Annotated in this window: 48 protein-coding genes; 20 read left to right on the top strand and 28 right to left on the bottom strand. The window is 32.3% G+C overall.

From position 1 onward, the window contains the following. Positions 1-279: 279 nt before the first annotated feature. The 10 genes from OO775_RS06340 to trkA form a co-directional block, all read right to left on the bottom strand. On the bottom strand, positions 280-2,136 hold the full coding sequence (locus tag OO775_RS06340) for a right-handed parallel beta-helix repeat-containing protein (RefSeq protein ID WP_422851665.1): 1,857 nt from the start codon (positions 2,134-2,136) through the stop codon (positions 280-282). 354 nt (positions 2,137-2,490) lie between these two features. Then, a complete protein-coding gene (locus OO775_RS06345) occupies positions 2,491-2,865 on the bottom strand; it encodes a hypothetical protein (protein ID WP_264846216.1) in 375 nt (124 codons plus the stop codon). Between the two features lie 30 nt (positions 2,866-2,895). After that, positions 2,896-3,555: a DUF4294 domain-containing protein gene (locus tag OO775_RS06350; protein ID WP_264846218.1), complete on the bottom strand. Its 660-nt coding sequence runs from the start codon at positions 3,553-3,555 to the stop codon at positions 2,896-2,898. Between the two features lie 185 nt (positions 3,556-3,740). Then, a complete protein-coding gene (locus OO775_RS06355) occupies positions 3,741-4,781 on the bottom strand; it encodes an inorganic phosphate transporter (protein ID WP_264846219.1) in 1,041 nt (346 codons plus the stop codon). Between the two features lie 155 nt (positions 4,782-4,936). Further along, positions 4,937-6,037, bottom strand: a complete 1,101-nt coding sequence (locus OO775_RS06360; RefSeq protein WP_264846220.1) for a porin — start codon at positions 6,035-6,037, stop codon at positions 4,937-4,939. Positions 6,038-6,196: 159 nt separating this feature from the next. After that, the gene (locus OO775_RS06365) at positions 6,197-7,675 is read right to left on the bottom strand and encodes a hypothetical protein (protein ID WP_264846221.1); all 1,479 of its coding nucleotides are present in this window, start codon (positions 7,673-7,675) and stop codon (positions 6,197-6,199) included. A 395-nt stretch (positions 7,676-8,070) separates the two neighbouring features. Continuing rightward, positions 8,071-8,565 (bottom strand): Crp/Fnr family transcriptional regulator, encoded by a 495-nt coding sequence (locus OO775_RS06370; RefSeq protein ID WP_264846223.1) that lies wholly within the window; start codon positions 8,563-8,565, stop codon positions 8,071-8,073. 103 nt (positions 8,566-8,668) lie between these two features. Continuing rightward, entirely contained in the window at positions 8,669-9,721 is a 1,053-nt protein-coding gene (gene ansB, locus OO775_RS06375; protein ID WP_373874554.1) for an L-asparaginase 2, read from the bottom strand. A 94-nt stretch (positions 9,722-9,815) separates the two neighbouring features. Next, on the bottom strand, positions 9,816-11,300 hold the full coding sequence (locus OO775_RS06380; RefSeq protein WP_264846224.1) for a TrkH family potassium uptake protein: 1,485 nt from the start codon (positions 11,298-11,300) through the stop codon (positions 9,816-9,818). Between the two features lie 21 nt (positions 11,301-11,321). Next, a complete protein-coding gene (gene trkA, locus OO775_RS06385; protein WP_264846225.1) occupies positions 11,322-12,671 on the bottom strand; it encodes a Trk system potassium transporter TrkA in 1,350 nt (449 codons plus the stop codon). Positions 12,672-12,875: 204 nt separating this feature from the next. On the opposite strand from trkA, the gene dnaB reads away from it, so the two are divergent. Continuing rightward, the gene (dnaB, locus tag OO775_RS06390) at positions 12,876-14,441 is read left to right on the top strand and encodes a replicative DNA helicase (protein WP_264846226.1); all 1,566 of its coding nucleotides are present in this window, start codon (positions 12,876-12,878) and stop codon (positions 14,439-14,441) included. 113 nt (positions 14,442-14,554) lie between these two features. Here dnaB and OO775_RS06395 read toward each other — a convergent pair whose 3' ends face one another. The 7 genes from OO775_RS06395 to OO775_RS06425 all read right to left on the bottom strand — a co-directional run bounded on the left by OO775_RS06395 (position 14,555) and on the right by OO775_RS06425 (position 22,066). After that, the gene (locus OO775_RS06395) at positions 14,555-15,463 is read right to left on the bottom strand and encodes a hypothetical protein (protein ID WP_264846228.1); all 909 of its coding nucleotides are present in this window, start codon (positions 15,461-15,463) and stop codon (positions 14,555-14,557) included. 64 nt (positions 15,464-15,527) lie between these two features. After that, positions 15,528-17,915, bottom strand: coding sequence for a TonB-dependent receptor (locus OO775_RS06400; RefSeq protein WP_264846230.1), 2,388 nt, complete (start codon positions 17,913-17,915; stop codon positions 15,528-15,530). A 109-nt stretch (positions 17,916-18,024) separates the two neighbouring features. Further along, positions 18,025-18,621, bottom strand: coding sequence for a transposase (locus tag OO775_RS06405; RefSeq protein WP_264846231.1), 597 nt, complete (start codon positions 18,619-18,621; stop codon positions 18,025-18,027). Between the two features lie 175 nt (positions 18,622-18,796). Beyond that, a complete protein-coding gene (locus OO775_RS06410) occupies positions 18,797-19,510 on the bottom strand; it encodes a head GIN domain-containing protein (RefSeq protein ID WP_264846232.1) in 714 nt (237 codons plus the stop codon). Between the two features lie 68 nt (positions 19,511-19,578). Beyond that, positions 19,579-20,694 (bottom strand): DUF4097 family beta strand repeat-containing protein, encoded by a 1,116-nt coding sequence (locus OO775_RS06415; protein ID WP_264846233.1) that lies wholly within the window; start codon positions 20,692-20,694, stop codon positions 19,579-19,581. Between the two features lie 378 nt (positions 20,695-21,072). After that, entirely contained in the window at positions 21,073-21,531 is a 459-nt protein-coding gene (locus tag OO775_RS06420) for a hypothetical protein (RefSeq protein WP_264846234.1), read from the bottom strand. Then, complete coding sequence (locus OO775_RS06425; RefSeq protein WP_264846235.1) at positions 21,518-22,066, bottom strand: RNA polymerase sigma factor; 549 nt, start codon at positions 22,064-22,066, stop codon at positions 21,518-21,520. Before OO775_RS06425 ends, OO775_RS06420 begins: the two co-directional genes overlap by 14 nt. 244 nt (positions 22,067-22,310) lie before the next feature. On the opposite strand from OO775_RS06425, the gene OO775_RS06430 reads away from it, so the two are divergent. The 15 genes from OO775_RS06430 (at position 22,311) to OO775_RS06500 (ending at position 35,476) form a co-directional block, all read left to right on the top strand. Continuing rightward, positions 22,311-22,457 (top strand): hypothetical protein, encoded by a 147-nt coding sequence (locus tag OO775_RS06430; RefSeq protein ID WP_264846236.1) that lies wholly within the window; start codon positions 22,311-22,313, stop codon positions 22,455-22,457. A gap of 241 nt (positions 22,458-22,698) precedes the next feature. Then, a complete protein-coding gene (rpsF, locus tag OO775_RS06435; RefSeq protein WP_264846237.1) occupies positions 22,699-23,040 on the top strand; it encodes a 30S ribosomal protein S6 in 342 nt (113 codons plus the stop codon). Beyond that, entirely contained in the window at positions 23,040-23,339 is a 300-nt protein-coding gene (gene rpsR / locus OO775_RS06440) for a 30S ribosomal protein S18 (protein WP_264846280.1), read from the top strand. Before rpsF ends, rpsR begins: the two co-directional genes overlap by 1 nt. A gap of 20 nt (positions 23,340-23,359) precedes the next feature. Next, on the top strand, positions 23,360-23,812 hold the full coding sequence (rplI, locus tag OO775_RS06445; RefSeq protein ID WP_264846238.1) for a 50S ribosomal protein L9: 453 nt from the start codon (positions 23,360-23,362) through the stop codon (positions 23,810-23,812). Between the two features lie 148 nt (positions 23,813-23,960). Continuing rightward, positions 23,961-24,686, top strand: coding sequence for a hypothetical protein (locus OO775_RS06450; RefSeq protein ID WP_264846239.1), 726 nt, complete (start codon positions 23,961-23,963; stop codon positions 24,684-24,686). A 141-nt stretch (positions 24,687-24,827) separates the two neighbouring features. Then, positions 24,828-25,202: a thiol-disulfide oxidoreductase DCC family protein gene (locus tag OO775_RS06455; protein WP_264846240.1), complete on the top strand. Its 375-nt coding sequence runs from the start codon at positions 24,828-24,830 to the stop codon at positions 25,200-25,202. Between the two features lie 443 nt (positions 25,203-25,645). Continuing rightward, positions 25,646-26,356: a DUF6261 family protein gene (locus tag OO775_RS06460; protein ID WP_264846241.1), complete on the top strand. Its 711-nt coding sequence runs from the start codon at positions 25,646-25,648 to the stop codon at positions 26,354-26,356. A 78-nt stretch (positions 26,357-26,434) separates the two neighbouring features. After that, a complete protein-coding gene (locus tag OO775_RS06465; protein WP_264846242.1) occupies positions 26,435-27,619 on the top strand; it encodes a hypothetical protein in 1,185 nt (394 codons plus the stop codon). 17 nt (positions 27,620-27,636) lie between these two features. After that, positions 27,637-28,707: a trypsin-like peptidase domain-containing protein gene (locus OO775_RS06470; protein WP_264846243.1), complete on the top strand. Its 1,071-nt coding sequence runs from the start codon at positions 27,637-27,639 to the stop codon at positions 28,705-28,707. 163 nt (positions 28,708-28,870) lie between these two features. Further along, positions 28,871-29,734, top strand: a complete 864-nt coding sequence (locus tag OO775_RS06475) for a hypothetical protein (RefSeq protein WP_264846244.1) — start codon at positions 28,871-28,873, stop codon at positions 29,732-29,734. Beyond that, positions 29,727-31,091: a peptidylprolyl isomerase gene (locus OO775_RS06480; RefSeq protein ID WP_264846245.1), complete on the top strand. Its 1,365-nt coding sequence runs from the start codon at positions 29,727-29,729 to the stop codon at positions 31,089-31,091. Before OO775_RS06475 ends, OO775_RS06480 begins: the two co-directional genes overlap by 8 nt. 3 nt (positions 31,092-31,094) lie before the next feature. Further along, complete coding sequence (locus OO775_RS06485; RefSeq protein WP_264846246.1) at positions 31,095-31,820, top strand: 16S rRNA (uracil(1498)-N(3))-methyltransferase; 726 nt, start codon at positions 31,095-31,097, stop codon at positions 31,818-31,820. Positions 31,821-31,824: 4 nt separating this feature from the next. Next, positions 31,825-32,616: a hypothetical protein gene (locus OO775_RS06490; protein WP_264846247.1), complete on the top strand. Its 792-nt coding sequence runs from the start codon at positions 31,825-31,827 to the stop codon at positions 32,614-32,616. 298 nt (positions 32,617-32,914) lie between these two features. Then, positions 32,915-34,819: a DUF349 domain-containing protein gene (locus OO775_RS06495; RefSeq protein WP_264846248.1), complete on the top strand. Its 1,905-nt coding sequence runs from the start codon at positions 32,915-32,917 to the stop codon at positions 34,817-34,819. A 78-nt stretch (positions 34,820-34,897) separates the two neighbouring features. Further along, positions 34,898-35,476, top strand: a complete 579-nt coding sequence (locus tag OO775_RS06500; RefSeq protein WP_264846281.1) for a non-canonical purine NTP diphosphatase — start codon at positions 34,898-34,900, stop codon at positions 35,474-35,476. 140 nt (positions 35,477-35,616) lie between these two features. Here OO775_RS06500 and lgt read toward each other — a convergent pair whose 3' ends face one another. The 10 genes from lgt to OO775_RS06550 form a co-directional block, all read right to left on the bottom strand. After that, positions 35,617-36,555, bottom strand: a complete 939-nt coding sequence (lgt, locus tag OO775_RS06505; RefSeq protein WP_264846283.1) for a prolipoprotein diacylglyceryl transferase — start codon at positions 36,553-36,555, stop codon at positions 35,617-35,619. Between the two features lie 1,050 nt (positions 36,556-37,605). Further along, complete coding sequence (locus OO775_RS06510; protein WP_264846249.1) at positions 37,606-38,517, bottom strand: hypothetical protein; 912 nt, start codon at positions 38,515-38,517, stop codon at positions 37,606-37,608. Positions 38,518-38,598: 81 nt separating this feature from the next. Next, complete coding sequence (gene lpdA, locus OO775_RS06515; RefSeq protein ID WP_264846250.1) at positions 38,599-40,002, bottom strand: dihydrolipoyl dehydrogenase; 1,404 nt, start codon at positions 40,000-40,002, stop codon at positions 38,599-38,601. Positions 40,003-40,082: 80 nt separating this feature from the next. Further along, positions 40,083-41,087, bottom strand: a complete 1,005-nt coding sequence (locus OO775_RS06520) for an XAC2610-related protein (RefSeq protein ID WP_264846251.1) — start codon at positions 41,085-41,087, stop codon at positions 40,083-40,085. Next, positions 41,084-41,938, bottom strand: coding sequence for a hypothetical protein (locus OO775_RS06525; protein WP_264846252.1), 855 nt, complete (start codon positions 41,936-41,938; stop codon positions 41,084-41,086). The genes OO775_RS06520 and OO775_RS06525 overlap by 4 nt, the downstream gene beginning before the upstream one ends. 3 nt (positions 41,939-41,941) lie before the next feature. Next, positions 41,942-42,961, bottom strand: coding sequence for a hypothetical protein (locus OO775_RS06530; protein ID WP_264846254.1), 1,020 nt, complete (start codon positions 42,959-42,961; stop codon positions 41,942-41,944). Continuing rightward, complete coding sequence (locus OO775_RS06535) at positions 42,928-43,311, bottom strand: hypothetical protein (RefSeq protein WP_264846255.1); 384 nt, start codon at positions 43,309-43,311, stop codon at positions 42,928-42,930. Before OO775_RS06535 ends, OO775_RS06530 begins: the two co-directional genes overlap by 34 nt. Beyond that, positions 43,301-43,768: a hypothetical protein gene (locus OO775_RS06540; RefSeq protein ID WP_264846257.1), complete on the bottom strand. Its 468-nt coding sequence runs from the start codon at positions 43,766-43,768 to the stop codon at positions 43,301-43,303. The genes OO775_RS06535 and OO775_RS06540 overlap by 11 nt, the downstream gene beginning before the upstream one ends. Positions 43,769-43,773: 5 nt before the next feature. Beyond that, entirely contained in the window at positions 43,774-44,481 is a 708-nt protein-coding gene (tssD, locus tag OO775_RS06545; RefSeq protein ID WP_264846259.1) for a type VI secretion system tube protein TssD, read from the bottom strand. A gap of 79 nt (positions 44,482-44,560) precedes the next feature. Next, positions 44,561-45,775 carry an exo-beta-N-acetylmuramidase NamZ family protein gene (locus OO775_RS06550; protein WP_264846261.1) on the bottom strand — a complete coding sequence of 405 codons (1,215 nt, stop codon included), beginning with the start codon at positions 45,773-45,775 and terminating at the stop codon, positions 44,561-44,563. 6 nt (positions 45,776-45,781) lie between these two features. Here OO775_RS06550 and OO775_RS06555 point away from each other — a divergent pair, with 6 nt between their 5' ends. The 4 genes from OO775_RS06555 (at position 45,782) to ruvC (ending at position 49,376) form a co-directional block, all read left to right on the top strand. Further along, positions 45,782-47,080: an ABC transporter permease gene (locus OO775_RS06555; protein WP_264846263.1), complete on the top strand. Its 1,299-nt coding sequence runs from the start codon at positions 45,782-45,784 to the stop codon at positions 47,078-47,080. 72 nt (positions 47,081-47,152) lie between these two features. Next, on the top strand, positions 47,153-48,226 hold the full coding sequence (gene prfA / locus OO775_RS06560) for a peptide chain release factor 1 (protein ID WP_264846265.1): 1,074 nt from the start codon (positions 47,153-47,155) through the stop codon (positions 48,224-48,226). 94 nt (positions 48,227-48,320) lie between these two features. Beyond that, positions 48,321-48,812 carry a hypothetical protein gene (locus OO775_RS06565; protein WP_264846267.1) on the top strand — a complete coding sequence of 164 codons (492 nt, stop codon included), beginning with the start codon at positions 48,321-48,323 and terminating at the stop codon, positions 48,810-48,812. 15 nt (positions 48,813-48,827) lie between these two features. Further along, positions 48,828-49,376, top strand: coding sequence for a crossover junction endodeoxyribonuclease RuvC (ruvC, locus tag OO775_RS06570; protein ID WP_264846269.1), 549 nt, complete (start codon positions 48,828-48,830; stop codon positions 49,374-49,376). A 17-nt stretch (positions 49,377-49,393) separates the two neighbouring features. Here ruvC and OO775_RS06575 read toward each other — a convergent pair whose 3' ends face one another. Next, positions 49,394-49,624 (bottom strand): RNA-dependent RNA polymerase family protein, encoded by a 231-nt coding sequence (locus OO775_RS06575; RefSeq protein ID WP_264846270.1) that lies wholly within the window; start codon positions 49,622-49,624, stop codon positions 49,394-49,396. Between the last annotated feature and the right edge of the window lie 177 nt (positions 49,625-49,801).

Genomic DNA, 49,801 nt, shown 5'->3' on the forward strand with positions numbered 1-49,801 from the left:
TTAGACACTATAAGTTAGCCTTGTCAATTGTAATTTTATATGTTAGACACTATAAGTTAGCTTTGTCAATTGTAATTTTATATGTTAGACACTATAAGTTAGCCTTGTCAATTGTAATTTTTGATATTAGACACTTTTTTTTACAATTTGCAAATGTAAATTACTACTTTATATAGTATTAGATTATAATTTACAAATAAAAATTATAAAGTTATACCCTATAATATAGCTATTTATTTTTGTAAATTACTATATTATAGGGTATAAGATGTGTTTTTATTATTTTACAAAGATACTTTTAGGGTCAGAATATTCTATTTTTATATCTTCTTTTGTAAGTTTTTTATCAAATTGGTTATCCAATATAGATACATTTTTAACGCGTTCAAAGAAAAAAGTCGATGTATTCCAATGAAAAGGAGGATATTGGTTATTTTTAATTACTTTATTATTTTTAAAAATAAGACCATCAACCGATTTAGCATACAAAATAGGTGCATCAAATGTATGAAATGTATTCCCCTCTATTGTAATTCCAGAATGAAAATAATTACTTTGCGATGACAAATCTGGTATTTCAGGGTATATAGAGATAACTGCATTGGTAAATTGATAGTTAGCTGTAAGTGCATTTATAAATGTATTGTTTCGAATAAGTACCTTTTTGCAAGCTCCGGTCTCATACCAACCATTACAATCTCCACAAAGTAAAATAGCCGTTCCGTGTGTGTGGTCAAATAAGTTATCTTCACAGACTACTTTTTTCGGCGTACTGAACAAAGCCCCTCTTGCTCTATTATTACGAATGATATTATTTTTGAACAAAACCTCGGGTGTCCAAGTCAAATTCTCAATTCCATATGATTCTGTTTCGTTTATTTCTTCAGGAATAGGTATTTCAAATGCTATTTGATATATTTTTGCACCAAAATCTGTTGGTTTATCTACTGCCGAAATAGATTTTATAGTATAGGTTTTAGTACCTACAAGTTCCATTGTTTTTGATTTTACAAATTGAACACTATCTCCAACTTCTCCCCATAGAAAACCCCAAGCCTGTGGGTGCATATATTTTGCTTTCAGTGTATGATTATCAACTCTTTCTATTACTTTTAGATAAGTTCCATGTACATTTATTGCATCATCAGCCATACCTTCATAGAGTCCATTTTCTGATTTAATAATTCCTTTACAGGCTGAAAAGTGTGTTGCATCGGCTTGTGTGGTAAAAAATCGTGAATCTGTATCTTTCAAAGCTACCTGAAACTTATTCAAAGTAATATTTTCGGACATTTGAGCCAAAAGCCCCATTCCCCAAGCATAATGTATTTTTACATTATCTATATATGTATCTTTGCAATAATCAATTACAATCCCCGGAGTAGGACGATTGTATGTTCTAAGTGCGAACCGCTCTCCTACTTTTGTCCATTTATTCTGGCTCCATCCTTCAATTTTCAAAACATTGGGGCGTATTTCGGTTACTTTTTTTGTATTAAAATCAACATCAGCCCGCTTATACGAAAGTCTTTTCGTATCATCAAAAGCCATTACCCATTGCGGAGAAAGCTTATAGTCAGCCCCTACTAATAGAAGTTTATCATTTTCAATTGTATAATTCCCTTTAGGATATATTTCAGCAATACTTGTATCATTTTTCTTATGAACTTCTACAATAGTTAGTTGTCTTAAATGAGGTAACTCAAAATCTATTGAAAAGTTTTTCAGTGTAATATTTTTGCAATTCTTAATCACAAAAGGAATTTGTGTTCCGTGAAAAATAAATATACTACCATTTCCATCAATAGTACTATTTTCTAAATTTTCTAACAAGAAAGCTACCCGCTTTGGGTTATCTTGGTCGTGATTAGAGATATACAATTCCTTCTCCAAAGCCCTTTCTTGATAAAAATGATACGTACCTTTGGGAAAAGAAATCGTCTTATTTGACGAAAAACTATCAATTTTAACCACATCAAATACCGATTCTTCTCGCTGATTGATTACCCAATTGTTCCATAAGTCAGTTTCTACTTTTTTTGTTTGCAGCGTATGCTCTGACCAAGTTCTCTTGGTTGTACAAGTAGCAAAACTACTGGCTATCATAAGCCCTACAATAGATTTTACATATACTATTTTTTTCATATTAAAATTATTTTTATATTATTTATACTACAATTTTTCACAAATTTATTTAGCCTTTTTTCATTAAAAACAAAAGTTATCATTCCAAGCAAAATCAAGAAATAATACTTAAAAAAGGATTTGACTTCGCTCAACCTAATAGCAATCTTACTTGGTTTAGCATCTTGTCAAACAATAATTATACATATAGTAAAAGTTGAAACAAATTTTATATACAATAGCTACTATTTTTTATCAAAAAAATAATAAGTAAAAAAAAATAAGGCACTACACCTTATTTTATTTATGAAGTTTATCGTATCATAAGTTCATTTTTATTTTTGTAAAAAACAATGATATATCAATTTACATCAGGCTTTCAATTCCATCAAAATAACCTAATTGTTCAAAATAATTAACAATCGCTTCTTTCATCAGAATGGTCTGTTCTCCTGCTTTCAAAGGAGGCAGTTCTCTGACAAGTTTGTAATGAGGCCAGTTGTCTTGATCTACAAAATCAAACTGATAATACCCATAAGGCTCTAACAAACGGCAAATAGCGATATGCATCAGATTTAGTTTTTCATCTTTTTTGAAAGTTCGATGCAGTTGTCCTAACTCTTGAACTCCAATCAAGTAAATTACTCCGTCTAAGTTTAACGTTTCTCCATCGGCAAAATCATCAGAGAGTTGTTTCTCTAAGTATTCCCAACGCTTTTTTAATTGTGTATCTCGTGACATATTGAATATAAAAGTTCTATTTTTTGTAATCTAATTAGTTTTTTCAGGTATGGGAGCCTTCTCTTTAAGTTTTTCATAATCAATTTTAATAGCCGGAGGTTGGTATTCTAACTCCCCCGAGGCAAACGCTCGTTGTAATACATCTTCAATCCAGTAATCTTCTATAACGTTCAGTGGGTCATAGCTAGCTTTGAGAGACAAATCGTAGAACCAAGCCGTTTTATTATACCAAAAAGCACGCCAACCGCTTCGCAAATTCTTTACCAAATCGAAAGCTGTATCGCCCGTTTGCCGATAAATCAACTTAATAAGTATCTTCCCTTGCGAGCGAGATAACTTTTTAAGTTCGTCAGTAAATCGTTTTTCTGTTTCTTCCTGAACTTTTTTAGTAAATTTCTTCTTTTTACGATTGTTAGGTATCGTGTCAAGTGTTTTCTGTATGCGTTGTAACTCCTCAGCAGCCAATTTCGCATACGGATATACCTTTCTGACTCTATTTCTCAGTATCAGATAGTTCTTACGAGCCTCTGCATTACCAAAATAAGGCTCTCTACTATATACCCAAACCTCTTCTAACTGAATAATTTCTTCCAATTCATCTTGCTCAATCGTGTTCAACGTATCTAACGTTTGAGCAACACTTGGTAACATGCTTAAAAAACATAACAAAAATAGAACTCTGTACCACATCTGATTCTCATTTAATTCTACAAATATAATATAAAAAACAAATACAATGGGGATATTCTTTGACTTCTTTTTATTTACATCGTTTTTATTTCGTATTTTTCTTATCAAAATGAGAACTAAATCGACTTGCTACTCATCATACAACTTGAACAATCCGAATGATAACAAATGAAAAGTTATCAAAATTATTTGTCCAAAATTCCTAAAATATCTGCCAAATACGTCAGTAGAAACGAAAGAGCAAAACCGATAACAGGCGCAATCATCCACATAGAGAAGAAATTACGAACTTGGGTTTTACGAAAAATATTTTTAGAACCCATTTTAGCTACCCCAATTCCCAGTATAGCAGCCACATTGACCTGCACAAGCGATGTAGGTATCCCCTTTATAAGCGATGCCGAAAGTAACAAACTCCCCGATATAAAAGCAATTATCACCGCTTCAAATTTTCCAAAAAGAATAATTTCTTTACCTGTATTTTTAACAACTTTATATCCAAACAAAGAACTTCCTATCCCAAAACAAGGAGCTACAATCAGAGTTGATAATATCATAATAAGCCTAAAATCATTCTGATCTGTCAAGTTCATCTCGTTAATAGTCATCGAACTAATCGGTCCCGAAGCATTTGCTACATTATTAGCTCCAATGGCAAAAGAAACATATACAGACATTAAGATAAGAAGTATATTCCAAATAGGCTTCAAGTTTTCATTTTGAGCCCTTTGCATTGTAAAACCCTTTCGCCGCATAGGCTGATAGATATATTTACCACAGAAATAACTTGCAAAAAAAGCAATTATCGGCAGAACAAACCACATCGGTATAATTTCAAAAAACAACTTATTACTATCCAGCTTATTCAAATACATCGCTGGAGCAGCAAGTGCCAATACAGCTACTTGACTAGTTGATTGAGGTATTCCTGCTATATTGGCTATCAGAAGCGTAAAAGCAACCGTAAAAAGCATAATAGAAATCGTGGTAAAGTTCATATATTCTGCTTCCAGAATTCCTTTTCCCATCGTACTTGCCGTCTCTTTTCCTGCTAATATAGCTCCAACAAATACAGCCATTCCAAATATTCCTGGAATCAAACCTTTCCTAATTACATTTGCACCATAACTTGCTGAAAAAGCAGGAGCTGTACCACTTCCGCCCATCGTAATAGCCAAAGCCATTGCCAAAAGATAAGGTATTAGTAATTGATTTAAAAGTTCCATTTTTATTCAATTTGTATGTATATTAAAGCGTGCAAATATAGTCATTTTTTACCATACAACCTATATTATAATCATTCTTTCCTATTATAAAAATCAAAAAAAGTAGAACTATTATTATAAATTCTACTTTTTAATTATTTTTAATACTTATATTTTTAAAATGCTTTGATACGATACATCATTCCTATACTAAAACGATTTGAATATGTATCAACTCCTGATGACTCAAAATCGTATTTTTTACCAACATATGCAGCAAAAAAACGCAAATCTTGGTCTGAAAAAGGCATATATTCAATACCCGTATAATATCCATAAGATTTTTTCGCACTTTTACCATCTACACTTGCCGTTTCGAATATTCCCTGCATAAAAACATTCCATTTTTCAGAAAATTGATATTCAGGTTTTAGGATAAATGTATGATAGCTTACATCTTCAAATGTAGTTCCATTTCCTGACAAGTATAATCTATCCAAATCCTGATGAGCAAACATATAATCTAAGAATACTTGAAATTTGTCAAGGTTTAATTTATTACCCAATGTAACCATTTTAGAATACTTATTTTTAGCTTCAGTTTCTAATCCTACAGCCCAACGTGTTTGAAATTTTTTGTCAAAGAAATTACCATTCCAATTGAAGATATAAGTCAAAGGCGAATTACTTGGATTAACTCCTGCGGGACGTGGGCGACCTGTATTAGTGTTATAAATAGCTTCCAATTTATCATTCCTTGAATTGGTAATTTGAAGATTCAATTCGTGATTTTCATTGGGTGCATAAGTAAGCATACCTCCAAGCATAAAGTTATCCATATATTCGATAAATTCTGAATATTCATAAATATTCACCGGATTGAGATCAAACTCGAATCCTCCCCACGTTTGACACATTTTCCCTGCAGTAATTGTCCATTTTTCATCAAGGCGAAATCCTGCATACATCATATCGGTAGCTTTTGCCAGATTGTCAAGACTTGTTCCTTGATTGCTTTTATTCAACCGATGTCGTAACCGATAGAATATTCGTTCGTTAATATCACCTCGAAATTCTAAACGTAGTTGTCGTGTCTTGAAACCTAATTGTGTGTCTTTTTCTTTTTCAGTCAAAGCATCTAAACTTGATTGAAAATTCAGATAAACATTGAATTTGTCTGATTTTTCTTTCAGTTCTGTAACTTGTTCTTCTAACTCTTGTTGAGCCATTGCAAAACCTGTTATAAACAGAGTAATTGCTGTTAAATATAATTTCATAATGTTAGTATTTTTTGTGGGAAACTCCACTGGTTAATTCGATGTAAATTTACAAAACTATTTTGAATTATCCAAGTAAAAAACTATTTATTATAAAAAAATCTCCCTTGCCATTCTTAAACAAAGGAGATTTGAAATATTGAAGTTATAAGTTAGATGTTACTGATAATATTCAATTGTTCGCTCTATAATAAAGTAACTTTTATCACTAGTATATTCTATTTTTTGAATCCAATTACCCTTGGTATCAAAAGTATATTTCCAATGATTTTTTACGTTGAGTGTTCCGTCAGGATTATACGAATCTAACTCCATAACATTACCTCTTCGGTCATATTTGAGTATATAAAAATACAATAAATTATTTTTGCTATCAAAAAAATGTTGTTCTATTTCATTATTCTTAGCATCATATTTAGAACGTTGTATTTTTATTATTTCACCTTGCGGATCGTAATGCGTTTTTTCTGCAATATTTCCTTTTTCATCATACATATACACATATTTGGCAAGTACATTATTTTTACTATCATAATTTATGTAACCTATCTCTTTATTGTTAGAGTCGTATATATAACCTTTTTTTGCTGTTTGTTCGGAACGTCCATTGTATTCTATGTTTTCAAATATGTTTCCTTTTTCATCATAAAAATACAAATTCGTCTTCCAAAGAGTTCCTTGCGAATTGAATGTATTGATTTGTAAAAGTCGCTGTGGTATACGAACCATTGGTTTTGTTTCCTCTTCTTCCAAATCGTTTTTTTCAGTAATCGATGAAGTTTCAGTAGGCAAATTTTCTGATTTTTTTGAAAAATCATATAAATTTTCTTCTATTTTATTTCCTTTATTGTCATATACATAATGTCGTTGACTCCAATTCTCTTGTGTAGCTTCATTTATGGAATGTGATTTATTCGGATTTCTAATATTGTTACTTTCTGCCGAAAATCCTTTAGCAAAAAATTCTCCTTTCTGTGATAAATAACCTTTTTCATTGTACAAAAAAGTAGCTTGATAAAGTAATTCTCCATTAGCATTAAATAGATTTTCTTCTGTTAGTTTATTGTTATTATTATACTTTGCAATATATTTATTAAGTAATTTATCGCTATTTTGAAAATTATTTTGTTCTATCACATTTCCTTGTTTATCATATTTATAAATTATCTTTTCTAAAACAACATCTTGTGAATTATACGTAATTTCTTCTGAAAGAGTTCCTCTTCTATCATATTTATATGTTATTTTCTGACGCAAATTCCCTAATGATTTGTGAGTGTTTTCTTCAAGTTTTACTTCTTTTTTAGGTTCTATTTTTTTTATAGGAGGTTTGGGTTCATTTTTATCTTTCTCATAATTGTAAGAGGCTTTCCACCATAGTTTTCCATCAGGATAATACTCATTATGTTGTATAATATTTCCTTTTTCATTGAATACTATTAGGTGATTATCAGCATTTTTATAAACAGTTCCTTTATCTACCACTCCGCCTCCTTTATCTACTGTTGTATATGTAGTAAGCCGTACAGATTTTACCTTTCCATGTAATTCACTATCTTTTAAATTTTTATGTATTATTTCTTGTGCACTGACAGATAGTGTTCCTACAAACAATCCTATTATTAAAAAATTTTTCATATGTATAAAAGTTTAGTTTTTATTTTTTTGCTTTAATTAAATAATTTTGGCACAAAAATAAATAAAAAAATCTATATAACAAATAAAAATTACATTTTTTTAATATTTTTTTTCACAAAATAACTAATAAAAAGATTTTTTTTATAAAAAAATCCCTTTGTCAAATGACAAAGGGATAATAGTTTTATCTTGGGGTTGATAGTGCTATACTTTGTTAGGTAAACAAATTTTGATTTAAAATATTCTTTTTTGCAAAGATATGTCAATAGTTTATTTATTAAATGCCCTAATTTGTGCAAATCATATAATTTATTTTCATATACATTTGAGTGCTTCAGTAAAGGTATTGCGATGCATTCCTAAAAAAGATGCTATATAAGTATAAGGCACGCGTGCTAATACCTCAGGCATATATTCTTGGATAAACAAAACCCGTTTTCTATCGCTTTGGTTGTTGTCTGAAACATTTTGACTAAACGTTGGGACATCATAAAATGACGCTTTATATCTATCTCTTGCAGGCGATGTAAATTAGGATACTTTTTTTGAAGATTTTCCATCGTAAAGCGATCAAAAACTAACAATATTGAATCTTCAATAGCTTCAATGGTTATCAGTGCTTTAGTGTCATTTATAAATCCTTGATAATCAGCAACCAAATACATTTCAGGAAGAATAAAGAATTCTTCTACATTCTTATTACCACTTATATCCAGATGCCAGCCATACAACAGACCTTCTTTGAGCATTCCTATTTTGTCAACCTTTTGACCTTTTTCTATAAATTTTTCACCTTTTTTCAAATATGTAATCTGTCCTTGGCTAAACATTTCAGATATTTGCTCATCTGTAAAAGCTATTGATTTTAAATTTTCTACTAATAATTTCATATTTTTTATCAAGTATTAGTTATTTTTTTAAGAAAAAACACGCAGTTCTAATAATTTTTTAAAATTAAAACTGCGTGTCTGCAAATAAAACCAACCGAAAAAACTAATATTCGTTAAAATATTGCTGTATCTGCCTCCAATCCTTAGTTTGAGTAAGAGCGAGCATTAACAATACACGTGCTTTCTGTGGATTAAGTGCTTGTGCAGCAACAAACTGATACTTAGCATCATCTACTTCGGCATCAAGCGTAGTTGCCCCGGTAGGCACACGTGAAGAACGTACTACTTGAATACCTTTTGAACGAGCTTTGACAGCCAAATCAAACAACGTATGGTAAAAGTTACCATTTCCTACTCCTGCATATACAACACCATCATATTTTGCATCAATAAAAGCCTTCATTGGTAAATCGGAAGCATTAGAATATCCGTAAACAATTCCTACTCTTGGAAGTGATTTCAAATTATCTACATTGAAAACTGACTGATTTGTATGTTTGTTTTGTGGAGTTCTGTTGAAAAATACTTTTCCGTTGTGCAGATAGGCGAGTTTTCCATAATTTGCACCTATAAATGTTTGCACTTCAGTAGTATTACTTTTTATAACATCTTTGGCGTCAAGAACAATATCATTCATACAAACCATAACTCCTCGCCCCGAGGCATTAGGAGATGCCGCAACAGATACGGCGTTGTACAGATTCAAAGGTCCATCGGCGCTCATTCCTGTAGCTGGGCGCATTGCCCCTACCATAACAACGGGTTTAGAACTATGAACTGTTAAATTCAAGAAATATGCTGTTTCTTCCATTGTATCAGTTCCATGCGTAATTACAATTCCATCATACCCTTCTTTATTTAATAACTCGTTAATTCGTTTAGCTAATTTGAGCCAAACGTCATCATTCATATCTTGTGACCCAATTTTAACAAGTTGCTCTCCACTAACTTGCGCAATTTCTTTCACTTCGGGAACAGCATCTAATAACTGATAAATACCCAGTTCTCCTGCTTTGTAATTACTTTCGGTAGCAGATTTACTAACTCCGGCAATAGTACCTCCTGTCGCGATAATTCGTATTTTAGGTTTTTGAGCTAAAACTCCTATTGATACTAAAAACGATACTATCAATAGCATTTTTCTTAAAGTATTCATTATTACTATAATTTTTAATTATTACCTACGATAATTTGCTACGAAGGTACAATTTTTTTTTGAAAGAAAAAATTTTTTCACTTAAAAAATATTTTTATCCGCGTTTCCAGAAATATGGTGTAACTAAGATAAGAACCGTGAATAACTCCAATCTCCCTACAAGCATCAGAAAAGAACAACAAGTTTTGGTCGGTGTTGAAAGCGAATTAAAGGTAGTCATTGGATTTATCTGTCCGAGTCCAGGTCCTGCATTACCCAAAGTTGTTGCCGAAGCACTCATTGCCGTTTGAAAATCATTTCCTAAAAATGCTAATAACAAAGCTCCTATTGTAAATAGCGCCATATATAACACAAAAAATCCTATTACATTATACATTATGTTGCGAGAGATGGCACGTCCATTGAGTCGAGTTGGAATAATAGCACTTGGATGCAAGGCTCGCTTGAATTCTAATATTCCATTTTTAAGCATTAACAGGTGACGAACTATTTTGATTCCTCCCGAAGTAGAACCCGCACAAGCTCCAAAAAATAATAATCCGAAAATCATAACTTGCAGAAAAGTTCCCCATGCTGTATAATCAGAAGTTATAAATCCTGTGGTTGTAATAATTGATACTACTTGAAAAAAAGCATGTCGAAAAGCTGCTTCTGCTCTGCCCCACACCTGTGGATGATATTCTGTTTTGTAAAAATCGGTATGAAAATAAATACTTACACCAATACATACCGAAAGTAACACTATAATAACAACATATGCTTTGAATTCATCATCTTGCCATATTTTCCTGAATTCTCCCTTTAACAAAAAATAACTCAACACAAAATTGGTTCCTGCCAAAAACATAAAAAACAAAATAATATATTGTATTGCTGGAACATTATTCCAATAGGCTACACTGGCATTTTTAGTAGAAAAACCTCCACTGGAAAGTGTTGAAAATGAATGGTTTACGGCATCAAACAAGTCCATTCCTGCCCACCATAGAAGCAAAGTCTCAACAAGTGTATAACCACAATAAATACCCCATAACACTTTGGCAGTTTGCGTAATACGAGGGTGCAATTTGTCCGTCTTGATACCAGAGGCTTCTGCCGAAAAAAGTTGCATTCCGCCTATACCAAGTAAAGGTAATATTGCTATGAAAAGAACAATAATTCCCATACCTCCTATCCAATGTGTGAGACTTCTCCAAAAAAGAATACTTTTGGGTAAAATCTCCACATTATCAACAATGGTAGCTCCAGTTGTTGTATATCCTGAACTACTTTCAAAAAGAGCATCTACAAAATTCGGAATTGCTCCCGAACATAAATAAGGCAATGTACCTGAAAGGATCATCGTAATCCAGCCCAAAGTTACAATTAAATAACCTTCTTTCTTGCGAATATTTTTATCATAATTACGAAAAAAATACAACAATGGAAGACCACTAAATACACTTATCCCCGAAGCTAAAAGCCATTGCCAATAAATAGATTCTGCATAATACAGGCTAATAGACACTGATAAAAGCATCAACAAACCATTGAAACACAACAAAGCTCCTATATAATAAAGTACAAAACTGAATTTCATCGAAAAATCATGTATAAAATATTAAAAGAATATTCTTTCTATTTTCTTAACCGCCTCAGGAAGACAACAAACAAGCACATGGTCTCCTACTTTTATTTCAAATCCACCCAGCGGAATATATCCTTTTCCCTGGCGAACAACACCTCCTATAACTGCCGAGCGCGGAATATCTATATCACGTATTTGCTTATAAGTAGCTTCACTATTGGGCTGAACAACAAATTCTAACAATTCTACATTTGTATTGTTTAAGCGCATCATTGCTACGACATTTCCTTTGCGAATGTATTTAAAAATAGAGTTTGCCGCCAATATTTTTTTATTGATAAGTGTATCAATACCAATGGCTTGCGTCAGTTGATAATAGTCTATATTATCTGAAAGAGCAATGGTTTTGCGTGTTTTACGATTTTTTGCCATCATACAAGCCATTACATTCGTTTCAGAATCATCAGTTACGGCAATAAATACATCGGTGTAGTATATTTCTTCTTCATCCAAAAGTTCACCATCTCTACCATCTCCATTGATTATCAATACATTAGGAAGTTGATCAGCAAGTTCATAGGCTTTTTCTTTGTCTATCTCAAAAAGTTTCACCTCAAAACCTTTTTGACTCAATCTCATTGCTGCTTTTATACCAATTACACTACCTCCTAGAATCATCACGCGTTTCAACTTCTCTTGTCTTTTTCCTATTAAATCGTATAGACGACCTACCCCATCTTTACAAGTTACAAAATATACTTTGTCTCCTTCTTCAAAAATTGTATTTCCACGGGGAATTAGTGTATTTTGTTGTCCTCTTCGTTGAATTGCTGTGGGAATAAATTGTAAATCGGGATATAGTTGTACAATTTCAATAACTGATTTTCCAACAAAAGGAGTTTTATCAGGCAAGACAATTCCAACCAAGCACAATTGACCTTCACCAAACTCATACATATCATTGAATGCAGATTGATTGACTAATTGTTCTATTTCGAGCATAGCTAATTGGTCAGGCGAAATAAGTTCATCAATTCCCAATTCTTCAAAACGAATATCTTTACGATTGTAGATATATTCAGTATTTGATATTCGTGCAATACTTTTTTTACATCCTAATTGCTTAGCAAGCAAACAAATAACCAAATTATTAGTTTCTGAAGCCGTTACACCTATTATAAGGTCTGCATCTTGTACATCGGCTTCTTTAAGCACCGCCATCGAAGTCGCATTGCCACGTATTGTTTTTATATCAAGACTATTATCGGCATATTGTAAGCTACGTTTGTCAGTATCAATCAACGTAATATCTTGCGACTCGTAAGAGAGTAATTTTGCTAAGTGAAATCCCACTTCTCCTCCACCTGCAATAATTATTTTCATAGGTAAAAATAAATTTTTTGAACTGCAAAGGTACGAAACAAAATAAAGTAACAAGCAAAAAAATGTAACAATTTTTAGCTTATATATTCATACTGAAATAATTAAAAACTTATCAATAGTTATAAACATCTATTAAACATTTTTTCTTGAAAAAAAGAAAAAATAAATTTCTTTTATACTGAAAAATACTTTTACCTTTGCGCTATGGAAAAAGTACTACCAATATCAGACGAAAAGCTCAATACAGGGGCAATATCTATACTTGAAAAAGGAAAAATTCCTCCTCAAGATATTCGCTTAGAAGAAGCCGTTTTGGGCGGAATGCTCATTGACAAAAAAGGAGTTGATGATGCTATTGATATACTTACAGCAGAAGTATTTTACAAACCTGCTCATCAGCTTATCTATGAGGCAATTTTTGAATTATTCCAAAACTCACAACCTATTGATTTGTATACTGTTTCGGAACAACTGAGCAAAAAAGGCAACTTAGAGATAGTTGGTGGCGATTATTATTTAATCAATCTTACACAAAAAGTTTCTTCGGCAGCACACATTGAGGCACATTCGCGTATTATCCTACAAAAACATATACAACGTAGTTTGATTAAAATTTCTAACGAAATCATTGAAGAGTCGTACGATGAAACTACTGATGTCTTTGATCTTTTGGATAGTGCCGAATCAAAACTATATGAAGTTACACAGGGCAATCTAAAACGCTCGTCAGAATCAGCGAAAGAACTAATAATCAAAGCACGTAAAAAAATTGAAGAAATAGGTAAGCGAGAAGGAAATTTCAGTGGAATACCTTCCGGATTTACTAAAGTTGATGAACTCACCGCTGGTTGGCAACCAACCGATCTTATTATTGTAGCAGCCCGACCTGCTATGGGAAAAACAGCTTTTACTCTGACTATGGCTCGTAATATTGCTGTTAATGAGAAAATACCTGTGGCTTTCTTTTCGTTAGAAATGTCATCTGTACAGCTCATTACTCGCCTTATTTCTTCTGAAACAGGCATCGGGTCTGATAAGTTACGTACTGGGAAACTCTCCGCAGAAGAATGGAATGCTCTGAGCAATAACATAAGCAATTTAGAAAATGCACCTCTATATATTGACGATACACCTTCACTCTCTATTTTTGACCTTAGAGCCAAAGCTCGCCGTATGGTTTCTCAGTATGGAATAAAAATTATCATCATTGATTACTTACAACTAATGACTACAGGTGGAGGAACAAAAGGTACAGGAAATCGAGAACAAGAAATTTCGACTATTTCTCGTAATTTGAAAGCCTTAGCCAAAGAGTTAGATGTTCCTGTTATTGCGCTTTCGCAACTTTCACGTAATGTTGAATCACGACCCGGTCACAAACGCCCTCAACTTGCTGACTTGCGTGAATCGGGAGCTATTGAACAAGATGCTGATATTGTTACTTTTCTATATCGTCCCGAATATTACAAATTAGACACTTGGGACGATGAAGAAGGTACTCCCACAACGCATCAAGCAGAATTCATCGTCGCTAAACATCGTAATGGAGGGTTGGATAATATCCGCCTGAAATTTACTAATGGGGTTTTCTCAAATTTAGATTCTTCCTCTGAAAATTATACTTTCAATGAATTTCCCTCTCGAATGAATTCAGAAATAGAACGCCCTACTTTCTCTTCGCCCTCAGAAGCTTTTGAAACTCCAAAATTTAATTCTGCATCACACAAAGCTAATAATATAGAAGATGCTGATAATGAAGTTCCTTTTTAAAAAATTAAAATACAAAACCTATGAAACAAGTATTATAATCCAAATACTATAATCCGAAGTTTAGCTTTAAACATTCGGATTTTTTACTTTTCATCTCTATAAATATTGTCCTATTAAAAACGAATTCTATATTCCAAGTTTGCAATAAAATGCCTTGTTAATCCATCGGGACGAGCCTTTCTTGCTATAAAAGGCATTCCTGCGTTAAATTGTATGCTATGCTTTGTATTGATTTGATAATCAAGATAAAGATTTCCGTTTAATGTCAATCCTTTTGAGCCTATTATAGGCTGTTTTACTCCTGAGAAATTTGTAAAGTGATCATCAGTTAGGTGATAAATAGGCAAAATACTTGGAGTTATATTAAATTTTTCAGTTATTGTAATTGGGTAAGAAGCTCGTAACAAAATATCGCCACTTCGATAGTAATTTTGCGTAGATTGAAACTTTTGCAAAAGCGGATTTATTTGTTTTTCACTGAGAAATTCATTCTTATTTTGTAAAATCGGTTGTTGCCAAGCAAAAACAAGATGGAATTTCTTGATTTGATAGCTCAAAGCCATAATCACGTCTAATGTACCTAAACTGGATTGATAATCCATTGGCAATGAGATACCTTCAAGTTTTTTATTACCATCTGAAAGTGGAATTTTTGTCCCTAATGTAAAACCAAAACGTTCATTTACTTGATAATTCCCCGAAATTAAGAGGTCAGAAAGTCCAAAAGTTTGAATTCCATTTCCGTTCTGAGCAATCGAAGTTATTTTTGCGTCAAAACCCAATATTTTTGATATTTGTAAGTTATATTCCAAGTAATTTCCCCAAACATTGACCGAATTATCACCCTCTCCAACAAAAAAACCAGCTTTTATTTGATGTTTAGTAAGTTCAAATTTCTCCCAAAAATTCAAAGGTTTCACATTATTGATTATACAAAACCCCGCATCACTACATCCTTGCCCCAATGTTGTCTGGCTCATCATTACAATTATCGTAAGAAAATAAAAAATAACTTTCTGCATATGTGTATTATTGTCTAGTTGTTTGTTCTGTCGTAATTTTTTAGTTTTCCTGACAATTTTTTAGCTACTTCTGATTATTAAACTGATATTTCAGTGTAAATCCTACATACGGGCGATACACCATTTTGGTATGTGTGGAGAAATTATCGCCTATTCTGGTTTGCGTATAGCGGTGCGAATCAAAAATATTCGAGCCGAAAACACTCAAACTCCAGCGGTTCTCTTGCCAACTTTTGGTAAGCGAAGCATTGGCTAAGAAAATCCCATCCATTTCGTTTTGTAAGCCCATCGTAGGCGACTGATATCCTGCATTGAGCCGAAACGAAAAGCTGCGAGGAAGTTTGAATGTATTATTCATTTTTGCGTTGTATCGCCATTGTTTATAACGATGCGGTTTGCCATCTACCGAAAGGTCTTGGTCATAATAAAAACTTGTAAACGAAGCATTTACATTCCACCATTTGAAAATATCTACACCAGTCATCAATTCAGCACCCACCGCCCAAGCCGAACCCACATTCTCATCGGTAAAAAGTAACACATCATCATAAAAAACACGACTATATTTATTCATTATATCGTGCTGATTACGAGCAAAAACCTCCAATGAAACAAAATCTCTTCCCCACGAACGTTTGTAAGCCAACTCATACGAATCAGTGTAACTCGGCAAGAGACGGCTATTTCTTGTCGAAAACGCATATTTATCATCCCAGACAAAGGCAGGAACTAATGAAGCATAATGTGGACGACTGATTCTACGGCTGTAATTCCCACTGATTTGGCTATCCTCCGAAAAACTATACAACAAATGCACCGATGGAAACCAATCCGTAAAGTTTGCCTTAAAATGGTCTTTTTGTCTAACACCCAATTGGTTATCAAACGTATACGAAATATCGCGTACTGTATGTTCTGCACGAAGCCCGAGTTTATACTCAAATTTGCCAAACGAACTTTTGAAAGTAAAATAACCTGAATAAATATTTTGTTTGTAGTTAATAAGCTGATTAGGAGCTACATATATAGAATTTAGCACAATATTATTGCCATTGAAATAACCACTTTCGGCAGTAATTTCAGGAATGTGGTCAGTTTCAATTTGCCCACCAACTTCGATGCTTGTATTGTCAGTCAAAGGCAGTTCGTAATCAATATTTGTAGCTGTAGAAATTTCATTTTTCTCAAGAGTTTTATTTCCGAAAATATTATTTTCTGTAGAGCTAACCAAATGATTTTTAGCACTTGATGATGCAGCACCAAAATAAGTTTCGTAACCAGAATATAGTTTCAAAGAATGCGTTTTATCTTTATTAAAAAAATGCGAATATTCTAAATTAGTTCCCAAAGTTTGGTATATAAACTGATAGTGATTATCCAACTGAAAATCTTCCGAAGAAAGTAAGGTATTGGTCGCATCAAACGTCCGTTCGGAAGTTTTTGATTTTGAAAATTTATTTTCTTTTCGAGCCAAAGGGTCATAATCTATTGAAAAATCAATAAAATCATTGTCGGTTAGGTCATAATTAAATCCAAAATTGATATATGCTCCTTCAAATTGAGCTGAAAAATCTTCATTTTGCAAGGTTTCAAAGCGTTGTCCATTTGTATTTTGTACCCAATGCATTCTTTCAGCGGTGTAATCTCCCCAATGATTGTTTCTATAATTGCCTGAAGTGTGCCAGCCTCCTCGTTTTCCTTTTTTATCTACTGAGAAATTGAAGCGACGCGTACCCAGTGTAGAAACTTCTGTAGACAAATCAATGACATAGCCTTCTAATTTGTTCTTTTTCAGTACTACACGGATAATTCCCGCCGTACCCGAAGCACTATATTTAGCCGACGGATTGGTAATGATGTCGATTTTTTCAATCTGCGAAGCCTCAAGCGTACGGAGGCGTTCTTGCCCATCTTTGGCGATAATTCCGTTGATGTACACCACAAATGTACCGCCTTCGCGATAGGTAACTTTCCCATCTACACTCACTTGCAACGAAGGAACGTTGGTCAGCAAATCTATGGCATTGGTAGCTTCTGGAAAAGCTGCCGCATTGATGGTTTTTCTGTCCACTTGGTAGGTGAAAGCTGCTTTTTTGCCCTCGACAACCACTTCTTCGATTAGATTGGTGGCTAATTGCATCAGAATATCGCCTAAATTGATTTTAGAAGTATTGATTTGCAACGATTTTGTAAAGGGTTCGTAACCCAAAAAGCTAATTTTGAGCAAATAATCACCGTAGGGTACATTTTTTAGCAAAAAACGTCCTTTTTCGTCCGTAATAACACCAAAATTTTGTTTTTCGTTTGCCACAGCAGTCAGCGACACTTCCGAATAGGGCATTTCCTGATGGTTTTCACCATCTAAAATTCGCCCAGAAACAGTTGCATTCTGAGCCAAAGAAATTGTTGTAAAAAATAATAAAATTAAAAATGGTAATTGGTTAAAATTCATAATATTATTATTTTGTAGGGGCGTATTGCATACGCCCAAATGTTGTTCTATTTTTTCATTCGGAGCATATGCAATATGCCCCTACACGTTCGGGTCGCCCCTACGTTGATTATCCATAAAAACAATCTTCTTCCCATTTTGCGGGATTGTTTTCGATATATTCGTGAATTTTGAAATAGGATTGTTCGTTTCGGATAATATGTTCGTGAAAACTGCGTTGCCAAACAGAAAATCCTATCGTTTTGGATACCGCCGATTTATACCCTCGTATGATTGCCCCTAATGTTTGCGATGGCGACCGTAGGGGCGTATTGCATACGCCCTTTTCATCATCAGGTATGTTGTATTTCATATTGTTATCACTGGGTGTATTGTTATCGGGTGTATGCAATTGCTCCGCCAATTCACTTCGTTCGGGTCGCTCCCTACATTGGTTTGTGATTTCCACAATAGCGTGAAAATGATTGGGCATTACCACAAACGAATGTAACATTACATTTTTACGAATTTTTTCGGTATTTATCCATTCATTATAAATGATTTGTCCGATTTCATTTAATCGCATTGTTCCATCAGTGATTTCGCCAAATAAATGTTCTTTATCCTTGCAACAAATTGTAACAAAATATAATCCTTCTTGGCTGTAATCATATCCTTTCAGCCTAACGGAACGTCGTTTGTGTATTTCAGGATTATATTTTTGCATTTTTATTGTTTTCGTTTTATTTGTAGGGGCGTATTGTATACGCCCTATTGTTGGTCATTTTTTATTTGGTTGTTATCATTGGGCGTATGCAATACGCCCCTACATAAATATACACATTTTTTGGGGCAATTAACAAAATTATGTTGGGCGGATTATAATCCGCCCAACTAAAACGTTATTTATATCGAATATCACCAACACCTAGTACTTTAGTATCTCTTGTTTTAGGATTTCCGCTGATGATAATGTCACCCGCACCTAATATGGAAGCCTCCACCTTTTCGGTAACAAAAATAACAGTATCGCCTGAACCATTTACGATTGCTTTTGCATTTGTGGCTATAAGTTTTTTAGCCATAACATCGCCAGCACCTATTACTTCGGTTTGTAATTGTATGGCAGAACCTTTGGTTTCGATGTCGCCTGAACCCACTATTTTTAGTGATAATTGATTGGCTTTCACATTGATTTTAACATCTCCCGAACCAACAAGTTCGCATTCTAACTTATCCACTTCAAGCTGATGTTTCATCTCAATATCTCCTGAACCCGATTGTAATATTTTTCGTAAATCCGAATTTATGGGTACATACACCATCGCTTTGTGCTTTAATGCGTAGTTATATTTTGGGTCGAGCTTAATGGTAAGTTCCCCATTTTGCACAGTAGTAAGGATATATTCTAAAATATTATCCGAAGCCTCTACCCGAATTTCGCCCATAGTACCTTCGGTAAGTATTACATCTAAACTTCCGATATTAGCTACTTGAGTGTATGCTTCTACTTTGCGATTTTCAGTTTGGATGTTTCCATTATCTTTTTTGCTAAAAACTTGTCCGCAACTTACCGTCGAAATTGCGATAAACAAAAATGTAAATAGTTGTCTCATATTGATCATTATTATTTATTAGTTTTAAAATTCACAATTAAACAATTTATTATCAAAAACTCTGATTGTTATGGTCTTTCGGTAATGGTAACTCCACCATAATCAGATTCTACTCGGAATACATTGTCTGATTTACCCTTATTTCCTTTGAGTGTACTGCTCATTATTCGTTTGTTTTTTTCAGTAAATGGCAGATTTTTGGGTACGTTCAAACTTGCAAAGGTAGTCGAAAAATGGTAATCAAACGACCAATCAGGATGATAATTTATAGAAACGTTGGCATAACTACTGTTTACGTTTACGGATTTTGTTGTAGGTAAAATTTCTTTAATGACAATTGTTCCGTAATCATTTTCCACCGAAAGTTGGTTGCTTACTTTCCCGATGGCAATATTGGTATAATCACCATTTAGGTTCAAAAAATTGGTTTCATTTATGTCGAAAATTCCATAAGAAATACTTGCTTCGACCTGTTTGATACTTTCTATTTTAAAATTGGAATAACTTGCTTTCAAATCAATTCTATCAGCTTTTTCAATCGAAATGGTGGAATACGAGGTTTCTAAATTTACACGCTTGGCTATGTTAATATTCGCTTTTGTGATGTATTCCAGATCAAGTTCCGTATTTGCCCATATTTCACCCAATTGCAAACTTCCGTACTCGGCATCAATCTTCAAATCACGCTCAGTTTTGTTCAAGAAAATATTTCCATATTTGTTTTCAGCTGTAATTTGCGTTTTCACAGGCAACGAAATTTTGTAATTGATTTGTAAATTTATGGTCGATTTTTTACCAAATCCTTTAAAAAAAGAATTGTTCTGCCTAATGATGGTTCTTGCCGATACGTCTGAACTTTTTTGATTGAAATCTACCGAAATTTGTTTTATTCTACTTTGAACGTCACTCAAATTATTGGCAGTGGCCTTGATTTCGACTTCAATTTTGATTTTGTCTTTGAGAGTAGCATCGGTCAAAAACGTAATATCTCCATATTTATTCGATACAAACAAACTCGATGAGTTTCCTATCTGAAATTCCTTGTTTATTTTTTTTATCTCAGTGTATTTTTGTTCTCGGTAATAGGGTTCATTCGCCCATAGAGAAAGATAGAAAAAGAGGAATATTCCTCTCCAAAGGAGAATTTGAAGTGCATTGCTTCTTTTTTCAATTATATTTTTCATATGTTTAAAATTTTTATTTTTTGATATTTTTTCGATTTCACTTCCCCTTTTTCGGAGAAAAATTACACCATCTGTAATCTAATTTTTGTAATATAGACAATTAGTTTTAAGCTGTTGCTTCACAAAATCCTCCTTTGAAGGAGGAAGTCACAAGAGCGAGTATGTGGCAAAGGACGGAGAATGTCTTCCTTATTTTTATATAAAAAAATTACACCCCCTTTCCTCCCTTGAAAGGGGAAATAGTAACAACACTTAGCCATATAGGCTTCGACTTCGTTCAGCCTGATGCAGTGTTTGTCACGTTGAGCAAAGTCCGCACTGCGGAGTATGTGTTCGAAACGTTTTAAACTGTTACGATAAATTTAAACATAAATAGCATTACATCATCCCAATCACGTGATTTGAAAACGCTAATTGGGAATTGAAATTCATTTGTATAGCGGTTATAAGATGTTGGTTTTGTCCTTGCTGAATGATTTCTTTTCGTAGTTGTTCGTAATCTACTTGCATTTTTTTCAATTCGTTAAGTGCATTTTGTGCTAAAGTTCGGTTGCTCGAATTTTTGATGATTTCGATATTTTCCTGAATTTTGGGCAAATAATATTGTTCCGATTCGTATGCCACTTGCGATACTTTTTCCAGTTCGTTACCCGAATTGTGGCACCACACCAAAGCCACCATTATCAGCATTGCGGCGGCAATATTTCCGTAAATAATCTTGCGGACAAGCGACCTTTTCTTCGGTTTTTTGGCTACTTTCTGTTCTGAGAGTTTTTGCAGAAAACGCACTTCGTGTCCGTCAAGCGGCTCGTATATGTCAAATTTATTTTCGTTCATTTTTCAATTGTATTATGGTTTCACGTAAGATTTTTTTAGCTCTGGAAAGCATTGTTCGGCAATTTTGGTTAGTAACATTCAGTATTTGGCATATTTCTTCGTTGTCATACCCTTCGATTAGCGATAGGTTTAGGATTACTCGGTATTTTTCAGGTAATTTTCCCAAAGCGTTGAGTACTATTTTCACTTCTTCCTCTTGGAAATCCCACATTTCTTGCAAATCATCATCTATCGCTTCATACGAAATTAAGTCAAGTGAAATCAGCGATTTTTCTTTGCGAAGTATCATCAAGGCCTCATTGATTACAATCCGCTTGAGCCAACTCCCGAAAGCACTTTCTCCTCGATACGAATTAAGCATTACAAAGGCTTTGATAAAGGCTTCCTGCACAGCATCTTCTGCCTTGTCGGCTTGTTGCAGCATACGAAAAGCCGTGCTGTACATCGCCTTTACGTATTGCCGATACAGCGTAGTTTGTGCTTTTTGATCTCCCCGTTTGCAGTCTTTTAATATGTTCGTTAACTTGTTGGTCAAATTTCTTTTTTGCTATAAAGATATATAAAAAAATGGAATGTTGCGATTTTTAAGATGTTTTTTTGAGAAAAAACCAAATAACAAGTATCAAAATCTAAGTAGGTAAAATATTATTCTCTTCTACATTTGAAAAAAACATATAAATATAGAAATATTTCTTTGTCGAAAAAAATAATTTGTATCTTTGTTTCAAATTTTAATTTTTTTACAATGGATGCAAACAAAACAAAAAGTACTTGACATAATGAAAAAAGAAGCAATACCGCTAAATGCTACAAAAATTGCTGAACTTACAGGGCTTGATAAAAAAGTAGTCGATAAAGCAATGGCTGAACTCAAAAAAGAAGAAGCTATTTATTCTCCCAAGCGTTGTTATTGGCAAGCTAAATGATGAATTAAAAAATAAAATTCCTATACAGCAAATAGTACGATATTATAATGTTGTATAGGGATTTTTTATTTTTTCCTTTTGGAAATAATTTTTAGATAATTAGCTTACAATCTACTTTCGTAGATAAAACGATGTTGAAAACTCTTTTTTTACTCAAATAAATTTTTTCCTTTATAAATTTGTTCAATTAAAAAAAAGGTAGTACTTTTGCCCCTCGAAAATTATAAATAATATTTTAAATATGAATCATTACGAAACTGTTTTCATTTTGAATCCCGTTTTATCTGAAGCACAGATAAAGGAAGCAGTTGAGAAATTCGAAAATTTCTTAACCTCTAAGGGAGCAGAATTTGTAGCAAAAGAGAATTGGGGGCTAAAAAAATTGGCTTATTCTATTCAAAACAAAAAGAGTGGTTTTTACCATTTGTTTGAATTCAAAGCACCAGGCGAAGTTATTGAAACTTTCGAGTTGGAGTTCAGACGTGACGAACGAATTATGCGTTACTTAACTGTAAAACTCGACAAAGAAGCCATTGCGTGGGCAGAGAGAAGAAGAGCGAAGTTAAACCAGAAAAAAGCATAATTATGTCAAGCATTGAACAACAAGCCAAAGGTAAAAAAGATGGAGATATCAGATTTTTAACTCCATTAAATATTGATACGAACAAAAACAAAAAGTATTGTCGTTTCAAAAAAGTAGGCATTAAATACATTGATTATAAAGACCCCGATTTCTTATTGAAATTCGTTAACGAACAAGGAAAATTATTGCCTCGTCGTATTACAGGAACTTCGTTGAAGTTTCAGCGTAAAATAGCAGTTGCTGTGAAAAGAGCGCGTCATTTGGCACTAATGCCTTATGTAGGAGATTTATTAAAATAAAATTAAACGAAACGTAAGAAATGGAAATTATATTAAAACAAGACGTTCAGAACTTAGGTTTTAAAGACGATATCGTTAATGTGAAAAATGGATATGGTCGTAACTACCTTATACCACAAGGAATGGCTGTTTTGGCTACTGCTTCGGCAAAGAAAGTATTGGCTGAAAACCTAAAACAAAGAGCTTTCAAAGAGAAAAAGCTAATTGAGGATGCGAAAGCACTTGGTAAAGCATTACAACAATTAGAAGTTAAAATATTGGCAAAGGTTGGAAGCGGAGATAAATTGTTTGGTTCTGTAAATCATTCTAACTTGGTTGAAGAGTTAGCAAAAGCTGGTCACTCTATTGACAAAAAATATGTACATATAGCTGGTGGAAATATTAAACGTACAGGTAAGTATGAAGCTAATGTACGCCTACATCGTGAGGTTATTATCGCTTTGCCTTTTGAAGTAGTTGGAGAACAAGACTAAGAAAGTTTTTTTTTCATATTGTAAAAATCGTTTCATTGATTTGAAACGATTTTTTTAATTTCAATTTATCAAAAGATTTTATTGCATCATACTTGCAATCAATAATTATACCTAAATAACATTATTATACAAAATAAAAGGATATACTATGAAAAGAAAATTATTTTATATATCATTATTATTATTAACTTGTCGATTTTATACTTTTGGAGGAATTTTCTCAGAGAAAGCAAAAAGTATAGATGAATTTGTGCCCAAAGGTTGGGAATTAATTCTTACTAAAACTGGTGATTTAAACCATGATAAACTTGAAGATGCTGTATTGATTATAGAAAAAAATGATAAAAATAATATTAGAAAAAATGATTTTTTAGGTCCCGAATATCTGAACTTAAATCCCAGAGTTCTGTTAGTATTATTTAAACAAAAAGATAATAGTTATCTTTTAGCTGATAAGAATGATAAGGGATTTATTGAAAGTCAAGGAAATATAGATACCCCTGCTTTGTTAGACCCATTAGAAAATGATAATATTTATATAGAAAAAAATTGTCTTAAAATAAAATTTCATTATTTTTTTAGTGCTGGTAGTTGGAGTGTAACAAATATTACTTATACTTTTAAATTTCAAAATAATACATTCAAACTTATTGGGCTTGATAGTGATACTTTTATGAGAAATTCTGGTGAAGAAGAAATGTTCAGTGTTAATTTTTTGACTAATAAAATTAAAATAACAACTGGTAAAAATATGTTTGATGATACAGAAAATAAACCAAAAGTTAGTTGGAAAAAAAACATTATTAAAAAAGAGTATATATTGAGTGAAATGTCAAAAAATACGATAGATGAAATAACTAATTATATTTATTAGACGATTAAAGTAATACTATTACAACATTATATATTGTTTTACTCTTTCACTATGTATATTTTTTTGTATTTATTTTTATTTTATTACCTTATTTTATATAACAAAAAAATTAAATTGTTAATCTGTATTTATATATTGAAAATGAAACAACTACTTATTTTTTATGATAATTGGTGTCCTTATTGTACCAGATTATCTCGTTGGATAGAAACGCATGATATTCTTCATAAAATAACTCCCCTACCCTTACGCCAAGAAGATAATATAATACAATATCCTGCTATTGATATGAATAAAGCCCTAAATAAAATGGCTTCTTATAATGGTAAATCGTTTTATTATGGATATACTTCCATTTATCTTATCAGTAAGCGTATTCCTATTTTATGGATTTTATTTCCTTTGTTTTGGATTTTACACATTAGCAAATTAGGCAATTATATATATAATGAGTTTGCTATCCGTAGGAAAATAATACCTTTACATTGCGATTCTAAAAAATGTAACATCAACTAATTTTATTTTCTTATATTTTTATTTTAAACATTGTGTAACAAATAAATCTATCTATACATTTATTTTAAACAGCGTTTAACAAATAAATCTATCTGTACATTTATTTCAAACAGATTGTAAAAAATAAATCTATCTGTACATTTGTTTCAAACAGCTTGTAACAAATAAATCTATCTGTACATTTATTTCAAACAGATTGTAACAAATAAATCTATCTGTACATTTGTTTTAAACATTGTACAGGAAATAAATCTATTTATCTATTTTAATTATTTTTATAAAATAAAATCAACTTATTACTATTTTATATAAAAAATCAAATACAACTATTTATTTTAAAAACAAACCATTTATACATATTTTAACAAATAAATAGCATAAAAAAATAGATTTTGGAACGATTTTTGCTGTATTTATTATATTATTTTTAAAATTATTTTACAATGAAAATATCTTTACAAAAAATAAGCACGAAGAATTTGGCAACACTGACCAAACGAATCATCACGCTTTCGAAAGAGACCCATAGTTCGGTAACGGCAAATCACCCATTACTTGCAAAGTTAGAGGTTGCTTTTGCTCAATATGACGCCGTATATACAAAGGCAGCGTATAGCGGCAAAGGGAAAGAGGTAGCCCAAGCGGACAAAGCACGCGATGAGATATTTGCATCGTTGAAGAGTTTTTTGGCGGGGTATGCGCAATTTCATTTTGCTCCGAATTATCAATCGGCACAGGCTTTGTACGAGCAGATGAAGGTTTTTGGTCTTAACATAGACCGTCTGAGTTATGCAGAGGAGTCGGCACAGATGATAAAACTCATTGAGAGTTTTGAACGTCCTGAAAATCAACAACATTTTCAAACATTATCTATTGTTGATGCCTTTACAACACTAAAAACCAAGCAAGAAGAATTTGAAAAAATCTTTGCTTTGCAAACCAACGCCAATGCGGAACTTCGCCAACAGAAGTCAGCAACGAATTTGCGTCGCGATGTTGAAAAATCACTTCGTACATACTTAGATTTCTTGACTGCTATGAGCGAAATAGACCCTTGGAAAAACTTATACGCCGATGTACACGAAGTAGTAAAAGCAGCGCGCAATAGCAACTTGCCAGCTACAAACAAAGGAAAAACAGAATTATCTGAGTAAAAAAATTTTTTTTTTATAATTATTTATAATTTTTTTTTTATACTTTTGCAACATCATAAATTAAACGATTCTTTGTGTATGAAAAATACAGTTCCTAAGTACCAAAGACCTCTGAAAAGCACCAACGAACCCATTGTTCATGTAGATAGTTGGTACGAATCTACCGATGCTTTTGATGATAAAAACTACGATGAATCGGTACGCAAACTCATCAATTATATCAATCCGGAGGTTAGCAAAAAAATTACTTCAACTACGGGAGATTTCTCCTTCGAATATCCACAAGGTTCTTCAACAATAACCTTTGGAGTGAAAGATAAGGTTCTTTTCATTGAAGCACCATTTGTTAAAATAACCGAAAAAACAAACAAGGTCGCTTTGTTAAGACGTATTACCGAATTGAATTTTGGTCATTTGACCCTTCCTCAGATTCATTTGTTGGATAACTTATTATGGTTTAAGTTTGATACGCCCTTACACTTGTGTCAGCCCAACAAAATCTACGATGCACTACGCGAAATTTGTATTACAGCTGATGATTTTGATGACGAATTTATCGAAAAATACGAGGCAGAAAGCATTCAAGAGCCTGTGGTTAGCTATTTTGACGCCAGTGAGCAAGAGAAAATCTGGGAACATATTCAAAATATTCTCTCTCAATACAAAAGCTACATGGCTTACTTTGAAGAAAAACGTTGGGAAGGCAGTCAATGGGATATTATTATGATTAGTTTGTTCCAATTGGGTAATTTGCCTTATGTCAATGGTCTATTACGTACTGATTTGTACGAATACATAAGCAATATAAACAACAGCCGTATTGATTTTAAACTTCGGTTAGATAAAGGAAAAAATTTCTTCAAACAACTGATGGAAAAATCAAAAGAAGACCTGATGAAAAACATATATCAAGCGCAAACTTTTATGTCGCTCAAATGGCGTAGCTCTTCTAAAATACTTCAAGAAGTAGCCGTTGGTTACGAAGAAGATATCAGAAAGTATAAGAGTTCTGACGATAGTTTTAACATCGTGTATTATTTAGAATATATGTACTTGCGTATACTTTATTATTACACACTTGATGAAAACTACCGCGAGTTATTAATGAGTACCTTAGAGAAAGCCTCTGACAAAACGTATGAAGAAGGAGCTAAAATTTTGCTTAATACCTATGAGCATTTGCTTCATGAAACCTTCCCCAAAGGAATAGGCAACCTGTTTAAAAGTAAAGGAAAAGGACTATTTGCTCGTTTATTCGGATAACTTAATCGTATCACATTATGGAACAATATAAAGAAAATATATATAAAGTAATTACTTCAACAGGAACAGGAAGTGGCTTCTGTGTAAAAGATTACGACTTTGTCATTACCAATTATCACGTAGTGGAAGGAACTAAAATATTGGCTATTGAAGACCAAAATCAAAACAGATACTTGGCACACGTAGTTATGGTCAATCCCGAAGCTGACTTAGCATTTCTTAGCGTTGAAGGTTTGAATACAAGTACGTCTAACATTACATTAGATAAAGAACTTCAAGTAAGTAATACACAAAAGGTTTTCATCAACGGATACCCATTTGGAATGCCTTTTACCATTACCGAAGGGATTATCTCTTCGGCAAACCAACCGATGGGAAATCGTCACTACATACAAACCGATGCCGCAGTAAATCCAGGTAATTCGGGCGGTCCAATGATAAATCAATCGGGCGTGCTGGTAGGAGTTACCACCTCTAAGTTTGATAATGCTGATAATGTAGGATTTGCTATTCGCTTCAATGAACTTATCAAAGAGATTGAAGATTTTAATTTCACAGACAATGTATATCGTGTTAAATGTAATTCGTGCGATAACTTCATAGAAACAGAAGTTAAATTCTGCCCTCATTGTGGTAGCAATATCAATAGTTCGGTATTTGAAGAATTTGAAAAATCTCACTTTGCCAATTTTATAGAATCGGCTATGGAAGAAATGGGTGCTAATCCTATTTTATGCCGTGCAGGTAGAGACAATTGGGAGTTTCATCAAGGTAGTGCCTTACTGCGTATTTTCGTATATCAACGCGATTACTTAATTGTAACCTCGCCACTGGCAAAACTTCCTAAACAGAATTTGCTTCCGTTGTACGAATATTTGCTCTCACACCCGCATTTGCCTTATTCGTTCGGTATTTCTGACAATACCATTTATCTTTCGTATCGTGTTCACTTGTCTGATGTCTTCTCTGACGATTCAGATAAGATAAAACAATACGTGCGTAATATGCCTGCTCTTGCCGATGATTTAGATAATCTTTTGGTTGAAAAGTATGGCTGCGAATTTTCAATTGAAGCAAAACTTGATTAGATTCATTTTTTTTTGATTTTTTAAAATTAATTCTGTAAGTCAAAGTATTTTACACTGCTCGTAATAATACTTTGACTTTTTTAGTTAAATTTTTTTTAATGTCGCATCGTATCTTATTTTTTTGAACTAAATTGCGGTCTTTTAAGTAACAACCTATATATAAATGATTAAAACACTGAAAAAACTAATCGTTTTGAGTCTTCTTTTAGGATTTATATCGTGCGATTATTTCAAAAAAAGCGAGACTCAACCCCAAGCCGTCGCACGTGTTGATGATGATTTCTTGCTCAAAAGTGATATTGAAAAAATTCTACCACAAGGCTACTCACTTGAAGATAGTGTGCGTATAGCAACAGGCTATGTCAATAGCTGGGCTTTGAAAAAATTACTAATGATAAAAGCTCAAGAAAATATTTCAAATGAACAAAAAGAAGCCTTTGAACAATTAGTCCAAGAATATCGTACCGACTTATACACGCAGTCATATCTGGAAAAATTGGTTGCCAAAAAAATAGATACAACTATCTCACAACGCGAAAGAGAACAATTCTATCAAGAAAATAAATCAATCTTTAAACTTAACGAAGGCTTGATAAAATTACGTTATATCCATCTACATCAAGACGATGAAAAAAATAAAAATATTGCCGAATCGTTCAAAAGATTTAATAAAAAGGATAAAAAACAATTAGATTCACTATCTTTGCACTTTGTTTCGTCATTCTTCAATGATAGTATTTGGCTCAAAACCATTGAAGTATATGACAAATTGCCTTTCTTAAAAGACAAAATAGAAGGCAAATCAGGCGACTTGAATTGGGTTTTGGAACAAAATGATTCTACTGGGTATTATTTAGTCAAAATACGAAAATTACTCAAAAAAGACGATGAAGCTCCCATAGAATACGCACGCCCTACCCTTAGGCAAATTATCCTGAACAAACGAAAATTAGAGTATATCAAAGAAATAGAAAACGATATTATAAATACAGCTGTTAAGAAAAAACAATTTGAAGTATATGAATAAATTAACAAAAATAGTAGCATTGGTAAGTGGGTTGTGCTTAGGATTCAGTACTTGGGCGCAACAACAACACACACAAAGAACAAAAGTTGATGGTGTTGCAGCCGTAGTTGGCGATTATTTGCTTCTGGAAACCGATATCGAAAATGCTTTGCTTGAACTTGAATCACAAAACATTGATACCAAAAATATTACCCGTTGTAGCTTATTAGGAAAACTAATGGAAGACCGCCTATATGCTAACCAAGCTATACAAGATAGTATTACTATTTCTGATGAAGAAATACGTGAAGTTGTTAATCAGAAAGTAGATTTTATGTTAGAGCAAGTAGATGGAGACATCAACAAAGTAGTTCAATTCTATCGAAAAGATAGTGAGCAAGCACTTCGCGATGAACTTTTTGACGTACTAAAACAAAACGAATTGGCCAATCGCATGAAAGCTAAAATCGTTGAAAACTTAGAAGTTACTCCCGAAGAAACACGCGTTTTTTTTGACAAAATTCAAGCAAGCGAACTTCCTACCATTGGAACAGAACTTGAAATTGCTCAAATTGTCATTGAACCAAAAGCTCCCCAAGAAGCTATTGACAAAGTAATCAATCAATTACGCGAAATAAAAAAAGATGTTCAAGAAAATGGTCAAAGTTTTTCAACCAAAGCTATTTTGTATTCTGCCGACCGCGCTACGGGTGGTAAAGAACTGACTTTCAACAGAAAATCAGGATTTGCAAAAGAATTTAAAGATATGGCATTTAGCCTACAAGAAGGAGAAATTTCTGAACCTTTCAAAACAGATTTCGGCTGGCATATACTACAAGTAGTCAAAATACGAGGCAAAGAAGTCTCTGTACGACACATACTTATGGTACCACAAATACCTGATACAGCCTTGGAAGAAGCTAAAAAGAAAATAAATGACATTCGCAATAAAATCATTGCAAAAGAAGTTACTTTTGAAGAAGCTGCGAGAAATTTTTCAGACGAAAAAGAAACACGCGAAGATGGCGGACAGCTTATCAATCCTGAAACACTTTCGACTAAGTTTGAACTCACGCGTATGGACCCTACTTTATATTCGCAAGTAGCCAATTTGGCAGAAGACGAAGTTTCTTTTCCCGTAGTTGATGAAGATAGAACCGGAAGAAAAATGTTCAAAATATATCGTATTACAAATCGTATAAATGAACATACAGCTGATTTTGTAAAAGATTATCCACATATTCAAGAATTGGCTCTGAAAGAAAAACAATTAAAAACTATCGGTAAATGGATAAATGAGGCTATAGACAAGACGTTTATTTCTGTAAAAGGAGACTATCAAAATTGTAATTTCGCTAATAATTGGTTGAAAAAATAAAATATGCAATTATTTTATAACGAATTCATTGAAGAAAATTCAACAGAAATCAGTTTTGATAAAGAAGAAAGCAAACACATCGTTAAAGTACTACGCAAACACCTTGGCGATACGTTGTTTATAACCAATGGAAAAGGTTGGCTTTTTGAAGCCATAGTCAAATCAGACAACGAAAAAAAATGTATAGCAACTATTTGTAAATCAATTCATAGAGAAAAACATTTTTATCAATTACATTTGGCTGTTGCCCCTACTAAAATGAACGAACGTTATGAATGGTTCTTAGAAAAAGCAACAGAAATTGGTATTGACCAAATTACACCTATTATTTGCGAACATTCTGAACGAACTTTTGTCAAAACTGAGCGTTTTGAGCGAGTTATTCTTTCAGCAATGAAACAATCATTACAAACATATAAACCCCAACTGAATCAACCCATTTCATTTGCTGAATTTATTGAAAAAAACTGGAAAGGACAAAAGTTTATTGCACACTGCGAAAAAACAAATCGTATAGAATTAACCAGCGAATTGCAAAAATCAACCTGTGATAATATTCTGATTTTAATAGGTCCCGAAGGTGATTTTTCTTCAGCAGAAATTGAAAAATCTATTGCCAAAGATTTCTTACCTATATCTCTGGGAAATAATAGATTACGAACAGAAACAGCTGCTATTGTAGCTTGTAATGCCGTTTCGATTTTGAAAAAAACAACTCTTAATAAATAAATTTATGAAAAAGTTTTTCCTATTTTTCATCTCAATAATTATCATCACACACATTTCGTGTAACAAAAATGAGAATATCTCGTTGGGTGCTGAACCTTTTTCAACCTTAGTAACTCCGTTCAAAAAACTTAAAATCACAGATGCAAATGGAGATATTATTGAATATACATTCGTATTTGATAAACAAAATAGAATTATCAAAAGTTATTGGACAGACACTTTAAACTATTCGTATAGCCACAAGAATACTACGTTTGTACAAGTATCTAATCAGAAACAAGGCACCTTCGAGTTCAATACTTTATGGAATTTAGAGCGCTTTACTTACAATAAAGACAGCCTATACATCACCCCAAATGACACGGTTAATCGCTTTTATACGAATACTAAACTCTATTTATACAAAAATGGTAATCAATTAGTTAAGATAATTGAGGGAAAAGATTATTACAACTTTGTTTGGAATGACAATAACATTACTTCAATCGAATACAAACAGAATAATAAATTACAAAAATTAGAGTTGGAATACACTAATTCAGATAATAAAAACGGATTTTTATTCACAAATTACAATCTGATTTTTACCGATGCGGATTTTTTTATCAATAAAGGTTTCCCTTCCAAAAAATTAATTCAAAAAATTATCCACAAAGAACAATCATCAACAAATTCAGATAATTTTGTAACGCAAAATGAAAAAACGTTAAATTATGAATTTAATTCAGAGGGCTTGGTAACCAAAATTACAACTACCGACAACAATGGAGTTTTTATTTATGAATTCACATACTAATTTTCCATTGTTTGCAGAAAAATTCTTACAAAAAATCTATAAAATTTGTGAGAATTACTATGAAAAATAGTAAAAATAACTCTTTTTATTACATAGTGTAAGTTAAATAAAATTATAATAAACAATTTTTTACAAAAAAATATATAGATTTTACATATATTCAATTTACTGATTTTCAACACAATAAACATTTTCAATACAATTAAAAGAAATATTTTTTGAATTTATTGCAAAATATTTTTGGTAATTTGATCATTTTTTCGGAACTTTCGGATTGAAAATAACAAATATCTATACAATGCCAGAATTAAAGGAAAACCTGCTACATGCAGATGGAAACTCACAGAGCAAACCTGAAAATATTCTCTCAGAGAATGAAGCTATTCTAAACAAAATCAATGACGAGAATGCGCACGATGCCGAAGATCAAGATAATAAATCTCGACACGAAATTCCGTTGTTGGATTACGAAACTATGTCCTTAGAAGACTTAGTCAAAGAGTTCAAACGTTTGCTTCATCACGAGAAAATACAAGCCATCAAAGAACATATTGAAGGTATCAGAACCGAATTTGAAAAGAAATTTGCACATTTCTTAGATGAAAAAAAAGAAGCCTTTCTTCAAGATGGAAATGAAGAAAAAGACTTCAAATACGTTTCGCCTGTTAGAAATCAATTTAATGAATTATATGACGAATATAAGAGCAAACGCAACGTATATTACAAAGAACTGGAGCAAAAACTACAAGCGAATTTAGCTCGACGTCAAGACATCATACACGAAATAAAAAATCTTATCACGATTGATACAGCCAATTCGGATACGGACATCAATGTGATTTTCAAAAAATTCAAAGATTTACGAGAACAATGGTATTCTTCGGGAGCTGTTCCACGCGAAAATTATAATGACCTTTGGAATAATTTTAATCATCACGTAGAGAATTTTTACGATTATCTAGATTTGCATAAAGACTTGCGTGAGATGGATTTCCGCCATAATTTGGAAGAAAAAACAAAAATTATTCAAAAAGCTGAAAGTTTGCTCGATGAACCTGATGGAAATAAAGCCTTTCGCGAATTGCAACTTTTACACAAACAATGGAAAGAAGAAACTGGTCCGGTTGATAGAGAGCATCGAGAGGTTATCTGGGAGAAATTCAGCAGAATAACCAAAGCTATTCACGACAAACGGCAAGCATTTGTGAAAAATTTAGAAAAATCATTTGATGAAAATCTCAAAATAAAAAATGAGATTATTCAAAAAATAAAACTTCTCTCTGAAAAAGAAAATAACTCACATGGTAGTTGGCAAAAAACAATTAAAGATATCGAAAAACTACGTGAGGTTTTTATGCAAGTAGGAAGAGTTCCCGCACAAGTAAGTGAACAAGTATGGGGCAAGTTTAAACAAGTTGTCCGAGATTTTAATCATAAGAAAAATCTGTTTTATAAAACACTTAAACGAGTACAGCAAGAAAACTTAGAAAAAAAACTTGAACTTATTCGAATTGCCCAAGAGCATCAAAATAGTGAAGATTGGGACAAAATTACTCCTTTGATGAAAGATATACAAGACCAATGGCGTGCTATTGGGCATGTACCTCGCAAACATACTGATAAAATCTGGAAAGATTTTAAAGATGCTTGTAATCATTACTTTGACAGACTTCATCAACACAAGAACAGTTCACAAAATGATAGTTATGTTGCTTTTGACAAGAAAAAAGCATTTTTAGATTCACTTAAAACTTTTGAGCTTTCAAACGACAAAGAAAAAAATTTGGAACAATTACAAACATTTGAAAATCAATGGAACGAATTGGGAGTTACTCCAAAAAACAAGCGAAATCTCGAAATAAAATTTCATAAAATAATCAATGCTCTTTACCGAAAACTTGATATGAATCGCCAAGATATAGAACTTATCAAGTATAACAACAGGTTAGAACACTTGGCTAATGAAAATACAGATAGTCTTATCAAAGAACAACTATTTGTCAGACGTAAAATTAGCGAACTACAAGCCGAAATATTACAATTGGAAAACAATCTATTATATTTTAGTAACGTTGATGAAAACAATCCGCTAGTGAGAGACGTCATAAAAAAGATTCAAAACCAAAAAATAGCTGTTGAAACTTGGCAGGCTAAGCTAAAAGAACTCAAATCTTTTAAAAAAAATCAGAAAGAGACGAAATAATAAAATTCTTTTAATTTGCTTGAAGTGCTCTTATACGGAGCACTTTTGTTTTATAACAAAAATAAATCTTTGCATACGATGAAAAAACTTGTTTTTGCTACCAACAATCCTCATAAAATAAAAGAAGTACAAGCTATGCTTCCGCAAGATATTCAATTAGTTAGTTTAGAGGCTATTGGCTGTCAAGAGGAGATACCCGAAACGGCAGATACCATTGAAGACAATGCGATTCTGAAAGCAAAATACATAAAAGATAACTACGGATACGATGTTTTTGCAGATGATACAGGTCTTGAAATAGAAGCACTAAACAATGAACCTGGGGTACGCTCGGCACGATACGCAGGTGAACACAAAAATAGCTTGGAAAATATGCAATTAGTTCTGCAAAAAATGAAAAAGCAAACGAATCGAAAAGCACGATTTAAAACAATTTTTGCGTTGTATATAGGTAAAAAACTACATTTGTTTGAAGGGATTGTACAAGGGTTCATCTCTCAAAATCCGAAAGGCGAAAACGGATTCGGATATGACCCTATTTTTATTCCCAATGGATATGAACAAACTTTTGCCGAAATATCTTGTCAAGAGAAAAACACAATCAGTCATCGAGCCAAAGCTACCCAACAATTAGTTACTTTTCTAAAACAATTCTGACAATAGAACCCGAATTAAAACTTTTTTGACAAGGAGCCGAGCCATTTTGTTTTATAAATCAAAAAGAAAATCCCGTAGGAGTAATCATTGAATGATTATTTGCTACGGGACGCTAATTATGAAAAAATTAAAAACTCGCCTTAGTTTGTTTTTTTTCTGAAAAGTAAGTATATTCCTGCGATGATAAACGGAACACTGAGCCATTGTCCTGTTGAGAAAATTCCGAATGTACTTTCAAATCCGCCTTGACTTTCTTTAACATATTCTACCAAGAAACGAATTGTCCAAAGGGCAATGAGAAATACACCAAAGATAAAATACGGCTGGCGCTTTTTGTCCGTTTTCCAATACAAAAACCATAGTATCCAGAATAGGAAAAAGTACCCTACGGCTTCATAAAGTTGCGCTGGGTGTCGGTAAGGTATCGAATTGAAAATTTCGACAAACTGCGGATTGGTAGCAATCGTGTCAAACGCTGCTTTGGGCGTAGTTTGTGAAGTTAATTCCATAGCTTGTCGAGGCGAAAAATCACCTCCTTGCATAAATTTCACGCCCAATGCAAACGTTTTATCTACAATATTTCCATTGATTTCGGAATTCATAAAATTGCCCAAGCGGACAAACATTCCTCCGATAGTAATGGGAATTACTACCCTATCAAAAAGCCACGAGAGCGAAAAATCTCGATATTTTCGGTTGAAAAGAAAAATAGCCACGATAATGCCTATGGCAGCTCCATGACTTGCTAAGCCCGAAAACCCAGTAAATTCAAACTTGGGTTCAAAACGAAACGGCAGTATAATTTCGGCCAAATGATCTTTGTAATAATTCTCCCAATCGTAAAAGAATACGTGTCCGAGCCTTGCTCCAAGTAGCGTAGCTATGGCAACATACATCAAGAGCGAATCTAAGCGCTCTATTGGTTTGTTTTCATTTACAAATATTTTTTTCATTAGGTAATAACCCAACGTAAAAGCCACAACAAACATCAGACTATAATAGCGGAGTTGCAAATGCATAAACCCTAAATCTAAGTCTAATAACGTTTGGTTCGGATTCCATACAAAACTCAAAAACATAAACTTTTTTGCTTTAATCGAACGCAAAGGTACAATTATTATTTGAAAAAATGTTGTAAAATTTTTTTTTTTTGCCAAATGACATTCTTTTCCTTAGATAAATTTCTATTTTTGAGCTAAAATACAATCACTACGTCTGTTTATCGTATTGCAATTTTGTCCAAGTCATTTTCTTTTCCTTTGCTTAGAAATATTTTTTTTACACACTATTCATTGATTTTTTATTATAAATATTTATTTACAAAAGGTTATATATCTAACGATTTAATCTATTATTTATAAACAACTTATTATTCCTAATATATATAAAAGTATTATATATAAACAATAAATTATTTTTATTACAAATAAACGAATTATTTATTAACAATAGAGTATTTTTATTACAAATAAACAAATTGTTTATGAACAACAGAGTATTTTTATTACAAATAAACAAATTGTTTATGAACAACAGAGTATTTTTATTACAAATAAACAAATTATTTATGAACAATATAGTATTTTTATTATAAATAAACAAATTGTTTATGAACAATAGAGTATTTTTATTATATATGAATGAATTGTTTATAAACAACAGATTATTTCTATTACAAATAAAATAATTGTTTATAAATAACAGAGTATTTTTATTACAAATAAACAAATTGTTTATGAACAATAGAGTATTTTTATTATATATGAATGAATTGTTTATAAACAACAGATTATTTCTATTACAAATAAAATAATTGTTTTAAAACAATAAATTTATTATAATATGAATAATAGAATTATTTTGGAACACTAGGTTTTTATCAATGAGTAAAAATGTATTGCTATAAAACAATAAATTCTCAACAATGTATTATAAAGCATTACATAAAAACAATGAATTATAACTAATTTACTTTAAAATATTATATTAAAACAACAGCTTATCTATAATATACGTAGGTATGTTGTAAAAAAATAATGCATTACTGCAAAGCAATAACGCATTATTATTTATACAAGTATTCTAATTTTCTAAATGTAAATAGAGTTCTCCTCGCTCCCCTACCCTTTTCAGGGGAAATATATCAGTTCGCGCTGAGTTATTTTGATAGGTTTTTGATTGAGATAGTGTATTTTTTTCGTCCAATTTCCTTGTATATCATACGTATATTCTATTTTTCGATGCAAAGTCCCCTCTTTCGAGGCGTTGCGTGTTCTTTCTACTTCATTATTATATGTATCATAGGCGATAGTTTCTTCGCTTTGCAGATTTTCGTTCTCATCAACTTCTTGTTGGTTTATAAGATTTTTTTGAGTATCATAGGTGTTGTAGGTTACTTTGTTCAATTGATTTTTATGATTGAATTCCGATACTTTGGTACGATGTTGATTTTTGTCATGCTCCATAATCCATTTTTGGGCAATTTGTCCATTGGCAAAATAACTATGTTGTTCTACGATTTCATTCTTTGAATTGTATTTGTACGTAAAACGCTCATTTAGTACGCCTTTATCAACTACTCGGTGTTCTATTTTTCGATTTTTTTTATCGTATTTATACACAACATTGCGTGTTATTTGGTTATTTTCGTTGTAAAAACGAATATCTTTTAGATTTCCTTTATCATCAAAAGCTGAAATAATACTCAAAAAGACCTTTCCTTCTTTATTAGTAACTTTTATTTCGGTCATTTTCAGATTTTGCGGATACACATACGTCCATTTTTCAATGCGTTGATTATTTTTATCGTATTTTTCTTTCAGAAGATACTTACCACCAGGGTCAAATTCTGTAAAGATATTGGGCATAAACGGGTCAATAGCCCCTTGTTGTACATGTTCATCGACAAGTATCACATGGTATGAACACTCACGTACCGAACGAACGTTTCCATTAAGTTTTTCTTTTTCCCAATCAGTTTTTTCTTGTGAAAATCCGATAAAATAACTTACCAAAAGGAGTAAAACTATTATTTTTTTCATATTTTTATTTTTCTAAAAAGCAGACAGAACTTCTCTGATAAGAGAAATTCCATCTGCAAAACCATGAGTATTTCTATAAAACTATGCATGAATAGCCCTTTTTTCTGTGGCATCAAGTGCCGCTTCTTTAAGGGCTTCCGAAAATGTGGGGTGAGCGTGGCAAATACGTGCAATATCTTCGGCACTGGCACGGAATTCCATTGCAGTAACCGCTTGAGCTATCAGGTCAGAGGCTCTGGCACCAATTATATGTACACCCAAAACCTCATCTGTATTTTTATCTGCCAAAATCTTGACAAATCCATCAGTTTCTGCACTGGCACGCGCACGCCCCAAAGCACGCATCGGGAACTGCCCTACTTTATAAGCTACACCTGCCGCTTTGAGTTCTTCCTCCGTTTTTCCAACACAAGCCACCTCGGGCGTGGTATAAATAGCCCCAGGTATGAGGTCATAATTCACGTGCGGCTTCTGCCCTGCCAAGTGTTCGGCTACAAAAACGCCTTCTTCCTCTGCTTTATGAGCCAACATAGCACCTGGTACAACATCACCAATGGCATACACTCCCGAAACACGGGTTTGCAAGTGATTATCAACAACTATTCTCCCTCGTTCATCGGTCTGAACGCCTATTCTATCTAAGCCTAAGCCGTCCGTATAAGGTTTTCGACCGACAGCTACCAAGCAATAATCACCTTCAAGGACAATTTCTCCTTTTTTGCCATCAGCTTTCACTTTAACAACCTTTCCAGAACGAGTAACTTCTTTAACTTTGGCTTCGGTATAGAAAGAAAAACCTTGTTTTTTCAGCACACGAGTAAGTTCTTTACCTACAGATTTGTCCATTGTTGGGAGAATGCTATCAGCGTATTCTACAACAGAAACTTCGGCTCCCAACCGATGATACACTTGCCCTAATTCTAAACCAATTACTCCTCCGCCAATCACAATAAGGTGTTTTGGGATTTCTTGTAATTTCAGAGCTTCTGTCGAAGTGATAATTCGCTCTTTATCTATTGAAATAAAAGGCAAGGATGCAGGTTTAGAACCCGTAGCAATAATTGTATTTTTAGTAGAAATCTCTTGCAAAGTTCCATCTTTTTTAGCAATTTTGATTTGATTTGCCGACACAAAACTCGCCACCCCGTAATAGACATCTATCTTATTTTTATCCATCAAAAAAACAATCCCTTGGCAGGTTTGCTCCACCACAGATTGTTTGCATGCAATCATCACCGGAAGATTAGCTTTGACACTGCCCAAAATCTCTACGCCATATTCCTTTGCGTGTTTGTTGGCTATTTCAAAACGATGCGAAGAGTCTAACAAAGCCTTTGAAGGAATACAGCCTACATTCAGACACGTACCACCAAGTGTATCATATTTTTCGACCAACGCCGTTTTCAAACCTAATTGCGCACAACGAATTGCACTAACATATCCGCCTGGTCCTGAACCTATAACAACAACATCGTATGTTTTCATATGTTTATTTTATTTTAATGTTAAATTTAAGTAATCAAAGTAACTCTTTCGTTATTTTATCAATATTTGAATATTTTTTTTTATTTTAGGTCATTACTTTTATCTTTTTTCCATTTTTCATAAATCTGATTTACAGAATCTTTTGGAAAATGTTTTTTCGTGATTTTCCACTTGTTATTCACTTCTTCGTGATTTAAAATAAAATTTTTATCCGAATAAAATAACGATTTGAGTTTAAGTTTGAGCGAATCTTCTTCAAAAACAAAAACTTCGCGTTGTGAATACTCCATTGTTAGAGTTTTTCTTATAATTCGCTTGTTTTTGGGGTCAAAACTGATGTAATATTCGTCTTTTTCCAAATCGCTCAATTGTTTATTCAAAACAAAACTATTGCTCTCTTTGTCAAAAAGATAGTACTCGTGTGTTGGGCGTGGGTAGGCTTTAACATTTTCGCTATCAGGCACATCAATAAATCCTTTAAAAAATATTAAATCATTGTATCCATCAAAATTATAATCTTCGTTATAATAAAATATAAACATATTTTTTTGTATATAAATTATCCAATCTTTTGAAAACATTGTTTGAATGAGTTTATTGGTGTTTTTGTCTTTTATACGAATTTCAGTATCTGCTTTCTTCGTTGATTGTAGCCAATTTTTCATTCGGATTTCAAACAAATAATCTCCAATAATAGTATCTTTCTTTAAATATTTATATGCCTTTTCAGGAAATAAATATTGTTCAAAAATTGAATCATATTCCTTTTTTACTATGGATTTTAGTGCATTAGTGTCACGAAAACTTCTTGTGCCGACCCATATTTTTTTATCAAAATGCAATTCTTCTTCCTTCTGAATTTTACCTATATATTTAAAAATATTATTCTTTACTATTCCCTTAATAGGTAATGAATCTTTATGGTTTAAATCAATCATTATTCCTTTGATAGAGTCTTTCTCTCTGTTTAATCGAAATAAAAATTCACTATCCCTTTTACTTTCAGCTAAATACAATAATTTTTCTGTTTTTTGTTTACAAGAAATAATAAATAATATTGTTAGAGTATAAATAATTTTTTTCATAAATGATTGTTTATACAATTCTTATAATCAAAATGTTCAATGAGAATATTAGTGTATTTTTCTCTTTCTGGTAATCCATTTGGTTCTTTTACTGTACCATTAACTTTTTGTGATACTGCTTTTATGTCATTTTTTTCTGCTAAAGCATTGATATTTCTACTTTGCCAAAACCAAACAGCCGAATGTATTGAAAAAGCTAAGATTGTAGATAATTGTTCAGCAAATGGTTTTAGTTTATTTTCGATAAAATCTATATTTAATTCATCGTCTTTTTTACCATTTTCCTTTTCTATACGCTCTATAAATTTTATTACCCCTTCATTTTCTTTATGTTTGTATTTATATTTAGAAAATAATAATGTATTATGAACTTTATCATAGTATTCTAAATAGTTATAATCGTGTGTTAAATGAATTAGCCCACGCCCTTTGAAATGTACCCCTCCTTTAATGTTGCCATCTGTTTTTTTCTCTTCTTCAATTTTTCTAAAATGCTGAGTTTCGTGAAAACATTGTGCTAAAAAGTGTATTTTATGAATACATTTTTTAATGCCAAAAGAGTTCATATATTGGTTTAAAATTGCTGTGAAATTTGCATAATCACAATAACCTAAAGCAAGTAATTTATCACCTTCTTTTGAATTAGAAAAAAGAGCATTATTTTCCCGCTGGTATAAATTCATTCCTTTTACATATTCAACATTTTCTCTTAATGCTTTTACTATTTCTTTAAATTCTTCAACCGTAATATCTTCACCACAAAAACATTTCTTTTCTTCTATATGCTCTAATTCAGCAGACATTGACTGCCCTGTTTCTTCTAATGTAAATGTTACTACTAATTTACTCATAAGTTATTGGTTTTTAGGCTCTATTACTTTTAATTCTATTTGGAAAGAATTATCCTCACAAAGATAATCTTCTAAAACATCATTTTTTAAATGTCTGCCTTGATATTCAAAATCTACTTTTTCGTGATTAAGGCTAAATTTTCCCATTTTCCCTGCCAAATTTCTACCTATTACATTTAAAAATATAGTCGTTTCAGGTTTAAATTTATCTTGTTTTAGTGAAGATATAGATAAAATATTATTTTGTTTTTCGTAATAAAAAATATAATCTGCTTCTTGACCCAATCCGTGGTATGAAGGGTATATTCTTAGAATGATACTATCTTTCATTAGTAAAATTTCGTGATTTTGCTTTTCCATAGAATAGGTTTTATAAATCAAAGATTGAGATTGTAAATAACCATTAGAAAAAACAATAAATATCAATATAAAAAATAATTTATTTAACTTACACAGATTGGGAAATATTACCATAAATAATACAAAATAGATTACATAAATAATAATAAAATCCATTACTAAAAATAAAACATTCCAATTTTTCTCAATAGCTGAGCAGTTTTCCCCTATATATCTATATTCGTAAAATGTAAAAGGAAAACCAATTAAAATATCATTTACGTTGTTTTGCTTTTCCAATGGAAAAAATGAAATAAATGAAATACTACAAAAAATCAAAATTGGTAATATTAATATAAAAAACAGGGTTTTTATCTTTTGTTGTAAAGCTATGCTTTGTTTTTTTAAGACTATATTAAAAATATAACATATTGTCAAGCAAATCAAAGGATTTGCGAATGCCAAATTCCCTGTTTTTCCTGTACCACTGCCATAACCCCATAAAAAATCTTGACAATTATATCCCATAAAATTATATCCAAAATGTGGAAACGGAAAACCAATACGAATTTCCCAAAGTGAATCTTTCTCTAAAAAATAGAAAAAACTAAATAAATATCCAGTTAAAAATAAAAAAAACGCAACGAGGATTAATTTACAAATTTTTGGTATTTTTGTGACCATAATTTTATATTTTCTTTTTTTATAACTTGTTCACTTCCTTTACCTTTGCCTACTATATTTCCTTCATCATCTATAAATAAATTAGTAAAAATCTCATATTGAACAACTTCTAAAACATCATCACCTTTTTTAGTTACAATAGCTATGGGAGCTAACAATTTTTCTTCTTGCGGGTTAAATTCTCCATTATCTGACACGTAATATAAATTTTCATCAGTGGAACCAAACAAATTTCCTTTGAAAACGTTATGTCTTTTTGAGTCCCCAGAACTTCCTCCGTGTCCTACTATATATTTAACTGATACATATTTGACTAATTTACTTATAAATGAATATGTTCTACAAACCATAAAAAGCTAAAATGCTATTTTCAGGATGAAAATTAAAGTCTATTTTACCCCATCCTTCTAATGTAATTTGTCCCTTATCATTATTATCTCCTGTCTGTGAACTAAGTGAATATTGACTTGCTTCTACATTTCCTAATGGCCCGTCAGAGGCTGAGTGAGAATAGATACATACTTCAACTGTTTTATAATTTGAAATATTTTGAGATTTAAAATACAGTAGATTTTTTGTTTTAATTATATTGTTAATCTCCCATAAATCCTCTATCTCTTCACAAAAGACAATACGTTTTCCTCCCAATTGTTCTATTTCTCTTTTTCTTGTAAAAGCTGCTGCTTTAAAAGAATTGTAGAAATCACTAACATAAAATATAAAATGAATTTTCACATAATAATCCACCTCAAATTTAGCAACCATTACCTGCCCTGTACTTTTTAATGTCAATTTTATTCCACCCATAATATTTAATTTTTAGGTTCAACTACTTTTAAAGGTATCTGTTCTTCTTCATCATTTTCAAAGATATAGCCTTTTAAAATATCGTTTTCTAAGCGTTTGCCTTTGTACTCAAAATCAATTTTTTCATCTGTTAAAACTAAATCGGCTTCTTCTCCTGAGAGGTTTCTGCCTTTAATTACTATATAAATTTCTTGACCTATTTTTCCTTTTTGTATTTTATCTCCTTTACTGTTAATATAATACATTTCAGTAATTTCAACAGTTAGTTTTTCCTCTTCTTCCTGTTTTTGTTTGGTATGCTCCACAGGATAATAATAAGGCTTTATAAAAAATTCCTCGTTATAAACCAACATTTTGTCAGCCGAGAGTGTCATATTGATAATCAAACCTTTTTCGTGATGAAAAACACTTTCGTAAGCAATCGGTTTGGCTATAAAATCATATTGTTGTATTTTTTTATCCAATCCCGAGCTGTCGTAAATCACAATTTTTCCCCGTTCATAGAATCCGCATTCTTGTGATTTTTCATCTTTCAATAGCATCCAATTTAAAAAAACTTCATCGCCTTGCTCTTGAACAAAACTAATATAAAGTTTTTCGCTTCCCAAAGTAAAAGACAAAGGCTTACCATCGAAAGCTGTATTTTTATGGTGTGACACGCTGAAAGAAAGCAACGTTCTTTCTCGTCCTAAAACATATATTGTTGTTTTCATATTTTTATTTTATTTTTTCTTGACAAAGATACTTATTTTTTTGGTTTGTATTCATTTTGAATTTATTTTGAATTCATTTTTATTCATACAACAAATATTTTTGACGAATATTTTTGAATTTGTCCAAATCTTTTTGCCAAGACTTCCGGATTTCTTCTTCTGAAACATTATTTTCTATCTGATTTCTCAATGTAGCATTTCCTGCCAATTTGTTGAAAAAATTATTAAAGAAAGTCGTTTTAACTCCCGATGTTTGTTTATAAGCCTTGATAAGCCATGACAAGTTCAGTGCAGACAAATATGGGGTTTGTGATACATCTTCACCATAACAAACTTTTCCTTTGTAAAGAGGTTCTTTGGCTCCTTTATTAGACTGAGGAACAAATTGAAAATCGGTCTTGTGCAAATACGGTGAGCCATATATCTGAAATTGTTTATCTGTTCCGCGCCCTACACTTACATTAGTCCCTTCAAAAAAACACAAACTTGGATACAAATTTACCGAAATATCATTGGGCAAATTCGGAGAAGGTCTTACAGGTAGGCTATACCGAGCTACATGTGTGTAATTTTCCAATGGTACAATCATCAACTGACATTGCACACCTCCTTTAAGCCATTTTTCTCCGTTAATCATTCGAGCATATTCGCCTATGGTCATACCATACACCACTGGAACAGGATGCATACCAACAAAGCTTTCGTATGCTTGTTCAAGCACGGCTCCGTCTATATAATGTCCGTTAGGATTGGGGCGATCAAGCACAATCAGTGGCTTATTATTTTCGGCACAGGCTTCCATTACGTAATGTAGTGTCGAGATATAGGTATAAAAACGTACGCCAACATCTTGTATATCAAATAAAACAATATCAATATCAGATAATTGCTGTTGCGTAGGTTTTTTGTTTTTGGCATATAGCGAAATGATAGGCAGGTTTGTTTTTGTATCGCGCCCGTCTTTGATTATTTCTCCCGCATCGGCATCGCCACGAAATCCATGTTCGGGTGCAAATACCTTTATTATCTGAATATTCTGATGCAAAAGCGTATCTACAATATGGACAATAGGCTGATTGTTTTCAAGCAAAACTCCTGTATGATTGGTAACAACTCCTACCTTCTTATTTAGTAATTGAGGTAAATACTCTTGTAAGCGATTTGCTCCTACAACTATTTGATTATTAACTATTTGTTCTGCAACATTTTCTTTAATTGTTACTTTTTGTGCCGAATTTTGACAAGAAATCAGTATAATCGCTAAAAAAAGTGTACTTTTGGACTTTCTAAACATTGTATTTTGAATTTTGAATTTTTTATAGCCAAACGCATTATCTTCAATAAAGAAGACAAAAATACTATTTCTTCTCCAATTATCAAAATTGCAATTAGTGCCATTGCCTTGGGACTGATAATGATGCTCATTGCCATTGCCACAGGAACAGGATTACAAAAGAAAATACAAGAGAAAATAGCTTCTCTTAACGGACATATCCAAATATATAATTACGATACTAATAGATCTGATGTATCAGTAACCCCAATTGATTTATACCAAGATTTCTATCCGAAATGGGACACGATTTTCACTTTATCTGGAAAATTAGAACATACTAACACGTTCAAAAATATTTTAAACTATCAACCACGAGTAACTCATATACAACCTGTTATAACCAAAGGAGGCATTATTCGTACGGAAAAAACTTTTGAAGGAATTATTGCCAAAGGCGTAGGAAAAGATTACGATTGGCAATATATGAAAACTTATTTGACAACTGGTAGATTGCCTAATTACTCAACATCAGAAATTAGCAACGAGATTCTTATTTCTGATTATTTGGCAAATCGATTAGCATTAAAAGTGGGCGATTCTTGTAATACATTATTCCTGCGTGAAGATGGAAGTTCAATTCCTAATCAACGTAATTTTCATATTGTAGGAACATACAATTCTGGATTTCAGCAATTTGATGCAACATATATTATAACTGATATTCGACAACTTCAACGCATCAATAAATGGAATGCAAATCAAATAGGTATGTTTGAAGTTTTTATCAATGATTTTGACCAAATGCAAGTTGTTGGCGATTTTATTTATGGGAATATTCATTCGACACTCGACTCTCAAACAATTGCTCAAAAGTATCAAACTATCTTTGATTGGTTTCATACCTTTAATTTGAATATTATTATTATTATAGGTATTATGATTTTGGTCGGAGGTGTCAATATGATTACCGCTATTTTGGTGCTTATTTTGGAACGAACCCCGATGATTGGTATTCTCAAAGCATTAGGAACTACCAATTGGTCTATTCGGAAAATATTCTTGTACAATGCAGGTTATTTGATCGGTTTGGGACTTTTTTGGGGAAATATTATCGGACTTGGGTTATTATTTTTACAAAAATATTTTTCTATCTTAAAACTTAATCCCAATATATATTACGTTTCAGAAGTGCCAATAAACATCAGTCCGTTACATATTATTTTACTTAATATCGGAATTTTTACTTTATGTCTGCTAATGCTACTTATCCCGTCGTATATTATTACCAAAATTTCTCCTATCAAGGCAATTAAATTTGAATAAAAATCAATTGAAATAACTTGTAATATTTATTTTTTTGCTATTTTTGCAACCCAATCTATTTTTTAAGAGATTATGTTAAGCAGATTAAATATTGTAAAACAGCGTTTTGACGAAATTTCGGACTTAATTATCCAACCTGATATAATTGCCGACCAAAAACGTTATGTACAACTAACCAAAGAATACAAAGATTTAAAAAGCCTAATGGATAAACGCGATGCGTATATCGTTGTTACGAGCAATATAGCCGAAGCGGAAGAAATAATCAGAGACGGAAACGATGCTGAAATGGTCGAAATGGCAAAACTTCAACTTGAAGAAAGCAAAGAAAAATTGCCTCAGCTTGAAGAAGAAATCAAGTTTTTGCTCATACCCAAAGACCCCGAAGATGTAAAAAATGCTGTTATGGAAATTCGTGCAGGAACAGGTGGAGATGAAGCCTCTATTTTCGCAGGAGACCTTTTTCGTATGTATTCCAAATATTGTCAAGATAAAGGTTGGAGTGTCTCGGTTGTTGATATGAATGAAGGAACCTCTGGCGGATTTAAAGAAATTATCTTTGAAGTTAATGGCGAAGATGTATATGGAACGTTAAAATTTGAAGCAGGTGTACATCGTGTGCAACGTGTTCCACAGACCGAAACACAAGGACGTGTACATACATCGGCGGCAACCGTTATGGTGCTTCCAGAAGCCGAAGAATTTGATGTAGAACTGGATATGGCTGATGTTAAAATTATTCGAACCACTTCAACAGGTCCAGGCGGTCAATCGGTAAATACAACCTACTCTGCCATTCAATTACAACACCTTCCAACAGGAATTGAAGTTCGTTGTCAAGATGAAAAATCACAACATAAAAATCTTGATAAAGCTTTGAAAGTACTTCGTTCGAGACTTTATGAAATGGAACTTGCCAAAAAAATGGAAGCCGACTCTGAGCGAAGAAAAAGTATGGTTTCTAGCGGAGACAGAAGTGCCAAAATTCGTACATACAATTATCCTCAAGGACGTGTAACTGACCATCGTATCGGGCTGACACTTTATGATTTAGGTAACATTATCAATGGAGATATACAACGCCTTATTGACGAATTACAACTTGCTGAAAATACTGAAAAACTCAAAGAAGCAGATATTTTTTAATAAAAAATCTTATTTTTCTTGCAAAAAAATATAAAAATCAGCGCATAAATCATTTTTATTTTGTACTTTTACGCCGAAAATAACATTTTAATTTATGAAAAGGATTATTACAACCATCTTCTGTGTAAGTTTTTTGATTGCGTGTCAAAATAATAAAAAACCTACTCTATCCAAAGAAGAACAAGAAACACAACTTGCAGAAGCTAAATTTGCTGAGATTGACCTCTCACAAGTTGATGTATATCCATCTTTCAGTCAATGCGCTGATACGCTTTCACAAGAAGATTTGAAAAAATGTTTTGAAACAAATCTTTCCAATTTGTACAAAGATGTACTCCAAAAACATCATTTTGCTATTGGAGAACCACTCAATGATGTTGTTCAGGTGTTTTTAAAAATAGATAATCAAGGGCAAATTATCTTTGAACGTACCGAATGTTCTGATAATACACGTCTTTTACTCCCTAAGTTAGATAGTCTTCTTGCTATTGAAACTCAATCATTTGAACCTATTATCCCTGCTCAAAAACAAGAGATTAACGTAAGTACACAATGCAAATTGCCTTTGGTTATCAATGTTCCATAATCTAAGTTTTTGGACATGACTGAAAAAATTATTTTGGGAATAGACCCAGGAACTACTATTATGGGCTTCGGTCTAATAAAAGTTGTTGGGAAACAAATGTTTTTCTTGCAAATGAACGAACTTCTACTTAGTAAATATGATAATCATTACCTAAAACTAAAAATAATTTTTGAACGAACCACTGAACTTATTGACACTTTTCACCCCGACGAATTGGCTCTTGAAGCGCCTTTTTTTGGTAAAAATGTTCAATCAATGTTAAAACTCGGAAGAGCGCAAGGAGTTGCTATGGCTGCAGGACTGGCTCGGCAAATACCCATTACCGAATATGAACCTAAAAAAGTAAAGATGGCTATTACAGGAAATGGTAATGCTTCCAAAGAACAAGTAGCCAAAATGCTTCAACAACTCCTTGGTTTTTCAGATATTCCAAAAAATTTAGATGCCACTGACGGACTTGCTGTTGCTGTTTGCCATTTTCTAAACAATGGAAAACCTCAAAAAGTTACTAATTATACTAGTTGGAATGCTTTTGTAAATCAGAATAAAGATAGAATAAAATAAATATATTCATTATTATTCTATGAAATATAAGTATTCACACTGACAACAATACCAAATCGGTTGTAAAGTAATTTTTTAAATTGCAAAGCTACTTTGTGATCAGTGAAAACCATCGCTTGAGTAATACTTGTACTAAATACAAGCTCTCCGATAAGGTATTCAACTAAGTAAATACCTTCTTCGGTCATTAGCACATACTTAACATAATGAGTCTGTTTTTCTTTCACTCTATCAAAATTTCTGTGCAAAAATAATAACTATTTTTTATTTTTTATAAAAAAATTTTCTTTTTATCATTCTAATTTTTTCAAAAAGAAAATTAAATTGTATATCCGTAATTAAAAATAATTTTGTATATTTGCCTCAAAATCAATAGTTATGAATATTTTCAGTTTCATGGCACATTTCGGTACAGAAGCAGATTG

This window comes from Capnocytophaga catalasegens (assembly GCF_026005215.1).
In the GTDB taxonomy this organism is placed as follows: domain Bacteria; phylum Bacteroidota; class Bacteroidia; order Flavobacteriales; family Flavobacteriaceae; genus Capnocytophaga; species Capnocytophaga catalasegens.

What these genes read in the sequence shown, in the direction of transcription:
- OO775_RS06345 (WP_264846216.1), bottom strand. Translation starts at nt 2,865, where the DNA reads ATGTCACGAGATACACAATTAAAAAAGCGTTGGGAATACTTAGAGAAA.
- OO775_RS06350 (WP_264846218.1), bottom strand. Translation starts at nt 3,555, where the DNA reads ATGTGGTACAGAGTTCTATTTTTGTTATGTTTTTTAAGCATGTTACCA.
- OO775_RS06355 (WP_264846219.1), bottom strand. Translation starts at nt 4,781, where the DNA reads ATGGAACTTTTAAATCAATTACTAATACCTTATCTTTTGGCAATGGCT.
- OO775_RS06360 (WP_264846220.1), bottom strand. Translation starts at nt 6,037, where the DNA reads ATGAAATTATATTTAACAGCAATTACTCTGTTTATAACAGGTTTTGCA.
- OO775_RS06365 (WP_264846221.1), bottom strand. Translation starts at nt 7,675, where the DNA reads ATGAAAAATTTTTTAATAATAGGATTGTTTGTAGGAACACTATCTGTC.
- OO775_RS06370 (WP_264846223.1), bottom strand. Translation starts at nt 8,565, where the DNA reads ATGAAATTATTAGTAGAAAATTTAAAATCAATAGCTTTTACAGATGAG.
- ansB (WP_373874554.1), bottom strand. Translation starts at nt 9,721, where the DNA reads ATGAATACTTTAAGAAAAATGCTATTGATAGTATCGTTTTTAGTATCA.
- OO775_RS06380 (WP_264846224.1), bottom strand. Translation starts at nt 11,300, where the DNA reads ATGAAATTCAGTTTTGTACTTTATTATATAGGAGCTTTGTTGTGTTTC.
- trkA (WP_264846225.1), bottom strand. Translation starts at nt 12,671, where the DNA reads ATGAAAATAATTATTGCAGGTGGAGGAGAAGTGGGATTTCACTTAGCA.
- dnaB (WP_264846226.1), top strand. Translation starts at nt 12,876, where the DNA reads ATGGAAAAAGTACTACCAATATCAGACGAAAAGCTCAATACAGGGGCA.
- OO775_RS06395 (WP_264846228.1), bottom strand. Translation starts at nt 15,463, where the DNA reads ATGCAGAAAGTTATTTTTTATTTTCTTACGATAATTGTAATGATGAGC.
- OO775_RS06400 (WP_264846230.1), bottom strand. Translation starts at nt 17,915, where the DNA reads ATGAATTTTAACCAATTACCATTTTTAATTTTATTATTTTTTACAACA.
- OO775_RS06405 (WP_264846231.1), bottom strand. Translation starts at nt 18,621, where the DNA reads ATGCAAAAATATAATCCTGAAATACACAAACGACGTTCCGTTAGGCTG.
- OO775_RS06410 (WP_264846232.1), bottom strand. Translation starts at nt 19,510, where the DNA reads ATGAGACAACTATTTACATTTTTGTTTATCGCAATTTCGACGGTAAGT.
- OO775_RS06415 (WP_264846233.1), bottom strand. Translation starts at nt 20,694, where the DNA reads ATGAAAAATATAATTGAAAAAAGAAGCAATGCACTTCAAATTCTCCTT.
- OO775_RS06420 (WP_264846234.1), bottom strand. Translation starts at nt 21,531, where the DNA reads ATGAACGAAAATAAATTTGACATATACGAGCCGCTTGACGGACACGAA.
- OO775_RS06430 (WP_264846236.1), top strand. Translation starts at nt 22,311, where the DNA reads ATGAAAAAAGAAGCAATACCGCTAAATGCTACAAAAATTGCTGAACTT.
- rpsF (WP_264846237.1), top strand. Translation starts at nt 22,699, where the DNA reads ATGAATCATTACGAAACTGTTTTCATTTTGAATCCCGTTTTATCTGAA.
- rplI (WP_264846238.1), top strand. Translation starts at nt 23,360, where the DNA reads ATGGAAATTATATTAAAACAAGACGTTCAGAACTTAGGTTTTAAAGAC.
- OO775_RS06450 (WP_264846239.1), top strand. Translation starts at nt 23,961, where the DNA reads ATGAAAAGAAAATTATTTTATATATCATTATTATTATTAACTTGTCGA.
- OO775_RS06455 (WP_264846240.1), top strand. Translation starts at nt 24,828, where the DNA reads ATGAAACAACTACTTATTTTTTATGATAATTGGTGTCCTTATTGTACC.
- OO775_RS06460 (WP_264846241.1), top strand. Translation starts at nt 25,646, where the DNA reads ATGAAAATATCTTTACAAAAAATAAGCACGAAGAATTTGGCAACACTG.
- OO775_RS06465 (WP_264846242.1), top strand. Translation starts at nt 26,435, where the DNA reads ATGAAAAATACAGTTCCTAAGTACCAAAGACCTCTGAAAAGCACCAAC.
- OO775_RS06470 (WP_264846243.1), top strand. Translation starts at nt 27,637, where the DNA reads ATGGAACAATATAAAGAAAATATATATAAAGTAATTACTTCAACAGGA.
- OO775_RS06475 (WP_264846244.1), top strand. Translation starts at nt 28,871, where the DNA reads ATGATTAAAACACTGAAAAAACTAATCGTTTTGAGTCTTCTTTTAGGA.
- OO775_RS06480 (WP_264846245.1), top strand. Translation starts at nt 29,727, where the DNA reads ATGAATAAATTAACAAAAATAGTAGCATTGGTAAGTGGGTTGTGCTTA.
- OO775_RS06485 (WP_264846246.1), top strand. Translation starts at nt 31,095, where the DNA reads ATGCAATTATTTTATAACGAATTCATTGAAGAAAATTCAACAGAAATC.
- OO775_RS06490 (WP_264846247.1), top strand. Translation starts at nt 31,825, where the DNA reads ATGAAAAAGTTTTTCCTATTTTTCATCTCAATAATTATCATCACACAC.
- OO775_RS06495 (WP_264846248.1), top strand. Translation starts at nt 32,915, where the DNA reads ATGCCAGAATTAAAGGAAAACCTGCTACATGCAGATGGAAACTCACAG.
- OO775_RS06500 (WP_264846281.1), top strand. Translation starts at nt 34,898, where the DNA reads ATGAAAAAACTTGTTTTTGCTACCAACAATCCTCATAAAATAAAAGAA.
- lgt (WP_264846283.1), bottom strand. Translation starts at nt 36,555, where the DNA reads ATGTTTTTGAGTTTTGTATGGAATCCGAACCAAACGTTATTAGACTTA.
- OO775_RS06510 (WP_264846249.1), bottom strand. Translation starts at nt 38,517, where the DNA reads ATGAAAAAAATAATAGTTTTACTCCTTTTGGTAAGTTATTTTATCGGA.
- lpdA (WP_264846250.1), bottom strand. Translation starts at nt 40,002, where the DNA reads ATGAAAACATACGATGTTGTTGTTATAGGTTCAGGACCAGGCGGATAT.
- OO775_RS06520 (WP_264846251.1), bottom strand. Translation starts at nt 41,087, where the DNA reads ATGAAAAAAATTATTTATACTCTAACAATATTATTTATTATTTCTTGT.
- OO775_RS06525 (WP_264846252.1), bottom strand. Translation starts at nt 41,938, where the DNA reads ATGAGTAAATTAGTAGTAACATTTACATTAGAAGAAACAGGGCAGTCA.
- OO775_RS06530 (WP_264846254.1), bottom strand. Translation starts at nt 42,961, where the DNA reads ATGGTCACAAAAATACCAAAAATTTGTAAATTAATCCTCGTTGCGTTT.
- OO775_RS06535 (WP_264846255.1), bottom strand. Translation starts at nt 43,311, where the DNA reads ATGGTTTGTAGAACATATTCATTTATAAGTAAATTAGTCAAATATGTA.
- OO775_RS06540 (WP_264846257.1), bottom strand. Translation starts at nt 43,768, where the DNA reads ATGGGTGGAATAAAATTGACATTAAAAAGTACAGGGCAGGTAATGGTT.
- tssD (WP_264846259.1), bottom strand. Translation starts at nt 44,481, where the DNA reads ATGAAAACAACAATATATGTTTTAGGACGAGAAAGAACGTTGCTTTCT.
- OO775_RS06550 (WP_264846261.1), bottom strand. Translation starts at nt 45,775, where the DNA reads ATGTTTAGAAAGTCCAAAAGTACACTTTTTTTAGCGATTATACTGATT.
- prfA (WP_264846265.1), top strand. Translation starts at nt 47,153, where the DNA reads ATGTTAAGCAGATTAAATATTGTAAAACAGCGTTTTGACGAAATTTCG.
- OO775_RS06565 (WP_264846267.1), top strand. Translation starts at nt 48,321, where the DNA reads ATGAAAAGGATTATTACAACCATCTTCTGTGTAAGTTTTTTGATTGCG.
- ruvC (WP_264846269.1), top strand. Translation starts at nt 48,828, where the DNA reads ATGACTGAAAAAATTATTTTGGGAATAGACCCAGGAACTACTATTATG.